This window comes from Micromonospora sp. I033 (assembly GCF_053890995.1).
This window is the reverse complement of the sequence record NZ_JBSSLX010000012.1, coordinates 1-55,658: the sequence shown is the minus strand read 5'-3', so window position 1 is coordinate 55,658 and position 55,658 is coordinate 1. Positions and strand designations below refer to the sequence as shown.

Below are 55,658 nucleotides of genomic sequence, written 5' to 3'. Positions count from 1 at the left end.
GTGCCGGCGCGGACCTGGCAGACCAGTCGGCGGTGGCGGGCGCGCAGCGCGCCGGTCTGGTCGGAGGTGGTCCGCACGGGGTCGAGCAGGAAGACGTCGGCCTCGACGGTGACGTCCACCGGGCCGGTGAGCTGCCACTGCCACTGCCAGTGCCGGGCCTGAGCGGACGGCCACGGCGTGGGAGAGCCGGGCGGGACGAGCGGCTCCCGGCAGGCCGGCACCGGGGCGAGCAGCAGCACCGTCAGCAGCACCGCCACGCCCCGGCGCGGCCTGCGTCGGCGGACGCGGACCGGCCGGGGCGGCACGGCCCACGCCGGCCGGATCCGCATGGACAGCTCCCGGGTCGCGGGCGGCACCCCGCCCCCTGCCGGTACGTCTCCGGCGGCCCCGGTGTGCCGGCCCGCGCGGGCCGGCACGGCTCAGGCGTCCCCGGCGTACCTCACCCCGTCAACGAGCGCGGGCCCGGTCACGACGCGCCGCCTCAGCGCGGGGTGCCGAAGTCCTGCGTCCAGTACGGCCCGTTGCTCCGCGCCACGCCCACGCCGATCTCGGTGAACGAGCAGTTCAGGATGTTCGCCCGGTGGCCCGGGGAGTTCATCCAGGCGTCCATGACCGCGGCCGGGCTCTGCTGGTTCCAGGCGACGTTCTCGCCGTACGACCGCCAGGCGTAGCCGACCCGGTCGAGCCGGTCGCCCACGTCGCTGCCGTCGCTGCCGTCGTGCGACATGTTCTTGTGGTCGGCCTGGTCCTGGCTGTGCCGCTGGGCGGCGAGCATCAGCTTGTCGTCGATGGTCAGCGCCTTGCAGCCGGCCTTGGCCCGCTCCTGGTTGACCAGGTTGACGACCTCCCGCAGCTCGGCGCTGATCCCGGTGGACCCGGTGGTCTTCGCGGCGGTGCTGCTCGGCGCGGTGCTCCGCGGCAGCTGCCGGGACGGGGCGGTGGTCCGGCTCGGCTTCGGGGTCGGCTTCTTCGTGGGGGTCGGCTTGGCGCTGGTCGGCGCGGCCGTCGGGCTGGCCGAGTCCGGGGCGAGCGCGTCGCCGGGCGCCGCCTCGGTGCCGTCGGGCGCGAACGGGGCGGCGGCCACCGTGTCGTCGGCGGAGGTCCGCTGGGTCCCCGGGTCATCGCCGGGCAGCAGGACGGCGCCCACGCCCAGGCTCACCACGAGGGTCGCCGCGGCGGCGGCCCCACCGATCAGCAGGGGGCGCCGCAGCCGGCGTCCCTGCCGGTGCCGGCCGGTGTCCTCCGCCGGGGCGTCGGTGACGGCCTGCCAGGAGGCCGTCGGCCGCTCGTCGGCGGTCGGCTGCCAGGCGGCGGCGGGTCGTTCGTCGGCGGTCGGCTGCCAGGCGGCCGTGGGCTGCTCGTCGCCGTGCCAGCCGGTGGACCGCTCGTCCGCGTGCCAGCCGGTGGACCGCTGGTCGGTGTGCCAGCCGGCGGCCTGCTCGTCGGCGTGCCAGCCGGCGGCCGGCTCGTACGGGGACCCGCCCGGGTGGGCCGCCGGGCCGTAGGCCGGCGGCTCGACGGCCGGGGAGTGCCCGGTCCGGTCGCCGTCGGCGTACCGCCCGGCGTCGGCCCACCCGTGCGTCGAGGCACCGGCGGCGGGGAGGTTGCCGGTGCGCTCTCCAGTGGGGTCGTCCCGCCACGGGGTGGCCGGAGCGTCGGCCCGCCAGACGCCGGTGGGCGCCTCGGTCCAGTCCTGGCGGGGCTGCTCCGGCTCGTCCCCGAAGAGGTACGACGACCGCGGCTCGGGCCGGTCGGTGAGCCAGGCTGGTCCCTCGTCGGTCGGTGGCTCGGGGCGTCGGGGAACGCCATCCGGTTCGATCGGGTCGGTCCAGCGGTACACGCCTGTCCCCTCCACGGGTCGGTTGCGGGCCGCAGTGACGCTACGGGCGCGCCGCTAGCTGCGGCAACGTGGCTAAGAAAGAGTTAAGGGGAACCCGACAGCAAGGGTGAGGCGTTCACACATTCCCGGGCGTACAGTAAAGGCGTCCGGACAGAGCGTGTCCGCGCCTTGTGGCAACCCCCCGACAAGTGGACCGGGCGACGTGGAGATGATCTACGGCCTGCGGGAACTTGACGAAGGAGGGGGGTTCGGCTCAATATATAGGTGTCGCCAGTCGCGCCCAGCCATGCCCGGATTTCGCGGGGATGGCAGCCGCGAACATCATGGGCGCGCGTTGGCCGGCCTTTCCGGCAGCGCATATCAAGGAGTCAGCATGGCGAAGGCCCTCTACGGCCACGTAGGTGCAGCGCCCGACCGGCGTCTGCTCGACGAGGTCACCCGACTGCGTGCCAGGGTTCAGGCACTGGAGTTCGAGATCACGCGTCTGCGCGCCGACAACGATCGGCTTGCGGCGGCTGCGGCGGAGGCTGACGACCTCCTCCGACTGGCCGAGCCCGCGCTGACCTGATCTCCGGTCGTCGGAAAACTGAATCGCACCACACAGAAAACGCGCGCCGACACCCAGTGCCGGCGCGCAGCTTTTTGTTTTCGGGACCGCATTCCGCGATCTTGCTGACCGTCCCGGAATTGCGTCCCGCAATTCTGATCTTGCACTTTCCCGTGGCGTGCGCCACATCGCCGGAAACCGGACAGCTCCGGCACCGGGTGGGTCGCGTACCGGGCTCTCCCCGCCCGCGGGTTAGTCTGCGGGTTCACCAGGTCCGCGCAGCCGGCGACGGTACGGCGGCCACCGGACGAGGATCGAGAAGGTGCATCTCAAGAGCCTGACGGTGAAGGGCTTCAAGTCCTTCGCCTCCGCGACGACGCTGAAGCTGGAGCCCGGGATCACCTGCGTGGTCGGCCCGAACGGCTCCGGCAAGTCCAACGTCGTCGACGCCATCGCCTGGGTGCTCGGCGAGCAGGGCGCCAAGGCGCTGCGCGGCGGCAAGATGGAGGACGTCATCTTCGCCGGCACCGCCGGCCGGGCGCCCCTCGGTCGGGCCGAGGTCACCCTCACCATCGACAACACCGACGGCGCGCTGCCGATCGAGTACACCGAGGTCTCCATCACCCGCCGGATGTTCCGCTCCGGCGAGAGCGAGTACGAGATCAACGGCGACTCCTGCCGCCTGCTGGACATCCAGGAGTTGCTCTCGGACTCGGGCATCGGCCGGGAGATGCACATCATCGTCGGGCAGGGCCGGCTCGACGGCATGCTGCACGCCAAGCCGGAGGACCGGCGGGCGTTCATCGAGGAGGCGGCAGGCGTCCTCAAGCACCGCAAGCGCAAGGAGAAGGCGCTGCGGAAGCTCGACGCGATGCAGACCAACCTCAACCGGCTCACCGACCTCACCGCCGAGCTGCGCCGCCAGCTCAAGCCGCTGGGCCGGCAGGCCGAGGTGGCCCGCCGCGCCGCCGCCATCCAGGCCAACCTGCGCGACGCCCGGCTGCGGCTGCTCGCCGACGACCTGCACACCCTCCGCACCACGCTGGACCGGGAGATCGCCGACGAGACCGCGCTGCGCGAGCGGCGCGAGCAGATCGAGGCGGAGCACGGCGAGGTGCAGGCCCGCCTCGGCGAGCTGGAGGCGGCGCTGGCCGAGGACGCCCCGCTGCTCGCGGCGGCCCAGGACACCTGGTACAAGCTCTCCGCGCTCCAGGAGCGGTTCCGCTCCATCGAGCAGCTCGCCCGGGAACGGCTGCGGCATCTCAGCGCCACCGGGGACGACGAGCGCCCCGGCCGCGACCCGGACCAGCTGGAGGCCGAGTCCCGGCGGGTCCGCGAGCAGGAGGAGGAGCTGCGCGCGGCGCTCACCGAGGACCAGATCCGGCTCGCCGAGGCGGTCGAGCACCGCCAGGAGCTGGAACGGCAGCTCGCCGCCGCCGAGCGGGAACTGGTCGCCGCGGCCAAGGCCATCGCCGACCGGCGGGAGGGGCTGGCCCGGCTGACCGGCCAGGTGAACTCCGCGCGGGCCCGCACCACCAGCGCCGGCGAGGAGATCGAACGCCTCGCCGCCGCGCACACGGACGCCCTCGCCCGCGCCGAGAAGGCCCAGGCCGACCTCGACGCGGTCGCCGAGCAGTCCACCGAGGCCGACCGGGACAACGCCGACCTGGACGCCCGGCACGCCGAGGCGGTCGCCGTGCACGAGCAGGCCCAGGCCGCCGTGCGCAGCCTCGCCGACGCCGAGCGGGCCGCCGAGAAGGACGCCGCCACCTGGAAGGCCCGCGAGGAGGCGCTCGCCCTCGGCCTGCGCCGCAAGGACGGCGCGGGCGCGCTGCTGGCCCGCGCCGACCAGGTGCCCGGCCTGCTCGGCAGCCTCTCCGGGCTGCTCACCGTCGCCCCGGGCAACGAGGCGGCGCTCGCCGCCGCGCTCGGCGGGCTCGCCGACGCGGTCGCGGTCAGCGGGGTGGACGAGGCCGTCGAGGCCATGCGGCTGCTCAAGATCTCCGACGCCGGCCGGGCCGGCCTGCTGGTCGGCAGCCCCGCCGGCCCCGGCATGGCCGGCAGCGCCGACGCGCTGCGCCCGGCGCTTCCCGAGGGCGCCCGCTGGGCCCCCGACCTGGTGGAGTGCTCCGCCGAGATCCGCCCGGCCGTGCACCGGGCGCTGCGCGACGTGGTGCTGGTCGACGATCTCGCCGCCGCGGCCGAGCTGGTCGCCGGCAACCCGGAGCTGCGCGCGGTCACCCCGGACGGCGACGTGGTCGGGGCGTACACGGCGGCCGGCGGTTCGGCCAAGGCGCCCAGCTACATCGAGGTGCAGGCGGCCGTCGAGGAGGCCCGGGCCAACCGGGCCACCGCCGAGCGGACCAGCGCCGAGCTGCGCGACCAGCTGGTCGAGGCACGCGCCGAGGTGGCGGGCGCCAAGGAGGCCGTGCAGCACGCCGCCGCCGCCAAGCGGGAGGCGGAGAGCCACCGCAACGCCGCCGCCCGCCGCCTCGCCGAGCTGGGCGCGGCCGCCCGGTCCGCCAAGGCGGAGACCGACCGGCTCGGCGAGTCCCGGGCCCGCGCCGAGGCGGCCCGGGAACGCGACCTGGCCGCCCTCGCCGAGCTGGAGGAGCGGCTCCGGCTGGCCGAGGCCACCCCGCTCGACGCCGAACCGTCCACCGAGGAACGCGACCAGCTCGCCGCCATGGTGCCGCAGGCCCGGCAGAACGAGATGGAGGTCCGGCTCGCGGTGCGTACCGCCGAGGAGCGGGTCTCCTCGATCGCGGGCCGGGCCGACTCCCTGGCCCGGCAGGCGACCGCCGAGCGGGCCGCGCGGGAGCGCGCGGCCGCCCGGCGCGCGGCCCGCACCCGCGGCGCGGAGATCGCCCGGGCCGTGGTCGGCGGCGCCCGCGAGGCGCTCACCCGGCTCACCGTCTCCCTGGCCCGGGCCGAGGAGCACCGCGACGAGGTGGCCCGCGAGCGCGCCGCCCGCGAGGCCGAGCTCTCCGAGGTACGCGGCGCGGCCAAGCGGCTCGGCGCCGAGCTGGAGCGGCTGACCAGCCAGGTGCACCGGGACGAGGTGGCCCGCGCCGAGCAGCGGCTGCGCATCGAGCAGCTGGAGGCGAAGGCGGCCGAGGACTTCGGCCTCGACGTGGCCACCCTCGTCGCCGAGTACGGCCCCGACCAGCTCGTCCCGCCCACCGACGCCGACGTCGCCGCGGCCGAGAAGGAGGGCACTCCGGTGCCCGAGCCGGTCCGCTACGAGCGGCCGGTGCAGGAGAAGCGGGCCGCCAAGGCGGAACGGGAGCTGGCCCTGCTCGGCAAGGTCAACCCCCTGGCCCTGGAGGAGTTCGCCGCGCTGGAGGAGCGCTTCAAGTTCCTCTCCGAGCAGCTGGAGGACCTCAAGGCCACCCGCCGGGACCTGCTCACCGTGGTCAAGGACGTCGACGACCGGATCCTGGAGGTCTTCGCCAGCGCGTTCGAGGACACGGCGCGGGAGTTCGAGCAGGTCTTCACCGTGCTCTTCCCCGGTGGCGAGGGCCGGCTGGTGCTCACCGACCCGGAGGACCTGCTCACCACCGGCGTCGAGGTCGAGGCCCGGCCGCCCGGCAAGAAGATCAAGCGGCTCTCCCTGCTCTCCGGCGGCGAGCGGTCGCTGACCGCGGTGGCCATGCTTGTGGCGATCTTCCGCGCGCGGCCCAGCCCGTTCTACATCATGGACGAGGTGGAGGCGGCCCTCGACGACGTGAACCTGGGCCGCCTGATCACGCTGCTGGCCCAGCTCCGGGAGAAGAGCCAGCTCATCGTGATCACGCACCAGAAGCGCACCATGGAGATCGCCGACGCGCTCTACGGCGTGACCATGCGCAGCGGGGTCACCCAGGTGATCAGCCAGCGGCTCAACCGGGCCGAGGACGAGGGGCAGGAGACAAGCGAGTGAGTCGGGAACGCGCCACGGCGCTCCTGGTGGACTTCGACGGCGTGCTGCGCCGCTGGGACCCGACGGTGGCCGCGCGGGTCGAGCGGGAGTACGGGCTGACCGAGGGCGTCCTCGGCGAGATCGCCATGTCCTGGGGGCTGCTCCAGCCGGTGCTCACCGGCAGGGTCAGCCACGCCGAGTGGATGACCAGCGTGGCCGACGCGCTCACCCCCTCGGTGGGCGACCCGGCCCGGGCCCGCGCCGCGGTGGACGAGTGGCAGCGCTACCGGGGCGAGGTCGACTCCGACATGCTCGCGTTCATCCGCGAGGTGCGGGCGGCCGGCGTCCGGGTCGGGCTGGGCACCAACGCCACCGACGCCCTCGACGCCGACCTCGTCACGCTGGGCCTCGCCGACGAGCTGGACGTGGTGGTCAACTCCTCGGTGGTCGGGGTGCACAAGCCGGCGAAGGAGTACTTCCAGGCGGCCTGCGAGGCCCTGGAGACCCCGCCGGCCCGGGTGCTGTTCGTCGACGACGAGGACCGGGCCGTGGCCGGAGCGCGGGTGGCCGGGCTCTCCGCGCACCGCTGGAGCGGCCCGGCCGACCTGCGCTACCTGCGCGCCGCGCTGGCGTACTGAGCCGGGGCCGTCAGCACAGCCCGGGGACCCGGGTGACCGTGAAGGGCGGGCTGGGCTCGGCGGCGTTGAGCTGGCTGTTCACCCAGAGCAGGCGGTCGCCGTCCCGGGCGATGGTGGTCGGTGACTCGGCCAGGCCGACCGACCCCGACTGCCGGACCACCCGCGCGGTCCGCCGGTCGGCGTCGAGCCGCGCCAGGTTCACCGTGAAGCGCCAGCCACCCGTGCCGTCCGGGGCGTTCACCACCCCGTACAGCCGGTCGCCGTCGAGCAGCAGGCCGTCGGCGCCCAGTTGGCCGCCGGTGACGTCGACCGGTGTGGCGCTCCGCCCGGCCAGGTCCACCCGCCACAGCCGCTCGGTGCCGGGCTCACCGGTGCCCTGGTCGGCGACCAGCGCGAGCCGGCCGTCACCGGTGACGACGATCCCGTTCAGGAAGCCGGGCGCGGCCGGGAAGTCGGCGGCGGTCAGCCACGGGACCAGCTCACCGACCCGCCCGCCGGCGAGCGACGCCCGCCACAGCGTGCCGGTGGCGGAGTCGGTGACGTAGACGGCGTCCGCGGTGACCGCCAGGTCGTTGAGGGCGGCGTTGGCGGCGTCCCGCCGGGCCAGCAGCGTGCCGTCCGCGGCGTGCACGAACAGGGCTCCGGTGTCCCAGCCGGCCACGAAGATCCGGCCCTGCCGGTCCAGGTGCACGCCGGCGGCCGCGGTCCGTCCGTCCCCGCCGGCCGGCAGGAACGGGCGCAGTTCCGCGCGGGCGGTGTGGCCGCGGTAGACGGCGCCGGTGCTGACGCTGGTGACGTAGAGGGTGCCGTCGGGTGCCACCGCGATGCCCTCGGGCCGGACCTCCGGATCCCGGGACACGAGGTAGGTGTCGGGGTGGGGCGCCGCGGCGACGGCCGGGCCGGGCACGGTGGCGGCCAGTACGGCCAGTACGGCCAGACCGGCGGTGGTGGTGGCGAGCAGTCTTCTCATGGCCCGAGCGTCGCCGGATCGGCGGGACGCCGGCAGGCCCTTTCAACCCTGGCCGAAAGGGCACGGCGGCCGGCGGCCCGCCGTACTAGCGTCGGCGCCGTGGTGACGCTGCGCCTGACCGCGACGGACCTCAGCCGTACCGTGTTGCGCTCCGCCCCGTCGGCGCTGCTGGAACTCGGGGCGGCCGGACAGCGCGTCCTTCAGCCCGGGCCACCGGCGCACCTGGCCGCCTGGCGGGCCCGGACCCGGGCCGCGTTGACCGCGCCCATGCGCCCCTATCTGGACCTGTGCCGGCGGTCGGACTGGTTCCCCGACTTCCTCACCCCGCCCGCTCTCGGCAGCGACCTGGCCGGGGCGCTCGCCGAGGTGGACGGCACCCCGACCGAGGTCCTCGCCGCCGAGCTGCGCCCCCGGATCGAGGCGGGCGACCTGCCGGCCCGCGTCGAGTCGCTCGCCGCCGGCGATCCCGGGGCGCGGCGACTCCTGCGGGAGGCCATGGTGGCGTTCCACGCGGTAGCGGTGGGCCCCTACTGGCGAAGCGTCGTCGCGGCGGTGCACGCCGACCGGGCGGTACGCGGCCGCGCCCTGGCGGACGCCGGGATCGACCGGGTGCTGCGCGACCTCAGCCCGCACCTGCGCTTCGCGCCGACCGGCCGGTCGTACGAGCTGTCGTACGAGTGCGCCTTCGGCGCCGGGGTGGTGCTGTCGCCCGATGGCCGGGGCGTGACGCTGGTGCCCTCGTACTTCGTGCCGCAGCCCGTGGTGCTGGACGACCCGACCGGCCCGATGGTGCTCGCGTACCCGATCCGGCCGACCCGGCGGGAGCTGGCCACCGGCACCCCGCTGGCGGACCTGCTGGGCCGGACCCGGGCAGCCGTGCTGGCGGCGGCGGCCGACACGCCGACCACCTCGCACCTGGCCCGGGTGGTCGGTGTGTCGGTGTCCTCGGCCAGCCAGCACGCGGCGACCCTGCGGGCGGCCGGCCTGATCAGCAGCCACCGGGCCGGCCCGGCGGTGCGGCACGCGCTGACCCCGCTGGGGGAGCAGTTGCTGCGGGCCGGTGCCCCGGCGGCGGTCAGTCCCCGGTGACGCCGTCGATGCGCTCGCGGATCAGGTCGGCGTGGCCGTTGTGCCGGGCGTACTCCTCGATCATGTGCACGTAGACCCAGCGGACGTTCATCTCGTCGGCGCTGCCGTCGCGGCGGGGGCGCCGGAAGGTGTGGTCCAGCGACAGGCCGGCGGCGGCCTTCCGGGCCGCCTCGATCTCCGCGCGAAGGGTGGCGAAGGCTTCCGCCGGATCGGCGTCGGCGATCGCGTTCAGATCCGCGTCCGGGTCCTCGGCGCCGTCGTAGAGGCCGCGGATGTCCTCTCCGGCGGCGCGGATCCGGAACCACCAGCGCTCCACGTCGGCCATGTGGCGGACCAGCCCGAGCAGGGTCAGGGTGGACGGCTCGACGCTCGCCGTCCGGAGCTGCTCGGCGGTCAGGCCGGCGCACTTGTGCAGGAGGGTGTCGCGGTGGTAGTCGAGCCAGCCTTCCAGCATGGTGCGCTCGTCACCGACGTAGGGCTCGTGGCTGCGGTCGATCTCGGGTGCTCTCCAGGTCATCCGGCCATCCTCCGGCCCGGGTGTGACAGACCGCGACCGGATTTCAGGGCACCACCACGACCGGCCAGCGGCCGGTGCGGACCAGCCGGGTGGCGACCGAGCCGACCAGCTTGTGGCCGGCCTGCTCGGACGACCCGACCACCACCAGGTCCGCGCGGTGCTCGTCGGCCGCCTTGCGCAGCTCGCCGTACGCGTCGCCGCGCCGGCACAGGAAGGTCACCGGCAGGCCCAGCTCCTCCGCGCCGCGCCGGCACTCCTCGCGCAGCTCGGCGGCCAGCTCGTCATGGGTCTGCTGGACCGCCCCGGCCACCACGCCGGACATGATCCCGGTGTAGGGGGCCGGCGAGCTGACGAAGACCACCACCAGCCCGGAGCCCTGCCGGCGGGCCAGCCCGGCCGCGTACGCGGCGGCGCGCAGCGAGGTGCGGCTGCCGTCCACGCCGACCAGCACCACCCGGGGCCCGTCCGTGCCGCGCTCGAACGGCAGCGGCCGGGCCTCCGGGCCGTACTTCTCACGCTCGGGGGCGCCCATCGGGTCAGTCCCGCCCGCCGGTGCGTACCACCGCGGCGCCGGCGCCCGCCGCGACGGTCGACTCGCGCTCGACCTCGGCGGAGATCGTGTCGCCGTTGGTGCGGCGCAGCGGCACCTCCTTGATGAAGAGGACCGCGAGCAGCGCGATCAGCCCGAACGGGGCGGCGGCCAGGAAGATGTCCCCGGCGCCGTGCCCGTACGCGGCTTCGACGACCGCGCGGATCGGGGCGGGCAGGGTGTGCACGTTCGGCAGGCTACCGCCGCTGGCGGAGCTGGACGCCGGGATGCCGAGACCGGCCAGCCCCTCGGCGAGGTAGTCCTTGACCTTGTGGCCGAGGATCGCGCCGAGCGCGCTCACCCCGATGGCGCCGCCCAGGCTGCGGAAGAAGGCCACCACCGAGCTGGCCGCGCCGAGCTCGTGCGGGCCGACGGTGTTCTGCACGGCGAGGACCAGGTTCTGCATGGTCATGCCGAGGCCGAGGCCGATCAGCGCCATGAACACGGCGAGCCGCCAGTACGGGGTGTCCGCCCGCATGGTGCCCATCAGCGCGAAGCCGGCGGTGAGCAGCGCCGAGCCGGCGACCAGGTAGCGCTTCCAGCGGCCGGTGTTGGTGATGATCCGGCCGACCACCGTGGAGGCGACCAGCAGGCCGAGGATCATCGGCAGGGTCATGAGGCCGGACATGGTCGGGCTCTCGCCGCGGCTGATCTGGAAGTACTGGCCGAGGAAGACCGAGGCGCCGAACATGCCCACGCCGACCGCGATGCTGGCGATGACGGCGAGGGTGATGGTGCGGTTGCGGAACAGGCGCGGCGGGATCATCGGCTCGGCGGCCCGGTTCTCCACCCGGAGGGCGAGCGCGCCGAGCAGCACGGCGCCGGCCACCATGACGGCGGTCTGCCAGGACAGCCAGGCGTACTTGTCGCCGGCCAGGGTGACCCAGATCAGCAGCAGCGAGACGGCTGCGGTGATCAGGGTGGCGCCCCACCAGTCGATCTTCGCCTCGCGCCGGACCACCGGCAGGTGCAGGGTCTTCTGGAGCACGACCAGGGCGAGCACGGCGAACGGCACGCCCACGTAGAAGCACCAGCGCCAGCCGAGCCAGTCGGTGTCGACGATGACGCCGCCGATCAGCGGGCCGCCGATGGTGCCCACGGCCATCACGGCGCCGAGGTAGCCGCTGTACCGGCCACGCTCGCGCGGGGCGATCATCGTCGCCATGATCACCTGGGCCAGGGCGGTGAGACCGCCCGCGCCGACGCCCTGGAGCACCCGGCAGGCGATGAGCTGGCCGGTGGACTGGGAGAGCCCGGCCAGCACCGAGCCCAGCACGAAGATCGTCAGGGCGAGCTGGACCAGGATCTTCTTGCTGGTCAGGTCGGCCAGCTTGCCCCAGATCGGGGTGGTGGCCGTGGTCGCCAGCAGCGTCGAGGTGACCACCCAGGTGTACGCGGACTGGCCGCCGTGCAGCTCCGTGATGATCCGCGGCAGCGCGTTGGAGACGACCGTGGAGGAGAGGATCGCGACGAACATGCCCAGCAGCAGGCCGGAGAGCGCCTCCAGGATCTGCCGGTGGGACATGTCGACGGCGGTCGCCCGGGTGGGCGCTGTCGCCTGCGTCATCGTGGAATGCCTCCGGAAAAAGACGGGGGAAAGAGTTGCCTCGGGCAACCGTATGGCTTGGTTGCCTCAAGCAACAACCGCGCGTGGCGCAGGTCTTATTCCGGGGCGGATCCGGTCAGAAGGTCTCGTTGAACCGGTGCATCAGCCGGGCGAAGTCCTCGACGTCCCGTTTCGGCCAGGACTCCAGCGACCGGGTGATCTGTTCGAGTCGCGCCGCCCGCGCCGCGTCGAACCGGCGGGTGCCCTCCTCGGTGAGGCTGAGCTGTGCCGCCCGCCGGTCGGTCGGGTCCGGGTCGCGCCGGACCAGGCCCAGCGCCTCCAGGCCGCCGATCTGCCGGCTCAGCGTGCCCTTGCCGATGCCCAGCTTGGCGGCCAGGTCGGTCAGCCGGGTCGAGCCGGACCGGCGCAGCCAGAGCAGCAGCCCGTAGGCGTTCGGCTCCAGGTTGGGGTGGACCTCGCGCGCGATCTCCCAGGAGAGCGCGCGCCCACGCCGCAGCAGCGCGGTCAGTTCGTGCTCCACGGCCCGCAGGGTCTCGTCCACGCTGAGAGGGTACTCACACCTCGTCGCTGAGCCGCTGCCGCGCCACCGTGCGCAGGTGGCCCTCGCCGGTGGTGCCCTCGATCACGACCTCGGCCGTCCGGCCCCGGTGGGTCAGCGTGGCCACGGCGTTGCCGAAGTAGGGTCCGGCCAGCTTCTTCCACCGCACCAGCGGGCGGCGTACCCCGGCGGAGCGGGCCAGCGCCCGGGCGGCGCCGGCCGGCCCCGGGTTCCAGCCGAGCTTCATGAGCGGGCGCATCCCGGCCGGCACCTGGTTGTGGATGGGGGAGCAGGTGAGCTGGTGCACCGGGGTGCGCACGCTCCGGTCGGCGAACCGGGCCCGGGCCACGTACGAGTGGTGCACGTCCCCGGAGAGCACGCTGATCGAGGCCGGCCGCGAATACGCCGGGCCGGCGCCCACCCGCGCCCCCTCGCGCGGCGCGGTGCCGCTGCCCAGCCGGGCGAACAGCTCGCCGAGCGCCTCGAAGGAACGCCGGAACGAGGCCCAGTGCTCCAGGTCCCAGGCCCGGCGCATCTGCTCCGCGAGCTTCGCCACCCACGGCCGGCCGGAGTCGGCCAGCTTCTCGTTCCAGGACTCCACGTGGTGGATGCCGGGCGGGAGCAGCCAGGGCAGCGAGGCGCCGACCACCAGGTGGTCGTAGACGCCGTGCGCCCGGTCCAGGAACCAGGACCACTCGCCCGGCGGCAGCATCGCCCGGTTGCCGGCGTCCAGCACCCGGCTGGAGCGGTTGTCCAGCATGACCAGGCGGGTCCGGCCCAGGTCCAGTGCGTAGCTCCACTGGTACTGCACGGCCCGCCAGCGCTCGGTGTCGTGCGCGACGTCGGCCTCCCGGTCGACCCGCTCGCCGAACTCGTGCAGCACGCCGGTGGCGTCCTCGGCGGCGATCACCTTGGCGTACACGGGGTCGGCGGCGATCTCGTCCGGGGCGAGGTTGCCCAGGTGCTGGTAGACCCAGTAGGAGGCCAGGCCGCTGCGGATCCGCTCGGCCCACCAGGGCTGCTCGCGCATGTCCGCCCGCCACGACGCCGAGGTGTTCCAGTCGTCGATGACCTCGTGGTCGTCGAAGATCATCACGCTCGGCACGGTGGAGAGCAGCCAGCGGATCTCCGGGTCGCGCCAGGACTCCAGGTAGAGCTTGGTGTACTCGTCGAAGCTGACCACCTGGGTGGCCGGGGCGCCCTTCGGCCGGCGCCGCCGCCGCTTGAGCAGCCGGCGCACGGTCGGCGAGGTCTCGTCCGCGTAGACCTGGTCGCCGAGGAGCACCAGCAGGTCGGGCAGGGCGTCCGGGTCCGGGGCGGCGATCAACCGCCGGGCGTACGCGTCCAGCGCGTCCGGGGGCAGCTTGCGGGCGGTGGCGTGCTGGGTGGTCTCCCGGCACGAGCCGAAGAGCAGGGTCACCGGCTGGTCGAGGTCGTCGGCCGCCCGGGTCCGGATCACGCTGGCCGGGAAGCCGCTCTCCGGCACCGGCCACACCACCTCGTCGTCGACCAGCACCTCGTAGGTGGTGCTGCTCTCCGGGGCCAGCCCCTCCACCACCACGATCGCGTAGTGGTGGTCGTACGCCGAGAACGTGGGGGCGCTGCCGGTGGCCCCGCCGGCCGTGCGGACGGTGACCACCGCGGAGGCGCTGGTCTCCACCCAGACGGTGGCCCGGGTGTCGACGACCCGCCGCAGCAGAGGGCCGATGAGCAGACGGGAACTGGTCACGGCGCACCTCCGACGAAGATCATCAAGCCCTTCCCTACCCGGCCGGCGGTTGCGGTACGCCTTCCAGCGGCGAGCGTACCCGCAGCTCGTTCACGTGCCGAGGCGGTGAGTGGGACGCCGTCGCCGCCATCTGACAGGATTTCGGGCATGACGGAATACCTCCTCGTCGCACTGGCCCTGCTCGCCGTGCTGATCCTCGGCGGCCTCAGCCTCGTGGTGCCGAAGCTGCGCCGGCGCCCCGAGCCGCCGCTGCCGGAGACGGAGGTCGACACCCGGGCCGAGGAGGACCTGGCCGGGCCGCCGGTCGAAGCGGCGGAGTCGGACCTGCGCACCGGCGTGCTTGTCGAGCCGCCGCCGGTGATCGAGGCGCCGCCGCTGCCCACCATCGAGGTCCCCGAGCCCACCGCCGGCCGGCTGGTCCGGCTGCGCTCCCGGCTGTCCCGCTCGCAGAACGTCTTCGGCAAGGGCCTGCTCGGCCTGCTCAGCCGGGACCGCCTCGACGAGGACACCTGGGAGGAGATCGAGGACAGCCTGATCACCGCCGACGTCGGCATCGACTCGACCCGCGAGATCGTCGACCGGCTGCGCGAGCGGACCCGGGTGCTCGGCACCCGGTCGGTCGACGAGCTGCGCACGCTGCTCGCCGCCGAGCTGGTCAACGCGCTCGACCCGACCCTGGACCGGTCGCTGCGGACCGCCCCCAAGGAGGGCGTGCCGGCGGTGCTGCTGGTGGTCGGGGTCAACGGCGCCGGCAAGACCACCACCTGCGGCAAGATCGCCCGGGTGCTCATCGCGGACGGCCGTACCGTGCTGCTCGGCGCGGCCGACACCTTCCGGGCCGCCGCCGCCGACCAGCTGGAGACCTGGGGCGGCCGGGTGGGCGCGGAGACCGTCCGCGGCCCCGAGGCCGCCGACCCGGCCAGCGTCGCGTTCGACGCGGTCAAGCGGGGCATCGACACGGCGGTCGACACCGTGCTGGTGGACACCGCCGGCCGGCTGCAGAACAAGGTCGGCCTCATGGACGAGCTGGGCAAGGTCAAGCGGGTGGTGGAGAAGCACGGCCCGATCGACGAGACCCTGCTGGTGCTCGACGCCACCACCGGCCAGAACGGCCTGGAGCAGGCCCGGGTCTTCACCGAGGTGGTCAACGTGACAGGCGTGGTGCTGACCAAGCTCGACGGGACCGCCAAGGGCGGCATCGTGATCGCCGTGCAGCGCAAGCTGGGCATCCCGGTGAAGCTGGTCGGCCTCGGCGAGGGCCCGGACGACCTGGCCCCGTTCGACCCGGCGCAGTTCGTCGACGCGCTGCTCGGCAATGAGCCGCTCGCCCGGGACGCGTAGCCTCGACGTGACGACTGACGATCGCGCCTACGCGGGGTGGCGCGACCCCAGCCACCCGTCGCCGCGCCTCGGGAGACCGTACGTGACTTCGCAGGAGATCCCGCTGCACGGCGGGAACGTGAGCACCGTGGTCCGGGTGGGCGACACCGTCCGGCGCAACGCCGGCCCGTGGACCCCCTCGGTGCACTCGCTGCTGCGGCACCTGGAGTACGTCGGCTTCACCGGCGCGCCCCGCGCCCTGGGCATGGACGAGCGCAACCGGGAGGTCCTGTCGTACCTGGAGGGGGAGTGCGGGGAGTACCCGCTGGCCCCGCACTGGGTCACCGACGAGGCCCTGGTCACCGTGGCGACCATGCTGCGGATGTTCCACGACGCCCAGTACGGCTTCACCCCGCCGCCCGGCGCGGTCTGGCGCTCGTTCGGCCCGCCCCCGCCGGACACCGAGGTGATCTGCCACCACGACGCCGCCCCGCACAACGTGATCTGGCGGCCCGACGGCACCCTCGGGTTGATCGACTTCGACCTGGCCTCGCCCGGCGCCCGGATCTACGACGTGGCGTACGCGGCCTGGACGTGGGTGCCGATCTTCTCCGACCGGGACTCGATCACCCTCGGCTGGAAGCACCCGGACCGGCCGCGCCGGCTGCGCCTCTTCGCCGACGCCTACGGACTGATCCCGCGGGACCGGCACCGGCTGATCCGGACCATCCGCAAGCGGATCGTCGACCACGTGGAGGGCATCCGGCGGATGGCCGCGGCCGGCGAGCCGGCGTTCGTCCGCATCGTGCACAAGGGCCACCTGCGTCGGCCCATGCGCGACCTGCGGCTGCTCGACTACGAGCGGCACGCCCTCGAGTACGCCCTGCGCTGAGCCCGCATCGACGAAAAGTGGCCGGTTCCTCGTCGGAACGGCCACTCTTTCCGTTTTCCCCAGGCATGATCGTCTTTCGTCACACGCCGGAAACACAGCGTCACGCGTCGGAAATCGAGCGGTGTCGGTGAAGGAAACAGCCGCCGAGCAAGCTTCCGCGCAACCGGCGTACGGGCGACGCTGCCCCGGAAGCCGCGAAGGAGGAGACTTCACCTTTAGGAGGCCAGCGTGCCTGAAGCACCGACGATCGACGGCGGCAACACCGTTTGGCTGCTGGTTTCGACCGCTCTCGTGCTGCTCATGACCCCGGGCCTGGCGCTGTTCTACGGCGGCCTGAACCGGGCCAAGGGCGTGCTCAACATGATGATGATGAGCTTCTCCGCCATCGGGCTCATCTCGGTTCTGTGGTGGTTCTACGGCTTCAGCGTCGCCTTCGGGGCCGACGTCAACGGATTCTGGGGCGACCCCGCCGCCTACCTCGGCACCAAGACGTTCCTCGCCGAGACCGACCTCTGGGGCGCCACGGCGGAGAACCCCAGCGGCATCGGGGTCCCGCTGTACGTGTTCATGGCGTTCCAGATGGTCTTCGCGGTGATCACCGTCGCGCTGATCAGCGGCGCCATCTCCGACCGGGCCAAGTTCGCCGGCTGGCTGCTCTTCGCCTTCGGCTGGGCCACCCTGGTCTACTTCCCGGTCGCGCACTGGGTGTGGGGCGGCGGCATCATCGGCGCCAAGCTGCACGCGCTCGACTTCGCCGGTGGCACGGCGGTGCACATCAACGCCGGTGCGGCGGCGCTCGGCGTGGCCCTGGTGCTCGGCCGGCGGGTCGGCTGGCCCCGGGAGGGCATGAAGCCGCACAACATCCCGCTGGTCGCGCTCGGCGCCGGCCTGCTCTGGTTCGGCTGGTTCGGCTTCAACGCCGGCTCGGAGCTGACCGTCGACTCGGTGGCCGGGCTGGCCTTCCTCAACACCCAGCTCGCCACCGCCGCCGCGGTGCTCGGCTGGCTGGCGGTCGAGTGGATCAAGGATGGCCGGCCGACCATGGTCGGCGCGTCCTCGGGCGCCGTGGCGGGTCTGGTCGCCATCACCCCGGCCTGCGGTTTCATCGCCCCGTGGGCGGCGGTCCTGCTCGGCATCGTCGCCGGTGCGGTCTGCGCCCTCGCCATCAGCCTGAAGTACAAGCTCGGCTACGACGACTCCCTCGACGTGGTGGGCGTGCACTTCGTCGGCGGCTGGATCGGGTCGCTCTGGCTCGGCCTCTTCGCCAGCAACTCGGTCAACGGCGCGATCAGCGACGTGGTGGGCGCCTCGGACGGCCTCTTCTACGGTGGCGGCCTGACCCAGCTCGGCCGGCAGGCGCTGGCCGGCCTGATCGTCACCGTGTGGTCGGCCGGCATCGCCTGGTTGCTCGCCTTCGCCATCGAGAAGACGATCGGCTTCCGGGTGGCGGCCGAGGCCGAGGTCGACGGCATCGACGTCGCCGAGCACGCGGAGAGCGCGTACGACCTGTCGCCCAGCACGGGCGGCAGCGGCGGGGGCGCGTTCGCGATGGCCGGGATCGGCGCCGCCAAGCCGGCCCCGGAACCCACCGACCCGGCGGAGGAGCCCGCCGAGCCAGTCAGCGAGAAGGTCGCCGGTTAACGTTCCTGGGATGGAGGGGTTGGACATGAAGCTGGTGACCGCGGTCATCAAGCCGTACCAGCTGGACGCGGTGAAGGAGGCCCTGCACGCCCTCGGCGTGGCCGGCCTGACCGTCAGCGAGGTCCAGGGCTACGGCCGGCAGAAGGGGCACACCGAGGTCTACCGGGGTGCCGAGTACACGGTCGAGTTCCTGCCCAAGATCCGGGTCGAGGTGCTCACCGACGAGATGGACGTCGACAAGATCGTCGACGCCATCGTGGGCGCTGCCCGGACCGGCAAGATCGGCGACGGCAAGGTCTGGGTGACCGGCGTCGAGGAGGTCGTCCGGGTCCGCACCGGCGAGCGCGGCCTCGACGCCCTCTGAGGACGTCCCGGTGACCTCGTTGATCACGGAGAACGCGTCCGGACCTCCCGGCCACGGCGCGGACTTCCTGGTCAACGAGGTCGCCGGCCTGCCGGGCGGGATCGGGGCCGAAGCCCGGCGGGCGCGGGCCGCGGCGCTGGACGGCTGGCTAAGGTCCGCCTTCCCGCAGCGGGCGGGGATCGCCCTGGTCGCGGTCGGCGGGCTGGGGCGGCGGCAGTGCGCGCCCTACGGCGACCTCGACCTGGTGCTGCTGCACGCGGGGGTGCCCGGCATCGACGAACTCGCCGCCTCGCTCTGGTATCCCATCTGGGACGCCGGGCTGCGGCTGGACCACTCGGTGCGGACCCTCCCCGAGGCGCTCTCGGTGGCCCAGGACGACGTCAAGGTCGCCCTCGGCCTGCTCGACGCCCGTCACGTGGCCGGCGACCCGGCCCTGACCGAACAGCTCGTGCGCACCGCCGCCGACCACTGGCGGCGCACCGCCGTCCGGCAGCTCCCACGCCTGCGGGAGATCACCGCCGCCCGCTGGGAGACCCACGGCGAGCTGGCCTTCCTGCTGGAGGGCGACCTCAAGGAGGCCGCCGGCGGGCTGCGCGACGTCGGCATCCTCCGGGCCATCGCCACCGCGGGGGTGACCGACGCGCTGCGCCCCGCCGTGCACGCCGCCCACCGGCGGCTCCTCGACACCCGCGACGCCCTGCACCAGCAGGTCGGCCGCCGGGTCGACCGGCTCGTCGCCCAGGAACGCGACGGCGTCGCCGCCCTGCTCGGGCTGCGGCAGCCCCTGACCGGGGACGCGGACGCCGAGGCGGTGCCGGTCGGCGACGGCGACGCGCTGCTGCGCCGGGTGGCCGGGGACGCCCGCACCGTCAGCCACGCCCTCGACGACGCCTGGCGAGCCGCCGACCGGCTGCGCGCCGGGCGGCACCGGACCGCCGGCGGCCGGCCGCTGCGCCGACCGGTCGCCCGGGACGTGGTCGAGCAGGACGGCGAGCTGGTGCTCGCCCGCGCCGCGATCGGCGCCCGCCCCGACCCGAGCCTGTCGCTGCGGATCGCCGCCGCCGCGGCCACCACCCGGCTGCCCATCGCCCGGGCCACCTGCGAGTGGCTGGCCGCGTACTGCCCGCCGCTGCCCGCGCCCTGGCCGCCGGCCGCCCGGGCCGCGCTGATCACCCTGCTCGGTGCCGGTCCCGGCCTGGTGCCCGCCTGGGAGACCTGCGACCGGTACGGGCTGATCGACGGCTGGCTGCCCGAGTGGACCCGGCTGCGCAGCCTGCCCCAGCACAACCCGGTGCACCGGTTCACCCTGGACCGGCACCTGGTGCAGGCCGCGTACGAGGCGAGCCGGCACACCCGCGACGTGGACCGCCCCGACCTGCTGCTGCTCGGCGCGTTCCTGCACGACATCGGCAAGGGGCTGCCGGGTGACCACAGCACCGTGGGCGCGCCCCTCGCCGAGGCGGTGGCCACCCGGATCGGGCTGCCCGCGGACGAGGCGGCGCTGATCGCCAAGCTGGTCCGGCTGCACCTGCTGCTGCCCGACGTGGCCACCCGGCGGGATCTCTCCGACCCGAAGACCGTCGCCGGGGTCGCCGAGCGGGTCGGCGACACCACCACCCTGGACCTGCTGCACGGCCTCGTCCGGGCCGACGCCGCGGCCACCGGGCCGGCCGCCTGGTCGGACTGGAAGGGGCGGCTGGTCGCCGAACTGGTCGCCCGGGTGCGCACCGCCCTGGACACCGGCGTGGTGCCCGCCCCGCCGGCCCCCGACCCGGCGCTGGTCGCCGGGCCGCTGCCCGTCGTACACCTCGGGGAGGACCGGGTGTCGGTGGCCGCGGCCGACCGGCGCGGGCTGCTCGCCACGGTGGCCGGCTGCCTGGCCCTGCACCGGCTGGAGGTGATCTCCGCGGACGCCGCCACGGTCGACGGCCGGGCCCTGGTGCAGTGCCGGGTGCAGCCGCGCTACGGCCTGGCCCCCGACCCGATCGCGCTCCGCGCCGACCTGCGCCGCGCGGTCACCGGCGACGTCTCGGTCACCCAGCGGCTGCGCGGCCGGGCCCTGGCCGCGCGCGGCCAGGGCGCCGCGCCGCGGGTGGTCTGGCACCGCGAGGCGGCCACCGACGCCGTGCTGCTGGAGCTGCGCGCCGCCGACGCGGCCGGGCTGCTCTACCGGGTCGCCTGCGCCCTCGACGAGGCCGGCGCCCAGGTGCGGGCCGCCCGGATCTCCACCCTCGGCGGGGACGTGGTGGACGCGTTCTACCTGGTCGGCGGCTGGCCACCGGACGCCGACCGGGCCCGGATCGAGGCCGCCGTGCTCGCCGCCGTCTGACTACGTCAGGGGACGTAGTCCGGAAGCCGCCGCCGGGGCGACGTGCCGGGGGCCGCCCGGCGGGACGCTCGGTGGCATGAACCTGCCAGTGCAGACCGAAGGGCTCACCAAACGGTACGGCGGCCTGACCGCCGTGCAGGACCTCCAGCTCACCGTCCGGGCCGGCGAGGTGTACGGCTTCCTCGGCCCCAACGGCGCCGGCAAGACCACCACCCTGCGCATGCTGCTCGGGCTGGTCCGGCCCACCGCCGGCACGGTCCGGCTGCTCGGCCGCCCGCCCGCCGCCGGCCGGCTCACCGGGGTCGGCGCGCTGATCGAGGGACCGGCCTTCTACCCCTACCTCTCCGGCCGGGACAACCTGCGGGTGCTGGCCCGCTACGCCGGCGTCGGCGCCGACCGGGTCGCGCTCGTGCTCGACCTGGTCGACCTGACCGACCGGGCCGGCGACCGCTACGCCGGCTACTCGTTGGGCATGAAGCAGCGGCTCGGGGTGGCCGCCGCGCTGCTGAAGGATCCCCGCCTGCTGATCCTGGACGAGCCGACCAACGGCCTCGACCCGGCCGGCATGGCGGACATGCGGACCCTCGTCCGCCGGCTCGGCGCGGCCGGCTGCACGGTGCTGGTCTCCAGCCACCTGCTCGCCGAGGTCGAGCAGGTCTGCGACCGGGTCGGCGTGATCGCCCGGGGCCGGCTGGTCGCCGAGGGCACCGTGGCCGAGCTGCGCGGCGCGGCCGGGCTGCGGCTGCTCGCCGACCCGCTGGACGAGGCGGCCGCCCGGGCGCGGGACCTGGTCGGCGCCGAGCGGGTCCGGGTGGTCGACGGCGGGCTGGAGCTGGCCGTCGAGCCGGACCGGGCCGCCTGGCTCAACGCCGAGCTGGTCGGGGCCGGGCTCGCCGTGCGCGAGCTGCGCCCCCGGGAACGGGACCTGGAACAGGTCTTCTTCGACCTCGTGGAGAAGGGAACGGCCGATGTCGCGTAGCTTCCGCGCCGAGACCGTCAAGCTGGTCCGGCGGCCGGCCACCTGGCTGCTGCTGGCCATCACGCTGGCGCTCTCGCTGATCTTCACCTACCTCTTCCCGTACGCCGGCCTGGCGGGTGGCACCGACGGGCCGAACACCGGCCGGGCGCTGCCCGCGCTGCTCCCCGACCAGCTGGTCGGGAACTCCCTCGGCGGCCTGCCGGTCTTCCTCGGCGCGATCCTGCTGATCCTCGGCGTGCTCACCGTCGGCGGCGAGTACGGCTGGGGCACCTGGAAGACCGTGCTCACCCAGGGCCCGACCCGGCTGGAGGTGTACGCCGGCAAGCTGCTCGCGCTCGCCGCCGCCGCGCTGGCCGTGGTGCTCGCCGTGTTCGCGGTCGGCGCGGTGACCAGCCTGCTCATCGCGTCCGCCGAGGCGCAGCCGGTGACCTGGCCGCCGATCGGCGACCTGCTCACCGGGATCGGGGCGGGGTGGCTCATCGCCACGATGTGGGCCATGCTCGGTGCCGTGCTCGCCGTCGCGCTGCGCGCCGTGGCCCTGCCCGTCGGGCTGGGCCTGGTGTGGATGCTCGCGGTGCAGAACCTGCTCGCCGCGATCGCCGCGCCGCTGGTCGACTGGGTGGCGACGGCGCAGGAGGGGCTGCCCGGGCCGAACGCCGGGTCGCTGGCCGCCGCGCTCGGCGCGCCCGGGGACACCCCCGGGGTCGCGGCCACCGTCGGCGGCGGGCAGGCGGCCGTGGTGGTGGCGGCGTACCTGGTCGGGTTCGCGGCCCTCGGCGCGGTGCTGCTGCGCCGCCGGGACATCGGCTGAGGCGGGGCGGGGGAGGGAACGTGGACCGCGAGCGTGGCGGCTGGGGCCCCCGGCTCCTGGACGGCCTGGTCGCCCTGGCCCTGCTGGTGATCGGGCTGGCCGGCACCGCGCCGGCCGGCCTCAACCAGGGCGTGGGCACCGGGCGGGCCACCTACCCGCTGGTCGTGGTGGCCGCGCTCGCGGTGGCCGTGCGCCGGCGCTGGCCACTGGCCACCCTGGCGGTGGTCACCGCGGCGAGCACCGCCTACCTGGTGCTCGGCTACCCGTACGGCCCGATCCTGCTGTCGCTCTTCGTCGCGGTCTACACCACGGCCGCGTACCGGCCGGTGCGGGTCGCGGCGGTGGCCGGCGGGGTCGCGCTGCTCGCACTGCTCACGCACGTCTTCGTCGGGGTGCGCCCGCCCGGCCTGGTCGGGCTGATGCCGGCCGCCGCCTGGGTGGTGGTGCCGTTCGCCGCGGGGGTCACCGTGCGGCTGGGCCGGGAGAACGCGGCGCGCAGCCGCACCGACGAGGCGCGCCGGCTGGCCGACGCGGAGCGGCTGCGGGTGGCGCGGGAGGTGCACGACGTGGTCGGGCACGGCCTCGCCGCGATCCACCTCCAGGCCGAGATCGCCCTGCACCTGCTGTCCCGCAAGCCCGAGCAGGCCGAGGCGGCGCTCACTGCGATCAGCCGGACCAGCAAGGAGGCGCTCGACGAGTTGCGGGTCACGCTGACCGTGGTCCGCCGCGACGAGGCCGTCGACGAGCGTGCCCCCGCGCCCGGGCTGGCCCAGCTCCCGCAGTTGCGCGAACGGCTGGCCGGCGCCGGGCTCCCGGTCACCGTCGAGGTGGACGGGGCGCCCCGTCCGCTCCCGGTCGCGGTGGACCTGGCCGCGTACCGGGTGGTGCAGGAGGCGCTGACCAACGTGCTGCGGCACGCCGGTCCGGCCACCGCCACCGTCCGGCTCCGGTACGCGCCCACCGAGGTCGCCGTGGAGGTCACCGACACCGGCCGCGGCCCGGCCGCCCCGGCGGACCGGTCCGGCGGGTACGGGCTGGCCGGCATGCGGGAGCGGGTCACCGCGCTGGGCGGGTCGTTCACCGCCGGCCCCGCCGCCGGCGCCGGCTTCCGGGTGTCCGCCACACTGCCCGTGGAGGAGGTCGCATGATCCGCGTGCTGCTCGCCGACGACCAGGACCTGGTCCGGATCGGGCTGCGTGCCCTGGTGGAGAGCGAGGACGACCTCACCGTGGTCGGCGAGGCCGCCGACGGGCTCGCCGCCGTGGAGGCGGCCCGCCGGGAACGCCCCGACGTGGTGCTCATGGACGTCCGGATGCCCGGCGTCGACGGCATCGAGGCGACCCGGCGGATCGTGGCCGACCCCGCGCTCGCCGGCACCCGGGTGGTCGTGCTGACCACCTTCGAGCTGGACGAGTACGTCTTCGACGCGCTCCGCCACGGGGCCAGCGGCTTCCTCACCAAGGACACCCGCCCGGCCGAGCTGCTGCGGGCGATCCGACTGGTCGCCGAGGGCGAGGCGCTGCTGTCCCCGTCGGTGACCCGGCGGGTGGTCCGGGAGTTCGCCACCCGGCCGGCCCGGGTGCCCCGCCCGCACCCCCGCCTCGGCAGCCTCACCGACCGGGAACGCGAGGTGGTGGGGCTGGTCGGTGAGGGGCTGAGCAACGTCGAGATCGCCGAGCGCCTGGTGGTCAGCCCGGCCACCGCGCGTACCCACGTCAGCCGGGCCATGGTCAAGCTGGGCGCCCGGGACCGCGCCCAGCTGGTGGTCTTCGCGTACCAGTCGGGCCTGGTCGCGTCGTGACCGACCGGTCGTGATCTCCTGGCGGGGGTCGGGCCGGTGGGAAGCAGCGCGGAGGCGGGACCGTTACCCTTGCGGGTAGCCGGACGTGTGCGTGCCGGTCGACTGTGCCCGCCGAAAACGACAAACGGGATGTTCGCGTGTTTGACACCTTGAGTGACCGCCTGTCCGGGATCTTCACCAAGCTCCGCGGCAAGGGTCGGCTCACCGACGCCGACATCGACGCCACCGCGCGCGAGATCCGCATGGCGCTGCTGGAGGCCGACGTCGCCCTGCCGGTGGTCAAGGGCTTCATCGCGAACGTCAAGGAGCGGGCGCGCAGCGCCGAGGTCTCCCAGGCGCTCAACCCGGCCCAGCAGATCGTCAAGATCGTCAACGAGGAGCTCATCGCGGTCCTCGGTGGCGAGGGGCGGCGGCTCCAGTTCGCCAAGCACCCGCCGACCGTGATCATGCTGGCCGGTCTCCAGGGTTCCGGCAAGACCACCCTGGCCGGCAAGCTGGCCCGCTGGCTCAAGGCCCAGGGGCACCAGCCGCTGCTGGTCGCCGCCGACCTCCAGCGCCCCAACGCCGTCGGGCAGCTCCAGGTGCTCGGTGGCCGGGCCGGCGTGGAGGTGTACGCCCCGGAGCCCGGCAACGGCGTCGGTGACCCGGTGCAGGTCGCCCGCGACTCGATCGAGCACGCCAAGCGGGCCGCCCGGGACATCGTCATCGTCGACACCGCCGGCCGGCTCGGCATCGACGCCGAGATGATGCAGCAGGCCGCGGACATCCGCGACGCCGTGCAGCCCGACGAGGTCATCTTCGTCATCGACGCGATGGTCGGTCAGGACGCGGTCCGCACCGCCGAGGCGTTCCGCGACGGCGTCGGCATCAGCGGCGTGGTCCTCTCCAAGCTCGACGGCGACGCCCGCGGTGGTGCCGCGCTGTCGGTCCGGGAGGTCACCGGGCAGCCGATCCTGTTCGCCTCCACCGGCGAGAAGCTGGAGGACTTCGACGTCTTCCACCCCGACCGGATGGCCAGCCGGATCCTCGGCATGGGCGACGTCCTCACTCTGATCGAGCAGGCCGAGCAGGCCTTCGACGCCGATCAGAAGGAGAAGATGACCGCCAAGCTGATGGGCGGCGAGCAGTTCACCCTGGAGGACTTCCTCGACCAGCTCATCGCGGTCCGCCGGATGGGTCCGATCGCCAACGTGCTGGCCATGATGCCGGGTATGGGGCAGATGAAGGACCAGCTCGCCGAGCTGGACGACAAGCACTTCGACCGGGTGACCGCGATCATCCGGTCGATGACCCCGGCCGAGCGCACCACCCCGAAGATCATCAACGGGTCGCGCCGGGCCCGCATCGCGAACGGCTCCGGCGTCACCGTCATGGACGTCAACCAGCTGCTCAACCGCTTCGCCGACGCGCAGAAGATGATGAAGCAGATGGGCGGCATGATGGGCCTGCCCGGCGGCGGCCGGCGCAAGGCGACCAAGTCGCCGAAGAACAAGCGCAAGGGCACCAAGGGCGGCGGGCGGCCGCGCACCGGCGCCGGGGTGCCGGGCGGCTTCCCGGGCGGCATGCCGCAGCTCCCGCCGGGCCTCGACCCGGGTGACCTGGCCGGTGGCCAGGGCCTGCCCCCGGGCTTCAAGCTGCCGAAGATCGACTTCAACAAGCTCGGCAAGGGCGGTGACAAGGGCCCGCGCTGACCCCGTGCCGACGGCCCCGTCCCCACCCGGGGGCGGGGCCGTCGGCGTACCGCGGCGGGCTCATGACGCGCTCGCGGGCGTGATCGGGTAGGACTGTGCACATGGCTCTGCACGTGCGCGGTGTGCTCCTGCCCGACGACGAGGTCCGGGACGTCTGGCTGGTCGGTGACCGGGTCACCTTCGAACCCGTGGCCGGCGCCGAGACGGTCGTCGACGGCGGCTTCGTGCTGCCTGGCCTGACCGACGCCCACTGCCACATCGGCATCGCCCGGGGCGGCGCCCCGATCACCTCCCTCGACCAGGCACGCGAGCTGGCCCGCACCGACCGGGACGCCGGGGTGCTGGCCATCCGCGACGCCGGCTCGCCGTACCCGTACCCGGAACTCGACGACGAGCCGGACCTGCCGCGACTGGCCCGCGCCGGCCGGCACGTCGCGCCGCCGAAGCGCTACCTGCGCGACATCGGGGTGGAGGTCGGCGCGGCCGAGGTGGCCGCGACGATCGCCGCGCAGGCCGCCGCCGGCAACGGCTGGGTCAAGCTGGTCGGCGACTGGATCGACCGGGGGGTGGGCGACCTGGCGCCGGCCTGGGACGCCGACACCATGACCGCGGCGGTCGCCGCCGCGCACGCCGCCGGGGTACGCGCGGCCGTGCACACCTTCTCCGAGTCGGCCGTGGAGATCATGGTGCGGGCCGGGGTGGACTCGGTGGAGCACGGCACCGGGCTGAGCCTCGACCTGATCGACCTGATGGCCCGGCAGGGCACCGCGCTGGTGCCCACGATGATCAACATCCGCACCTTCGGCCACATCGCCGAGCAGGCCCGGGCGAAGTTCCCCGGGTACGCCGACCACATGCTCGCCCTGCGCGACCGCTTTCCCGAGGTGGTCCGCGCCGCGCACGAGGCGGGGGTGCCGATCTACGTGGGCACCGACGCGGGCGGCGGCATCGACCACGGGCTCGCCGCCGAGGAGATGCTGCTCCTGCACGAGCAGGCCGGCATGTCCGCCGAGGACGTGCTCGCCGCCGCCTCCTGGCGGGCCCGGGAGTGGCTCGGCTTTCCCGGCCTGGTCGAGGGCGGCCTCGCCGACCTGACCGTCTACCCGGAGGACCCCCGCCGCGACCTGCGCGTGGTCCGCACCCCGTCCCGCGTCATCCTGCGCGGCCGGGTCCTTCCCACTGCTCGTTGATCAAGAGGTTCGCGTCGGCGGACGGCCCGTTCCCGACGCAAACTTCTTGATCAACCCGGCGGTCGGGTGGCGGCCGTGTGGAAGAGGTGGACGGCCAGGTCGGCCAGTTGGTCGGCGGTGTCGTCCACCGGGGACCGGGGGAGCACGATGTGGCTGACCACCAGGCGGACGATGGTGTCGGCGGCGAAGGCCAGGGCCGCCGGGTCGGCCTCCGGCAGGTGCCGGCCGGCCCACTCCAGCAGGGCGGCGGACGACTCGGTGAGCACCAGCTCGGACCGGGTGGTCAGGTAGGGCAGCAGCTCGTCGGAGCCGCCCCGGGCGCTGGTCAGGATCGCCTTGACCAGCGGGTTGTCCGCGGCGGCGGCGAGGGTGTGCCGGATGGCCGCGTACGCGGCGGCCCGCACGTCGGGGCCGTGCGCGTCGAGGGCCGCGCGGACCTCGCCGACGAACCGGTCCACCTCGCGCCGGGCGAGCGCCTCGGCCAGGCCGGCCTTGCTGCCGAACTCGTTGTAGACGGTCTGCCGGCTCACCCCGGCGGTCTCCGCCACCCCGCCCATCCGGACGCCGTCCCAGCCCGCGGCGATCGTCCTCGCGCGGGCGGCATCGACGATCGCGTCCCGCAGCCGTTGCCGCGACGACTCCGGCTCGACGCTTCTGACGCCGCGCGACGACCGCACGCCGTCGTCCGAAAGCTCACCCATCGCCGTCGAAGTCTACGGTCGGCCGGCGCGACACGGCGCGCGCCGACTCCCGGGCGCAGCGGCGGCCCGCCCGCCGCATAGGATGTGCGGTCATGGCACGCGTGCTCACTCCCCGTGCGGAGGACTTTCCCCGCTGGTACCAGGACCTGATCGCCAAGGCGAAGCTGGCCGACAACGGCCCGGTGCGGGGCACCATGGTCATCCGACCGGCGGGCTACGCCATCTGGGAGCGGATGCAGGCCGAGATGGACGCCCGGATCAAGGCGGCCGGCGCGGAGAACGCGTACTTCCCGCTCTTCATCCCGGAGAGCTACCTCAAGCGCGAGGCCGAGCACGTCGAGGGCTTCTCGCCGGAGCTGGCCGTGGTCACCCACGGCGGTGGCAAGCAGCTCGCCGAGCCGGTGGTGGTCCGCCCCACCAGCGAGACGGTGATCGGCGAGTTCATGGCCAAGTGGATCGACTCCTACCGGGACCTGCCGCTGCTGCTCAACCAGTGGGCGAACGTGGTCCGCTGGGAGCTGCGCCCCCGGATCTTCCTGCGCACCAGCGAGTTCCTCTGGCAGGAGGGGCACACCGCGCACGCCACCCGCGAGGACGCGCGCGCCTACGCCCGCCGGATCCTGCACGAGGCGTACGAGGACCTGATGGTCAACGTGCTGGGCATCCCGGTGGTGGTCGGCCTGAAGACCGCCCGCGAGCGCTTCGCCGGCGCCACCGCCACCTACACCTGCGAAGGCATGATGGGCGACGGCAAGGCGCTCCAGCTGGGCACCAGCCACGAGCTGGGCCAGAACTTCGCCAAGGCCTTCGACATCAGCTACTCCTCGGCCGAGGGCGGCCGGGAGCACGCCTGGACCACCTCCTGGGGCACCTCGACCCGGATGCTCGGTGGCCTGATCATGTGCCACGGCGACGACAACGGCCTGCGGGTGCCGCCGAAGCTGGCGCCGGTCCAGGCGTACGTGATGATCGTCAAGGACGGCGAGGGCGTGGGCGAGGCGGCGGCCAAGCTCCGCGACGCGCTGCGCGACGCCGGGATCCGGGTCGCGCTGGACGACCGGACCGACACCGCGTTCGGTCGCCGCGCCGTCGACGCCGAGCTGCGCGGCTACCCGGTGCGCGTCGAGGTCGGCCCCCGCGACCTGGCCGCCGGCAACGCGGTGGTGGTCCGGCGTACGGACGGCTCGAAGGCGCCGGTCCCGGTCGCCGACGTGGTGGGCGCGGTGCTCGCCGCGCTGGAGGCGGACCAGCAGGCGCTGCACGACCAGGCGCTGGCGTTCCGGCAGTCCCGCACCGTCGAGGTCGGCACCCTCGCCGAGGCGATCGAGGCGGCCGCCACCGGCTGGGCCAAGGTGCCGTGGTCGGCGGTCGGCGTCCAGGGTGAGGCCGAGGCGAACGGCCAGGGCGTCACCGTCCGGTGCCTGCTGCGGGCCGACGGCTCGGTGCCGGACTCCGAGGACGAGCCCGACCTGGTCGCCGTCCTGGCCCGCGCCTACTGAGGTGCGGCCGGGCGACCCCGCCGTCCGGTTCGCGCCGGGTCGGCTGATCCTGCACCGGAACGTGCGGCACGGCCGGATCGGCTGGGTCCGGCCGGCCCGCGTCGTGTGCGACGACGAGCGCGGCCTGCTGCTCTGGGTGGCCCGGAACACCCCGGTCGCGCACGAGGTGACCGAGGCAGGGCTGGGCATGCGGGCGGTGCCCTTCGCCGAGTGGGTCACCTCCTCCTACCGGCTGGCCCGGGGCCGCTGGAGCGGGCCGCCGGTGCTGAAGTTCCTGCCCAGCGGCGCCGCCCACTCGGTCTGGTGGTTCCGGGACGCGCGCGACCGCTTCCAGAACTGGTACGTCAATCTGGAGGAGCCCGGCGTCCGCTGGGACGACGGCCCGGTGGCCGGGGTCGACATGGTCGACCAGGACCTCGACGTGGTGGTCCATCCGGACCTGAGCTGGGAGTGGAAGGACGAGGACGAGTTCCTCGAACGCCTCGCCTTTCCCGAGCACTACTGGGTCACCGACGAGAAGGCGGTCCGGGCCGAGGGGGAGCGGGTGATCCGGATCGCCGAGGCCGGCGAGTTCCCCTTCGACGGCACCTGGTGCGACTTCACCCCGCCGGCCGACTGGGACGTACCGGACGAACTGCCGCCCGGCTGGGACCGGCCGCCGGTGCGCTGAGCGGGTGTCGTTCGTCACCGTCGCGGGCGACCCGGGTGAGCTGTCCGGGTCCGGTGTGAGAGATCGGGGCCGGACATGGCAGAATGGGTCGCTGGTATCCGGCGCGCGTCCGGCGCCCTCTAACCCGGGCGTGTCGCCAGTTAACCGAGCAGTCTCCGGCCCAACCCCACTGTGCCGGTCGGCGCTCACCCGCCACACCGCCCGCACCGGGCCGGTGAGATCGCAACAGGAGCGAAACAACTGTGGCCGTAAAGATCCGGCTCCTGCGGATGGGCAAGATCCGCAACCCGCAGTACCGCATCGTCGTCGCCGACTCGCGCACCAAGCGTGACGGTCGCGCGATCGAGTTCGTCGGTGTGTACCAGCCGAAGGAGGACCCTTCGGTGATCGAGGTCAAGTCGGAGCGGGTCCAGTACTGGCTGTCGGTCGGCGCGCAGCCGAGCGAGGCCGTGCAGCGCCTGCTGGAGCTGACCGGTGACTGGCAGAAGTTCAAGGGCCTGCCGGCCCCGCCGCCGCTGAAGGTCGCCCCGGAGCGGGCCGACCGCAAGGCGACGTACGAGGCCGAGGCGAAGGCCGCCGCCGGCGTGGCGGAGACCCCGGCTCCGGCCAAGAAGGCCGCCAAGGCCCAGGCCCCGGCCGCCGAGGCCGAGGCGCCGAAGGCCGAGGAGCAGACCGGTGCCGAGTCCGGCGAGCAGGCCTGACATGGCACTGCGTCCCGCCCTGGAGCACCTGGTCAAGGGGATCGTCGACCACCCGGACGACGTCCGGGTGCGCATGGTCGACTCCCGTCGGGGCAAGCGGCTCGAGGTCCGCGTGCACCCGGAGGACCTCGGCACGGTGATCGGGCGGTCCGGCCGGACCGCCAAGGCGCTGCGCCAGGTGATCGGCTCCATCGGTGGGCGCGGGGTGCGCGTCGACATCGTCGACTCGTACTGATGCTTCTCATCGTCGGCCGGATCGGTAAGCCGCACGGCATCCGCGGTGAGGTCACCGTGGAGGTGCGGACCGATGAGCCCGAAGCACGCTTCGCGCCGGGGTCGGTGCTGGTCACCGACCCCGGCGCGGTCGCGCCTCCGGAGCCCGGCGCCTACCGGGTGCCGGACAAGTTGACCATCGAGTCGGCCCGCTGGCACCAGGGGCGGCTGCTGGTCGCCTTCGAGGGCGTGCTGGACCGCAACGTCGCCGAGGCGCTGCGCGGCACCCTGATCGGCGTGGACAGCGCCGACGTCGCTCCGCCGGCGGACCCGGAGGAGTTCCTCGACCACCAGCTGGTCGGCCTGGCCGTGGTGACGCCCGACGGCGAGCGGCTGGGCGAGGTGGCCCGGATCGACCACGCCCCCGCCTCCGACCTGCTGGTGCTGCGGCGCCCCGACGGGCGGACCGCGCTCATCCCGTTCGTCAAGGCGATCGTGCCCGAGGTCGACGTCCCGGGCGGACGCGTGGTGGTGGAGCTGCCCGGCGGGCTGCTCGACCTCTGACTGGAGCCCCGCCCTCATGCGCGTCGACATCGTGTCGATCTTCCCGGAATACTTCGCCCCGCTGGACCTGTCGCTGATCGGCAAGGCCCGGGCGAGCGGCACGCTGCGGCTGGCCGTACACGATCTGCGGACCTGGACCCACGACGTGCACCGCACGGTCGACGACACCCCCTACGGCGGCGGTCCCGGCATGGTGATGCGGCCCGAGCCGTGGGGCGAGGCCCTCGACGCCCTGGCCCCCGACGAGCTGAGCCCGGACGGGCACACCCTGCCCCGGTTGCTCGTCCCGTCGCCGGCCGGCGTCCCGTTCACCCAGGCCATGGCGCACGAGCTGGCCGCCGAGTCGCACCTGCTCTTCGCCTGCGGCCGCTACGAGGGCATCGACCAGCGGGTGCTCGACCACGCGGCGACCCGGATGCGGGTGACCGAGGTCTCCCTCGGCGACTATGTGCTCTTCGGCGGCGAGGTGGCCGTGCTGGTCATCCTGGAGGCGGTCACCCGGCTGCTGCCCGGTGTGCTCGGCAACGCCGGCTCGCTGGACGAGGAGTCGCACGCCCACGGGCTGCTGGAAGCCCCGATGTACACCAAGCCGGCGACCTGGCGCGGGCACGAGGTGCCCGAGGTGCTCCGCTCCGGCGACCACGGGAAGATCGCTCGCTGGCGCCGCGACGAGGCGCTGCTGCGCACGGCGGGCCGCCGCCCCGACATGATCGCCGCGCTGCCGCCGGAGAGCCTGGACAAGCGGGACCGCGCGGCGCTGGACCGGGGTGGATTTCAGTCGCCGGCGGGGGATGTGGCAAAGTAGAGGGGTTGCCGCATCCGTCCACGCCGTGGGCGGCTGCGAGGACCCTCGACCGGGGTCGGCTCCGCCGGCACCACCCGGGGGTCAGAATCACCCATCCGCGCATCGACTGACGGTGCGCCGTGAGCCTCACGAGGACACAGCGATGAACATCCTGGACGCCCTTGACGCCCAGTCGAAGCGCGTTGACATCCCCGACTTCCGCGCCGGTGACACCGTGAAGGTGCACGCGCGGGTCGTCGAGGGTAACCGGTCCCGGGTCCAGATCTTCCAGGGCGTCGTCATCCGCCGCCAGGGTGACGGTCTGCGCGAGACCTTCTCGGTCCGCAAGGTCAGCTTCGGCGTGGGTGTGGAGCGCACCTACCCGCTGAACAGCCCAGCGCTCGACCGGATCGAGGTCGTGACCCGCGGTGACGTGCGGCGCGCCAAGCTCTACTACCTGCGCGAGCTGCGGGGCAAGAAGGCCAAGATCAAGGAGCTGCGCGAGAAGCAGCCGGCGAGCTGAATTTCCCCTCGCCACGCCGCCTGACCTGTGCGGATGTCGTATCGACCGGAGCGCATTACCCTGGTCGTACGGGCGCCGGGGGATGGCGCGCCGCGCCCACTCGACGCGGTGTCACAGCGGTCCACTACCGCCCGTGGGGTCTCTCCTGGAGACTCCCGGGCGGTAGTGTCGTTTCCGCGGACCGGAGAGTGGCATGGTGCAGATGCTTGACGAGGACGGCACCGTCGACCCGTGGCGCCGGCGGGCCCGGCGTACCCGCCGGCAGATGCCGCTCTGGCAGGAACTGCCGCTCCTCCTCGTCGTCGCCTTCTGCCTCGCGGTGCTGATCCGCACCTTCCTGCTCCAGGCGTTCTTCATCCCGTCCGGGTCGATGGAGAACACCCTGCTCATCGGCGACCGGGTGCTGGTCAACAAGGTCGTCTACGACGTCCGCGACCCGGTCCGCGGCGAGGTGGTGGTCTTCCGGGGCACCGACCGGTGGGTCGCCCAGGAGGCCCCGGCGCCGCCGACCAACTTCGCCGGCAAGGTCGGCCGCACCCTCGGTGACCTGGTCGGCATCAGCCGCCCCGGCGAGAAGGACTTCATCAAGCGGGTCATCGGAGTGCCCGGCGACAAGGTCTGGTGCTGCGACAAGGGCCGGGTCGTCGTCAACGGCGTGCCGTTGGACGAGCAGGGGTACGTCTCCGAGGACTCGCCGGTCGAGCTGCCGCCGAACCCGAAGGAGTGCCGGTCCCGGCAGTTCACCGAGATCGTCGTGCCGCCGGGGCAGATCTTCGTGATGGGCGACCACCGGCTGGTCTCCCAGGACGCCCGGTGCCAGGGTCCGGTGCCGATCGACAACGTGGTCGGCCGGGCCTTCATGATCGTGTGGCCGTCCCAGCGGTGGACCACGTTGCCGGTGCCGGAGACCTTCGCCGACCTGCCGCAACCCAACGCCGCGCCGGCCCGGCCGGCCCCGGTGGACCCCGACCCGGTGGGCGGCGTCGTCCTGATCCTGCCGGTCACGGCCGCCCTCTCCGTTCTCGCGCGTTCGGGGCGACCGCGCCGGGGCCGGGGACGTAGGCTCCACCCGTGATTGACGAGCAGACCGAGAAGCCACGCAGCTCCTTCTGGAAGGAGCTGCCCATCCTCCTGGGCGTGGCGATCCTGGTCGCAGTGCTGGTTCGTGCCTTCGTGCTGCAGACCTTCTTCATCCCGTCCCCGTCCATGGAGAACACCCTCAAGATCGACGATCGGGTGCTGGTCAACAAGCTGGTCTACGACTTCCGCTCGCCGCACCGGGGTGAGGTGGTCGTCTTCAAGGCGCCCACCGAGTGGAGCGGCAACCCGGAGGGCGAGGACTTCATCAAGCGGGTGATCGGGGTCGGCGGCGACCACGTGGTCTGCTGCGACCGCACCGGCCCGCAGGAGCGGCTGATCATCAACGGCAAGCCGATCGACGAGCCGTTCATCTTCCCCGGCAACAAGCCCGCCGACCAGGACTTCGACATCACCGTGCCGGAGGGCCGGCTCTGGGTGATGGGCGACCACCGGGAGGCCTCCGGAGACTCGCTGGAGCACTGGCAGCAGTCCGGCGAGGACATCACCGAGGCCACCATCCCGGAGGACCAGGTGGTCGGTCGGGCCTTCACGATCTTCTGGCCGGTCAGCCGGGCGGGCTGGCTCAGCGTGCCCGAGCAGTTCGACGGCATCCCCAATCCCTGACCCCAGAGGGCGTGGGCGTTCGTCGGAGGCGTCTGGCAGGCTTGGGCGGTGACCGTCTACACCCCTCGTCGCGCGGCCCGGGTGCTGCTCGTCGACGCGTCCGACCGGGTGCTGCTGTTCGAGGGCAGTGATCCGGCCCGGCCGGGCCACCGCTACTGGTTCACCCCCGGCGGCGGCCTCGACCCCGGGGAGACGCCCGCCGCGGGCGCGGCCCGCGAGCTGGCCGAGGAGACCGGGCTGCGGCTCGCCCCGGCCGAGCTGGGCGCGCCGGTCTGGGCGGAGACGGTCGAGTTCCCGTTCGACGGGGTCTGGTACCGGCAGGAGCAGGAGTTCTTCCTGGTCCGGGTGCCGACCTGGGAGGTCGACACGGCCGGCTTCAACGAGATCGAGCGGGCGACCATGCACCGGCACCGCTGGTGGGCGGCCGACGAGTTGGCCGCCGGCGACGAGCGCTACTACCCCGACGATCTTCCTGCCGTGCTGGCCCGGGCGCTCGGCGCCGGTGTGTCGCCGGCGGGGGACGGTGGTGCGGCGTGCTGACGCCTCCGCGCACCGTGGTGCGCCGCGACGGCGGCCTCTACGCGCTGGAGCGGGCCCTGCAACGGCGCGGCTTCCGGCACGTGGCCGGCGCCGACGAGGCCGGCCGGGGCGCCTGCGCCGGGCCGCTGGTGGCCGCCGCCGCGGTGCTGCCCGAGGGGCGGCGCGGTGAGATCGACGAGCTGGCCGACTCCAAGCTGCTCACCCCGGCGGCCCGGGACCGGGTCTACGACGAGGTGGTGGCACGCGCCCTGGCGTACGCGGTGGTGGTCATTCCCGCCGAGGAGGTCGACGCGCGCGGGCTGCACGTGTGCAACCTGGCCGCCATGCGACGGGCGCTCGCCTCGCTGACCACCCGGCCGGAATACGTGCTGACCGACGGCTTCGGCGTGGACGGGCTGGACGTGCCCGGGCTGGCCGTGTGGAAGGGGGACCGGGTGGCCGCCTGCGTGGCGGCGGCGAGCGTGCTCGCCAAGGTCACCCGGGACCGGATCATGGTGGAACTGGACGAGCGGCACCCGGGCTACGGCTTCGCCGAGCACAAGGGCTACATCACGCCGGAGCACAGCGCCGCGCTGCGCGAGCTGGGGCCGTGCCGGGAGCACCGCTTCTCGTACGTGAACGTGGCCACCGTCTCCGGACGCGACGGGCGGCCGCCCCGCTCGCGCCGGCCGGCCGCCGGCAGCCCCGACGAGGCGCTCTTCGGCCCCCCGGAGGAGGCGTTCGCCGATGGCCCGGACGAGCCGATGGAGCGCTCCGGCGCGCCAGGGGGTACCGTCGGCGTGGCGTTGGGCGAGCAGCCGCGACCTCCGGCGCCGGTGGGGGAAGATGTGGTCATGGAAGGCGGAGTGCGATGAGCGCGGAAGATCTCGAGAAGTACGAGACCGAGATGGAGCTGCAGCTCTACCGGGAGTACCGCGACATTGTCCGCCAATTCTCCTACGTGGTGGAGACCGAGCGCCGCTTCTACCTGGCCAACCAGGTCGACCTGCACGTGCGCAACTCGGACGGCGAGGTCTACTTCGAGGTCGAGATGCACGACGCCTGGGTGTGGGACATGTACCGCCCCGCCCGATTCGTTAAGAATGTCCGGGTAATGACGTTCAAGGACGTCAATGTGGAAGAGCTCGAAAAGCCCGACATCTCGCTTCCCGCAGACTCCGGATTCGGCGGCTGATCCGACCTGACCTGAGCGGCCGGCGGGCCCTCCGGCCCGCCCGCCGCCCGAGGCGGATCATTCCGCCAGCACGACCACCTCGACCCGCTGCACCAGATTGTTCGCGAACCCACCCCGGTTCCACGGCTGCTCGACCGGCTGGGTCCGCCCGGAGGCGTCGACCGCCCGGGCGCCGAGCACGTGCCGCCCCGGCGTCGCGCGCCACGACACCTGCCACCGCCGCCACGCCCACTCGCCCCCGGTGGGCTCGTCCAGCGTCGCCGGCACCCACGTCGTACCGCCGTCGAAGGTCACCTCCACGGCCGTCACCGGCGCGTGGCCCGACCAGGCCCGCCCGTCCACGGTGCACGGCCCCGGCCGCAGCACCCGGGTCCGCGACATGAAGTCCGGGAAGCCCGGTGGGCGCACCAGGGCCCGGGGCTCGATGCGGGTCACCGGCACGCCCGGGTCGTCGGCGTCCTGCCGCAGCCGGTACGCCACCGCGTTCTGGTAGCCGTCGAACGGCTCGGTCAGCACCCGGATGTCGCGCAGCCACTTGACGTGCGCCATGCCGTACCAGCCCGGCACGATGAGGCGCAGCGGCGCGCCGTGCTGCGGCAGCAGGGGAGCGCCGTTCATCTCGTACGCCAGCAGCACCTCCTCGCGCAGCGCGTCGGTCACCGGCAGCGCCCGCTGGTAGTCCTGCTCGACACCGCGCTCCACCCCGTGGTCGGCGCCGGTGAAGACCACGTCCACCGCGTCGGCGGCCAGCCCGGCCTCGCGCAGCAGCGGGGCCAGCGGGGTGCCGGTCCACTCGGCGTTGCCCACCGCCTCCACGAGCCACGGCTGGCTGACCGGGCGGGGGTGCAGCAGGGCCCGCCCGTTCCCGGCGCACTCCAGGGTGACCCGGTGGGTGACCCGGGGCCGCTCCCGCAGCGCCGCCAGGTCGAGGCGGAGCGGACGCTCGACCGCGCCGCCCACGGTCAGCGCGTGCGCCGCCGGGTCGACGTCCGGGATGTCGTAGTGGATGAGCAGGTAGTGCAGCCCGGCCGGAGTCACGTCGTAGCGCAGCGCCTCCAGCGGGATGCCGTGGTTGCGCGCGGCCAACTGGAGTTCCTCGGCGCTGATCGCCTCGTCCGGCCCGGCGACCCGGGAGGGCCGGCTGACGTCGTCCACAGTGGTCATTGTTCTGCTCCTCGGCCTGCTCAGGGGTGGGTGAGGCGGTCGTAGCCGATGAACTCGAACATCGCCGCGCCCGGCTCCAGCGGGCGGGGCGGGCCGGTGCGGCGGTGCACGCCCACCCCCACCCCGTCGGCGGGGCTGCTCACCGCGACCGGCGCGAACCCCTCCTCCGCGAACCAGTCGCAGATGGCGGGCACCAGGTCCGGCTCCCGGCGGTGCCGGGTCCAGAAGACCGTGCCGCCGGTGGCGCAGAGCGAGGCGCAGTGCCGCACGGTCGCCCGGATGTCGGCGTCGGTGATGTTGCCGAAGATGCCGCAGGCCAGGACGAGGTCCGCCGGCACGAGATCGGCGTAGCGGTCGGTGAGCGCCGCGTCCCCGACCACCACCACCTCCACGCCGGTCAGCCGCGCCTCGGCGGCGGCGTGCCGGGCCACCTCGGCGTTGCGCGGGTCCAGCTCCACCAGGCGGGCCGTGACGTCCCGGCCGCGCGGGTGGGTGGCGAGCACCGGGATCAGGTCGCGCCCCTGGCCGGCGCAGAGGCTGATGGCCCGCAGCGGCCCGGGCGGCGCGCTGTCCAGCGCCTCCGCGACGCGGCCGCGCACCTCGGCGAGACGGCGGGACAGCGAGGAGTCCGGCTGGTCGTAGTCGGTGTGCCAGGCGTACCAGTCCTTCGTCACGCGGCCAGCATAGGGCGCGCGCCGATAGCAGATCCGTCCCGCACGTGGGGGTGCGTCCACAGCCGGTCGGCTGTCCACAGTGGGGGTCTTCCGGTGGCCGCGGAAGGTGGTGCCGGGCGGCAGAGTGCGGGGCGTGTGGATCCTGTCGAGCCGGGCCGGCGTGGCCCTCGTGGCGTTGCTGCTCGTCGCCCCGGCCATGCCGGTGCCGCCGCCGTTGTCTCCGGGTCCGGTGCCGCCGGGCTCGCCCGGGTCGCCGGTGGTCGGCGCGCCCGCGGCGCGGTTCCGCTGGCCGCTGCCCGGCACGCCCCGGGTCGTGCGGCGGTTCGACCCGCCGCCGCAGCCCTGGCTGCCCGGCCACCGCGGCGTGGACTTGGCCGCCACCCCGGGCGCCGAGGTGCGGTCGGCGGGCCCCGGGGTGGTGCTCTTCGCCGGCACGGTGGCCGGGCGGCCGGTGGTCACCGTCGGGCACGCCGACGGGCTGCGCACCACCTACGAGCCGGTCCGCCCCAGGCCGGCGGCCGGTGCCCGGGTCGCCGCCGGCACGCCGATCGGCCTGCTGATCGCCGGCCATCCCGCCTGCACCGTGGCGGCGTGCCTGCACTGGGGGCTGCGCCGGGGTGAGGAATACCTCGATCCGCTCGCCCTGCTCGGGCTCGGCCCGGTCCGGCTGCTGCCGCTCGACGCGCCGCCCGCCAGCGGGGCTCAGCCCTGGGCGAGCAGCGTGGGCAGCCGGAGGGCGAGCCGGTCGTACTCGTCGGGGGTGTTGTAGACCTGCCCGCACAGGCGCAGGTAGCCGCGACCGTTCCAGGCGGCGGTCGACACCTCGGCCGAGAGCCGGTCCGCGATCCGGGTGCGCAGCTCCCGGGCCGCGTCCATGGTGGTCGCGACGCCGGGCGGCAGCGGGATCAGCCGCATGGCGACCGTCGGTCCGCCCGGCTCCGGCAGGTCTGCCGGCGCCACCCCGAGCGCATCCCCGACCACCCGTTGCCCGTACGCGGCCAGCGCCGCGTTGTGCGCCCGCACCCGGTCCACGCCGAGGCTGCGCAGGGTGAACAGGCCCACCGGAGCGGCCAGCCAGCCCGTGTAGTCGAGGGTGGCCTGCCACTCCACCCGGGTGGGGAACCCGCTGCCCTGCTCCCAGGAGACGACCAGAGGCTGGATCCGTTCCCGCCACGGCTCGGCGACCACCAGCGCGGCGGTGCCCCGCGGCGCGTACGCCCACTTGTGCAGGTTGCCGACCCAGAAGTCGGCGCCGACCGAGGCCACCGTGGTCGGCAGCATGCCCGGGGCGTGCGCGGCGTCGACCAGCACCGGTATCCCGTGCTCCCGGGCCACCCCGACGATCGCCGCGGTCGGGAAGAGCCGCGCCGTCGGTGAGGTGATCTGGTCGACGATCAGCAGCCTGGTCCGCCCGGGACGCAGGCCGGCCCGGACGATCTCCACCATCTCCTCGTCGGTGGCCGTCAACGGCACCGGCAGCGTCCGGGAGACGGCGCCGGTCCGGGCGCACTCCCGTTCCACCGAGTAGCCCACCGCTCCGTACCCGTGGTCGGTGGTCAGCACCTCGTCGCCGGGACCCAACGCCAGCGACTGGAGCACGATGGCCGCGCCGGTGGTGGCGTTGCCGACCAGGGCGGTGCCCTCCGGGTCCGCGCCGAGGAACGTGGCCAGGTGCCGCCTGGTGTGCGCGATCCGGTCGACCAGGCCCTGGGTGAAGAAGCGGAGCGGGTTGGCCTCCATCTCGTCGCGCAGGCGCTGCTGGGCGCGCTGCACGGCGATCGGAACCGCGCCGAACGACCCGTGGTTGAGATGGCTCACCGACGGGTCGAGGGAGAAGAGCAGCCGAGCCCCGGGGATCGGCTCGGGCGGCCGCGGAACCGTCATCGGCCGATCGTAGCCCTCCGTGGATCATCAACCCGCCGCTTCCCGTCGGCCGCGCCAGGCCGTCCCGTGGCGCGCCGCTGTGCGGTCGGCCGCCCGAGTGCCTGCCGTCGGGCCGACGGTGTGGTCGGCCCCCCGCGTGCCTGCCGTCGGGCCGACGGTGTGGTCGGCCGCCCGAGTGCCTGCCGTCGGGCCGACGCCCTGCCGCGGTGCGGTCAGGCTCGCGGGTGCGCCTGCCGGTACGCCGCCCGCAGCCGCTCGACCGAGACGTGGGTGTAGATCTGGGTGCTGGCCAGTGAGGAGTGCCCGAGCAGCTCCTGCACGGCGCGCAGGTCCGCGCCGCCCTCCAGCAGGTGGGTGGCGGCCGAGTGCCGCAGCCCGTGCGGCGTCACCCGGGGCAGGCCGGCCGCCTCGGCGTAGCCGGCGACGATCCGGCGGGCGGTCGTCGGGTTGAGCCGGCCGCCCACCCAGGCCGCGGCGATCGCCGAGTACTGGTTCGACGTGCACGACGAGAACTTCCCGGCCGGCTTCGCCCATCGGACCGTCGGCATGGTGTGGGGCGACGGCGGTTCCTACGCCACCTGGTTCTCCGCCGAGCCCGAGATGATCCAGGGCATCAACATGCTGCCGATCACCGGCGGCCACCTCTACCTCGGCGACGACCCGGCGTACGTGCGGGCCAACTACGCCGAGCTGGTCACCAACAACGGGGGCCCGCCGACCGTCTGGCAGGACGTGCTCTGGGAGTTCCTCGCCCTCGGCGACGGCGACCAGGCGCTGGCGAACCTCCGGGCGAACGGCGGCTTCACGAGCGAGGAGGGCGAGAGCCGGGCGCACACCTTCCACTGGATCCGCAACCTGGCCGCACTGGGCACGGTGGACACCTCGGTGACCGCCGACCACCCGCTCGCGAAGGTGTTCCGCAAGGGCACGGCCCGCACGTACGTGGCCTCGAACATCACCGCCCAGCCGCGGACCGTGACCTTCTCCGACGGCACCCGGCTGGCCGTGCCGGCCGGGAGGACCGCCACGTCCGGCGCGTACAGCTGGAGCGGAGGCGCCGCCACCGGCGGCGTGGTCGTCCCGACCGGACCGCCGCCGACCTCGGCGTCACCCACCCCGACCACGGCGAGCCCCGCACCGACCAGCCCGGGTGCGACCACCACTCCCCCGGTGCTGAGCGCCACCCGGTACCTCGGTGCCGGTGGGACGCTGGGCGGCACGGCCGGGACGGCCGGGACCGTCGCGGTGGCCGCGGCCAACGGCAACCACGACGGCACGCCGACCAACCCGCAGGTCTTCACCGCCACCGGCCTCACCGGCCGGTACGCCGGCGGCCGGACCCGCTTCGACCTGTTCCTCGACGCCGGCACGACCGTCGGGAACGGCACCCAGGTCCGGGTCTCCTACGACCTGACCGGCGACGGCAGCGTCGACCGGGTGGAGACCTACCGGTACTTCGCCACCGACCCCGTCACCGGCTGGGAGCACTACACCGAGGCCAGCGGCCTGCACTCGGCGACGGGCACGCTCGGGGACCTGGCGGGCGGGACGGTGAAGGTCGAGGTGTGGAGCGCCATCGGCGGCGCCGCCACCACCCTCGGCACCGGCAACCGGTCGACGCTCACCCTTCCCTACACCTCCTGACGAGACGGCGCCCCGGCCGACGGCGGCCGGGGCGCCCGCTCAGTCCCAGCGGGTGGCGGTCGCGGCGAACAGGTCCGGGTCGCTGGCCACCGGGATCACGCAGAGCAGGTGACCGCCCGGCGCCCGCAGCACGTGGCAGTCGAGCCAGCGGGATACCGGCGTGGCGCCGAGGCGGACCAGCCGGTCGACCTCGGCGGCCACGTCGTCGGTCTCGATGTCCAGGTGGTGCCGGGGCGCGTCGTCCACCGACTGCACCGCGATGACCAGCCCGGGCACCACGTCGACCAGGTCGGTGAACTGCGGCTCGGCCGGGTCGCTGCGGGTGGGTGCGCCGAGCGCCGCCGACCAGAACCCGGTCGCCGGGCCGGCGGCCTCGCGGGGCGCGTCGACGATCAGCGCGTACAGCCGGGAGCGGTGCATCCACCGAGCCTAACCACGATCGGCGCCGACGGCGGGCTCAGGCCGACGGGCTGACCGCGCGCAGCCAGGCCTGGGCGATCAGCGCGTGGCCGAACGGGGTGGGGTGCACCCCGTCGCGGGTCCACACCCGACCGTCCACACCGGCCGCCTGGAACAGGTCGTCCACCGCCACCAGCGTGGCGCCGAACTCGGCGGCGAGCGTGCGGACCACCTCGACCTTCGGGTCGAGGTCCGCCCGCCAGGCGTGCTGCGCCTCGTCCAGCGGGACGACGAAGGGCTCGACGAGCACCAGCCGGGCGTCCAGCGGCCGGGTGGCCTCGAGCAGGTGCCGGTAGTCACGGGCGAAGTCCGCGGCGCTGGTCGGATCGTCGCGGGTGTAGCGCCGCCAGGTGTCGTTGATGCCGATCAGCACCGACACCACCTGCGGGGCGAGAGCCAGGCAGTCGGTGTCCCAGCGGGCCCGCAGGTCGCGCACCCGGTCTCCGCTGACGCCCCGGTTGAGGAAGGTGGCCCGGTGGTGGGGGTGGCGGGCGGTGAACCAGGCGGAGGCCATCATGGCGTATCCGGTGCCGAGGTCGTCGCCGCAGGACCGGTCCCGGCCGGCGTCGGTGATGCTGTCGCCGATGAAGAGCACCCGGCCGCCACGCGGCACCTCCACCGTCATCCGCCCGTCCCCTTCCCGCGCCACACCGTCTCGATGATCATGCCGCATCCCGGTCGGGCGGGCCGGACGGGTGTCCGGGTCGGCCTGGCGCCGCCGGACGCCGGCCGACCTGCCGGAAAAAACCGCCGTCCGGCTGTTGCGTTCCGCCGCCCGGGAGCGATGACCCAACTGTGGCAGCGCGGCGACCGGAGTGTGAAAACCTTCCCAAGTTGCCCTGCAACGTTGCAATCGGCGCACATCCGATGGTTGACTGCTGCACCATGCCAGAGCCGAAGATCACGGACAGGCCGGTTTTTTCGTGAGAAGCACCGACATCACCCCGCGGCGAGCCACCTGGCGGCAGCGGGCGGCGCGCTGGTTGGATCCGACGGTCGCCCAATGGGACGTCGCACCACCGGAGACCCCCGCACCGCCGCCCCCGGAGGAGCGCGGTCCCGGCCCGTGGCCCGCCGTCTGCGAGCAGTTCGCCCTGCGGATCCTCGCCTCGGCCTACCAGATGGGTGCCCACCTGGAGGCCGTCGAGGCCGACGAGCAGGACCCCGAACGCCTGGAGCGGCTCTACCGCATCGACCACGCGAACACCCGGATCCGACGGCACGCGGAGAACCTCCAGGTGCTGCTGGGCCGCCGGGTCGAGGACGCCGACCCGCAGACGGTCCCCCTGGTCGACGTGGTCCGCGCGGCCTCCTCCGCGGTCGAGCACTACCCGCGCATCCGGCTGGGCCACGTGGTCGAGCTGGCGGTGGTCGAGTTCGCCGCCGACGACGTGATCCGGGTGCTCACCGAGCTGCTGGACAACGCGACCCGGTTCTCCCCGCCCACCGCCCCGGTGACCGTGTCGGCGTTCGTCACCGAGGACGGCGGCGTCCTGCTGCGGGTCGAGGACGCCGGGGTGGGCCTGCACCCCGACCATCTGACGCAGCTCAACGCCCTGCTCAGCGGCCGGCCGGCCACCCCGGTCACCCTCGACCCCGCGGCCCACCTCGGGCTCGCCGTGGTGGCCCACCTGGCCGTCGCCCACCAGCTGCGGGTCACGCTCACCACCCGGCCCGCCGGCGGGACCACCGCGACCGTGGCCGTCCCCGGCGGGTTGCTCTGCGAGATTCCCGCTCCGGGCCCGGCCGCCGCCGCGCCCGCACCGCCGCCGGCCTGGCCACCCGCCACGCGCGGAACCGAACCCTGGAGTACGCCGATGGCCGCGCCCCATGACGGCACCAACGGGCCGACCGTCCGGCTGACCACCCTCGACCGGCCGGCCGGTCGAGGGTGGTCAGCCGGACGGTCGGCCCGTTGGTGCCGTCATGGGGCGCGGCCATCGGCGTACTCCAGGGTTCGGTTCCGCGCGTGGCGGGTGGCCAGGCCGGCGGCGGTGCGGGCGCGGCGGCGGCCGGGCCCGGAGCGGGAATCTCGCAGAGCAACCCGCCGGGGACGGCCACGGTCGCGGTGGTCCCGCCGGCGGGCCGGGTGGTGAGCGTGACCCGCAGCTGGTGGGCGACGGCCAGGTGGGCCACCACGGCGAGCCCGAGGTGGGCCGCGGGGTCGAGGGTGACCGGGGTGGCCGGCCGGCCGCTGAGCAGGGCGTTGAGCTGCGTCAGATGGTCGGGGTGCAGGCCCACCCCGGCGTCCTCGACCCGCAGCAGGACGCCGCCGTCCTCGGTGACGAACGCCGACACGGTCACCGGGGCGGTGGGCGGGGAGAACCGGGTCGCGTTGTCCAGCAGCTCGGTGAGCACCCGGATCACGTCGTCGGCGGCGAACTCGACCACCGCCAGCTCGACCACGTGGCCCAGCCGGATGCGCGGGTAGTGCTCGACCGCGGAGGAGGCCGCGCGGACCACGTCGACCAGGGGGACCGTCTGCGGGTCGGCGTCCTCGACCCGGCGGCCCAGCAGCACCTGGAGGTTCTCCGCGTGCCGTCGGATCCGGGTGTTCGCGTGGTCGATGCGGTAGAGCCGCTCCAGGCGTTCGGGGTCCTGCTCGTCGGCCTCGACGGCCTCCAGGTGGGCACCCATCTGGTAGGCCGAGGCGAGGATCCGCAGGGCGAACTGCTCGCAGACGGCGGGCCACGGGCCGGGACCGCGCTCCTCCGGGGGCGGCGGTGCGGGGGTCTCCGGTGGTGCGACGTCCCATTGGGCGACCGTCGGATCCAACCAGCGCGCCGCCCGCTGCCGCCAGGTGGCTCGCCGCGGGGTGATGTCGGTGCTTCTCACGAAAAAACCGGCCTGTCCGTGATCTTCGGCTCTGGCATGGTGCAGCAGTCAACCATCGGATGTGCGCCGATTGCAACGTTGCAGGGCAACTTGGGAAGGTTTTCACACTCCGGTCGCCGCGCTGCCACAGTTGGGTCATCGCTCCCGGGCGGCGGAACGCAACAGCCGGACGGCGGTTTTTTCCGGCAGGTCGGCCGGCGTCCGGCGGCGCCAGGCCGACCCGGACACCCGTCCGGCCCGCCCGACCGGGATGCGGCATGATCATCGAGACGGTGTGGCGCGGGAAGGGGACGGGCGGATGACGGTGGAGGTGCCGCGTGGCGGCCGGGTGCTCTTCATCGGCGACAGCATCACCGACGCCGGCCGGGACCGGTCCTGCGGCGACGACCTCGGCACCGGATACGCCATGATGGCCTCCGCCTGGTTCACCGCCCGCCACCCCCACCACCGGGCCACCTTCCTCAACCGGGGCGTCAGCGGAGACCGGGTGCGCGACCTGCGGGCCCGCTGGGACACCGACTGCCTGGCTCTCGCCCCGCAGGTGGTGTCGGTGCTGATCGGCATCAACGACACCTGGCGGCGCTACACCCGCGACGATCCGACCAGCGCCGCGGACTTCGCCCGTGACTACCGGCACCTGCTCGAGGCCACCCGGCCGCTGGACGCCCGGCTGGTGCTCGTCGAGCCCTTCGTCGTCCCGCTGGACGAGGCGCAGCACGCCTGGCGGGCGGACCTCGACCCGAAGGTCGAGGTGGTCCGCACGCTCGCCGCCGAGTTCGGCGCCACGCTGGTGGCGGTGGACGACCTGTTCCAGGCGGCCGGTGTGGACGGTCGGGTGTGGACCCGCGACGGGGTGCACCCCACCCCGTTCGGCCACGCGCTGATCGCCCAGGCCTGGCTGCGCGCGGTCAGCCCGTCGGCCTGAGCCCGCCGTCGGCGCCGATCGTGGTTAGGCTCGGTGGATGCACCGCTCCCGGCTGTACGCGCTGATCGTCGACGCGCCCCGCGAGGCCGCCGGCCCGGCGACCGGGTTCTGGTCGGCGGCGCTCGGCGCACCCACCCGCAGCGACCCGGCCGAGCCGCAGTTCACCGACCTGGTCGACGTGGTGCCCGGGCTGGTCATCGCGGTGCAGTCGGTGGACGACGCGCCCCGGCACCACCTGGACATCGAGACCGACGACGTGGCCGCCGAGGTCGACCGGCTGGTCCGCCTCGGCGCCACGCCGGTATCCCGCTGGCTCGACTGCCACGTGCTGCGGGCGCCGGGCGGTCACCTGCTCTGCGTGATCCCGGTGGCCAGCGACCCGGACCTGTTCGCCGCGACCGCCACCCGCTGGGACTGAGCGGGCGCCCCGGCCGCCGTCGGCCGGGGCGCCGTCTCGTCAGGAGGTGTAGGGAAGGGTGAGCGTCGACCGGTTGCCGGTGCCGAGGGTGGTGGCGGCGCCGCCGATGGCGCTCCACACCTCGACCTTCACCGTCCCGCCCGCCAGGTCCCCGAGCGTGCCCGTCGCCGAGTGCAGGCCGCTGGCCTCGGTGTAGTGCTCCCAGCCGGTGACGGGGTCGGTGGCGAAGTACCGGTAGGTCTCCACCCGGTCGACGCTGCCGTCGCCGGTCAGGTCGTAGGAGACCCGGACCTGGGTGCCGTTCCCGACGGTCGTGCCGGCGTCGAGGAACAGGTCGAAGCGGGTCCGGCCGCCGGCGTACCGGCCGGTGAGGCCGGTGGCGGTGAAGACCTGCGGGTTGGTCGGCGTGCCGTCGTGGTTGCCGTTGGCCGCGGCCACCGCGACGGTCCCGGCCGTCCCGGCCGTGCCGCCCAGCGTCCCACCGGCACCGAGGTACCGGGTGGCGCTCAGCACCGGGGGAGTGGTGGTCGCACCCGGGCTGGTCGGTGCGGGGCTCGCCGTGGTCGGGGTGGGTGACGCCGAGGTCGGCGGCGGTCCGGTCGGGACGACCACGCCGCCGGTGGCGGCGCCTCCGCTCCAGCTGTACGCGCCGGACGTGGCGGTCCTCCCGGCCGGCACGGCCAGCCGGGTGCCGTCGGAGAAGGTCACGGTCCGCGGCTGGGCGGTGATGTTCGAGGCCACGTACGTGCGGGCCGTGCCCTTGCGGAACACCTTCGCGAGCGGGTGGTCGGCGGTCACCGAGGTGTCCACCGTGCCCAGTGCGGCCAGGTTGCGGATCCAGTGGAAGGTGTGCGCCCGGCTCTCGCCCTCCTCGCTCGTGAAGCCGCCGTTCGCCCGGAGGTTCGCCAGCGCCTGGTCGCCGTCGCCGAGGGCGAGGAACTCCCAGAGCACGTCCTGCCAGACGGTCGGCGGGCCCCCGTTGTTGGTGACCAGCTCGGCGTAGTTGGCCCGCACGTACGCCGGGTCGTCGCCGAGGTAGAGGTGGCCGCCGGTGATCGGCAGCATGTTGATGCCCTGGATCATCTCGGGCTCGGCGGAGAACCAGGTGGCGTAGGAACCGCCGTCGCCCCACACCATGCCGACGGTCCGATGGGCGAAGCCGGCCGGGAAGTTCTCGTCGTGCACGTCGAACCAGTACTCGGCGATCGCCGCGGCCTGGGTGGTCCAGATGAAGACCCCGGCGTCGCGGACGGCGATGTCGCCGGTCGCCTGTCCCCACTGGATCAGGGCGTTGGCGAAGTTCATCCCCTCCGAGGAGGACTCCTGGTTGTTGCCGGCGGCGAAGGGTGCCAGGCCGGAGGCCCAGTCGTGGCCGGCGTAGATGTCGAAGTCGCGCAGGTAGGGGAAGCGGGTGTCGGCGCGGTCGTAGTTGTTGGCGTCGCGGATGAGCAGGTCGACCATGCCGCCGTACCGGGAGTCGTCGGCCCAGGCCGGGTCGAACTTGGCGACGGTGGCGGCCGCGGCGACGAAGTAGCCGTAGTGGAAGTGGTGGTCGTTCAGGTCCTCGTCGGAGCCGTACGAGGCGGGGTAGCCGATGAGCGTGCCCCAGTTCCGGTCGTAGTGGAACAGCTGGCCGGTCTCGCCGGCGCCGGCGGTGAGCCAGTTGGTCAGCCGGGCCTTCATGGCGGCGACCGCCGCGTCGCGGACCGCGGTGAGGCCGAGCTGGTCGGCGATCTCGGCGATCCGGGCGGCCCGCCCGAGGCCCTTGCCGGCCCAGTAGGTGTCCCGGCCGCTGACGCCCTCGGGGTTGGCCAGTTCGGCGTTGAGGTAGCCGGTGATCGTGCTCAGGTCCGCCCCGGTGGCATCGCCCACCGCCGGCACCTCCGGCAGCACCCCGGTGAACCTCATGCCGGTGGTGAAGGACGAGACGCCGGTGAGGATCCGCATCGCGCCGCGCGCCGAGACGTAGCTCGGGGTGATCGGGGTCGCGCCGGTCAGGCTGCGCCACTGGTGCGGGTAGAGCGCCAGCACGGTCCTGGTCTCGGTGCCCTCGCGCGGGGTGGTGGTGACGGCGTAGGTGGTGCGCACCGCGCCGGTCGCCGGGTCGTAGGCGTAGCTCATCCGGGTGCCGGTGACGTGCGCGTGGGCGTACCGGCCGTACTCGGTGGCGAGGGCGGACCGGTCGGCGCCGCCGGGGAGCACCGCCACCGAGAAGTAGCCCTTGCCGGCCAGGGTGGAGCTGATGCCGGCGCCGTTGACGCTCCACGTCGCACCGGTCGGCGCGTACGCGACGTAGTCGTGGCCGCGGACGGTGAAGCCGATGGTCGAGCCGGAGTTGCTCCACACGGTCGGCGTGGCGGCGGCGGTGAGCTGCGCGGCGCCGCCGCCGACCGTGTAGTAGCTGAACGGCAGGCCGTGCCCGATGGTGGCGCGCATGGTGCGTGCCCCGTCGCTCCAGTCGGCGGTGACCGTCCAGTCCGTCCAGTTGGCGGCCCTGACCACCGGCGCGGCGAGCCCGGCCACCCCGACCCGGACGTCCTCGGTGTAGGGGAAGTGGTACTCGCCGACGCCGGTGGCGGTGCCGCTGATCGCCGGCGTGGTGGTGTAGGACAGGCCGAGCCCGTTGGTCTCCGCGTGGTACGCCAGCGGGTGGGCCTGGAGGTTCTCACTGGTGGCGCAGTTGTTGCGCTTCCAGATCAGCGACGACCACCAGTCGTTGGTCGGGATCGCGCCCTTCGGGGCGTCGGCGGTGGCGAAGAGCCGGGGGTTGGTGCTGATGTCGCCGCAGCCCTTGGGCAGCGCGGCGCCGGCGGGCAGCGTCTCGGACCAGCTGCCTGCACCGACCGTGCCGGCGGCGGCGGTGCCGGCGCCGGCGACCACGACGCCGAGCACGCCGGCCGCGAGGACGGAGACGCTGGCGAGGGCGAGCGCGCGCCGGCCGGCTCGGTGCGGGACGGGGCCCGCCGGTCGGTGGTCACCGGGGGAGCGGCCCCGGAGGGGGAGTGTCATGACGGTTCCCTTCACGACGAGGGAGCGGGGTGGTGGAACGGGGCGTGAGAGCGCTCTCTTGAGGAGCGAGGTTAGGTTCCGGTTACGTACTCGTCAATGTCTGATGACGGCGGGGAGCCCTCTCGCGGGGCGTCCGTCCGCTGCCCGGTGGCCCGTTGACCAGCGCAGCGGGTTTCCCGAGTGCCGCGTCGGGTAGTCGCGGCCACGATGTGCGGCATCAGCGGTGAGGCACGCTTCGACGGCTCGCGGCCGGACGCCGCCGCGGTCGAGCGGATGACCGGGGCCATGCGCTCGCGCGGGCCGGACGGCGAGGGGCTGCGGCCCGAGGGATGGGTGACACTCGGACACCGCCGGTTGACCGTGATCGACCTGTCGGAGGCGGCGGCGCAGCCCATGGCCCGGGACGACCTCGGGCTGACGCTCGTCTTCAACGGATGCGTCTACAACTACCCGGAGCTGCGCGAGGAGCTGATCTCCGCCGGCCACACCTTCCGCTCCACGGGGGACACCGAGGTGGTCCTCGTGGCGTACGCGCAGTGGGGCGAGCGCTTCGTCGAGCACCTGGTGGGGATGTTCGCGGTGGCGCTGGTCGACCACCGGCGCGACCGTCTCGTCCTGGCCCGGGACCGGCTCGGCATCAAGCCCCTCTACCTGGCCGAGTCGCCCGGCCGGCTGCGGTTCGCCTCCACGCTGCCGGCGCTGCTGCGGGCCGGCGGGGTGGACACCGACATCGACCCGGTGGCCCTGCACCACTACCTGTCCTGGCACTCGATCGTGCCCGCGCCGCGCACCATCCTGCGCGGGGTGCGCAAGCTGCCACCGGCCACCCTGCGGATCGTCGAGGCCGACGGCCGCTCCCGCGAGCGGGTCTACTGGCAGCCCGACTACCTCCGCGACCCGGCGCACGCCGACCGGACCGCCGAGGACTGGACGGCGGCCGTCGGGGACGCCCTGCGGACCGCCGTGCGGCGGCGCCTGGTGGCCGACGTGCCCGTCGGGGTGCTGCTCTCCGGCGGGCTCGACTCCAGCATGATCGTCGCCCTGCTCGCCGAGGCCGGCCAGCACCACCTGCAGACCTTCAGCATCGGCTTCAGCGGCCGCGACGGCGAGGCGGGCGACGAGTTCCACTACTCGGATCTGGTCGCGGCCGCCTTCGACACCGACCACCACCGGATCCGGCTCGCCGACGACGACCTCGTCCCGGCGGTCCGCCGCGCCGTGACCGCGATGACCGAGCCGATGGGCAGTCACGACGTCGTCGCCTTCCACCTGCTCTCCGAGCAGGTCGCCCGGCACGTCAAGGTGGCGCAGTCCGGCCAGGGCGCCGACGAGGTCTTCGCCGGCTACGGCTACCACCAGCCCCTCGCCGACGTGCCGCGGGACGCGGTGGCCGAGGCCTTCGCCGACGCCTTCTTCGACCGTACGCACGCCGAGCTGGCCCGGGTGGTGGGCCCGGCCCACGCCTGCCCCCACGACGCCAGCCGGGAGGTGCTGGCGGCGCACCTGGCCGCTCCCGGCGCCGAGACCGGGCTGGACGCCGTGCTGCGCCTGGACACCCACCTGATGCTCCCCGACGACCCGGTCAAACGGGTCGACAGCATGAGCATGGCCTGGGGGCTGGAGGTGCGTACCCCCTTCCTCGACCAGGACCTGGTCACGCTGGCCGCCGCCTGCCCGCCCGAGCACAAGACCTCCCAGGGCGGCAAGGGCGTGCTCAAGGAGGTGGCCCGGTCGGTGCTGCCGGCCGAGGTGATCGACCGGCCCAAGGGCTACTTCCCGGTCCCGGCGCTGCGCAACGTCGACGGCCCGGTCCGCGAGCTGGTCGCCGAGGCGCTCGCCGCGCCGGCCGCCCGGCGGCGGGAGCTGTTCCGCCCGGCGTACGTGGCGGAGCTGCTCGCCGAGCCGGACCGCGCGCAGGCCGCCGCCGGGAGCAACAAGCTCTGGCAGCTCGGGCTGCTGGAGCTGTGGCTGCAGTCGCACGGCATCGACTGACCGCCGGGTGTCTCCGCCGCCGCGCCGGGTAAGTGGGGCGGATGAAGTTCCTCATCGCCGCCGCCGTCGACACCGGCACCTACGGGTTCACCCTGCTGGGCGACGACGGCCAGGTCATCGCCACCGGGCGGCAGTACGCCGACAAGGCCGCGGCGCTGGCCGTCGTCGCGGACATGATGCGCGAGATCGGCGGTGCCGCGATCGAGGACCGGACCGAACCGACCGAGCCGGCCGGGACGACCGAGCCGGCCGGGGCGCCGCCCAGCCGCACCGTCGACGGAGAACCCGACCTGGCCCGGATCGGTCGGTCGGGCATCCCGCCCGTCTGAGCACCGGCGGCTCAGGCGTCGAGGGTACGGGCGGCCAGCTCGTCCAGGACCGCCCGGACGTCCCCGTCGGTGTCGGCGAGGATCCGCCGCTGCCGGGTCGCCCCGCTGCCGTCGCGACGCAGCCGGTCGAGCTGGTGGTGCACCACGTCCAGGTCGCCGTGGCGGGCCAGCGCGGGAGTCACGGTGGCGACGAGGTCGTCGATCAGCTCCCAGGCCGGTCGGGAGCCGCCCGCGCGCAGGTCGACCAGGACCCCGTCCACCCCGTCGTGGGCGGCGCGCCAGTGCGCGGCAGCCACCAGGCAGTTCCGGATCCGGGGCGCCGCGCGCCCGGCGCGCACGTCGTCGATCGTCGTGTCGACCAGGGCCCGCAGCAGGGCGGCGACCAGCACCGTGTCGTCGACCGTCGGGCAGACGTCGCCCACCCGGATCTCCACGGTCGGGTAGGCGACGGACGGGCGGGCGTACCAGTAGACCATCTGGGCGTCCAGCATGATGCCGGCGCCGACGAGGTCCCGGACCGTCCGGTCGTAGTCGGCGGCGGAGTCGAAGTGCGGGGTCGGCCCGACGCTCGGCCAGCGGTCGAACTGGATGGCGCGCCAGCTCGCGTGTCCGGTGTCCCGCCCGTCGTGCAGCGGGGAGTTGGTGGTGAGCGCCTGCACCACCGGCAGCCAGGGCCGCAGGTGGTTGCACACCTGCACGGCGAGTTCCCGGTCCGGCACCCCGACGTGGACGTGGCAGCCGCAGACGGCCGGATCGTGCGCGACCGGCCCGAACCGGTGCGACATGGCACGGTAGCGGTCCTTGTCCGGCACCGAGCGGTGCGGCTCGCACACCGGCGTCGCCGCGACCGCCACCAGCCGCGCCCCCGCCGCCTCGGCCGCCTCGGCGGCGGCCCGGCGGAGCATCACGAGGTGTTCCCGCAGCTCGGCCAGGCCGGTGCAGATCGGCGTCACCATCTCCACCATGCTGTGCCGGAACTCCTGCCGGCTCTGCTCCCGGCTGGTGCCGGCGAGCGCGGCGAGCACCCGGTCGGCCACCGGCAGGCTCTGCCCGGTCACCGGATCCAGGAGCAGGTACTCCTCCTCCACGCCGAGGGTGCGGACCGCCGGGACGGACGCCAACGGGGCTCACCTCCGGGGGTGCGGCGGGGCACGCGGCGCGGCGGACGCGTGCCGGCGTACCGCGCGGGCGGGTCGGCGACGCACGCACCGAGGGGTGCGCCGGCCGTCTCACCGACGGTACGGCGCATCCCCGGGACGTGGTGCACGTTTGCCCTGGCACCGCCGGGTCGAGCGACCCGCGGAGGTGCCCCTCAGGCGGCGGTGACGGCGAGCGGCTGGGCGGGCGTGGCCGGCACCGCGTCGGTGGACCACCGCATCGACGGCTCGTCGGCGGCAGGCTCCCCGGCATGCGGCACGGACTGCGGGGCCCGCGCGGCGCGCAGCCCCTCCTGGGCGGTGTTCCAGGCGGCGCAGGGCCAGGCCGCCCCGACGCAGCTCGGGCTGGCGCAGGCCCCTTCCTCGTCGGGCTGGTGGGCGTCGGCGACCGCGGCGGACAGGCCCCACAACAGCGGATCGGTCACCTCGGCCGGACGGTCGGCGCGCTCTGTGCTGGCTTCGGACATGTTCAGGTCCCCCCTCTTTGAGCCGCCCCTCTGTTTCCAGAACGTTCGTACGCCAAACCTGGTCACGCTGGAACTTCCACGTTCGCCTCCGACCGGCCGGCGGCATAGGCTGATCGACGTGGCGAGGTACTACGACCTGCACCCGGACAATCCCCAGCCCCGGGTGCTCCGGCAGGTCGTGGACCTGCTCCGCGACGACGGCCTGATCGCCTACCCGACGGACTCCTGCTACGCCCTCGGCTGCCAGCTCGGCAACCGGGCCGGGGTCCAGCGGATCCGGGAGATCCGCCGCCTCGACGAGCGGCACCCGTTCACCCTGGTGTGCGCCGACTTCGCCCAGCTCGGCCAGTTCGTCAAGCTCAGCAACGCGGTCTTCCGCCAGGTCAAGGCCGCCATCCCGGGCAGCTACACGTTCATCCTGCCGGCCACCGCCGAGGTGCCCCGCCGCCTCCAGGACCCGCGGCGGCGGGCCGTCGGGGTCCGCGTACCGAAGCACACGGTGACCCAGGCGCTGCTGGCCGAGCTCGGCGAGCCGCTGCTCTCCAGCACCCTGCTGCTCCCCGGCGAGGAGGAGCCGCTGACCCAGGGCTGGGAGATCAAGGAACGGCTCGACCACCTGGTGGACGCCGTGGTCGACGCGGGGGACTGCGGCCTGGAGCCGACCACCGTGGTCGACCTGTCCGGGCCGGAACCGGAGATCCTGCGCCGCGGCGCCGGCGACCCGTCCCGCTTCGAGTAGCGATCGGCCGTTCCACCCCACCGTCCCCCGGCGGTGCGGCACCGTGGGATCCGGCGGACACTGACGGGGGTACGGCGTGAGCGCACTCGTGCTGATCACGGTGCTCGGCGCGACCGTGCTCATCGGCACCACCATCGGCGGCCGCTACAGCGTGGCGCCGCCCGTGCTGCTCATCGCCATGGGCGCGGGGCTGGGCCTGCTGCCGCCGTTCGACAACGTGATCCTCGAACCCGAGGTGGTGCTGCTGCTCTTCCTCCCGGCGATCCTCTACCGGGAGAGCCTGGTCATCAGCCTCCGCGAGATCCGGGCCAATCTCGTGGTGATCTCCCTGCTCGCCGTCGCGCTGGTGATCCTCACGATGGTCGTCGTGGCGTACGTGGCGCAGGCGCTCGGCGTCGAGCCGGCCGCCGCCTGGGTGCTCGGCGCGGTGCTCGCGCCCACCGACGCCGCCGCCGTGGCCGGCCTGGCCAAGCGGATGCCCCGTGGCATCCTCACCACGCTGCGCACGGAGAGCCTGGTCAACGACGGCACGGCGCTGGTGCTCTTCGCGGTGGCCGTCGGGGTGATCGCCGGCGGGGCGGTGCCCAACGCGCTCGAGCTGGGCGGTCAGTTCGTCGGCAAGGCCGTCGGGGGAGTCCTGTCGGGCCTGCTCGTCGGCGGCGTGGTCGTCCTCATCCGCAAGCACGTCGACGACCCGATGCGGGAGGGCGGGCTGAGCATCCTCACCCCGTTCGTCGCCTTCCTGCTCGCCGACGCGGTGCACGCCAGCGGGGTGCTCGGGGTCGTCGTGGCCGGTCTGGTGCTCTCCTACGCGGGGCCCCGGGTGATCCGGGCCCGCTCCCGGATCACCGCCTACGCGTTCTGGGACCTCTCCACCTTCATGATCAACGGCAGCCTCTTCGTGCTGCTGGGCATGCAGGTGCCCCGGTCGCTGCGCAGCATCACCAGCCACTCGCCGCTGGAGTCGTTCGGCATCGCGGTGCTGATCGTCCTGGTCGTGACGGCCACCCGCATGATCTGGGTGCACCTGTCGGTGGCCGGGTTGCAGGGCCTGGACCGCCGGGAGTCCCGCCGCGCCCGCCGCTTCGACGCCCGGGTCCGCACCGCCGCCGGCTGGGCCGGGTTCCGGGGCGCGGTCTCGCTCGCCGCCGCGCTGGCCGTCCCGGTCACCACGCACGCCGGGACTCCCGTGCACGAACGCGACCTGATCATCTTCGTCACCGTGGTGGTGATCGTGCTGATCATGCTGGTGCAGGGCACCACCCTGCCGGCCGTGGTCGGCTGGGCCGGTCTGACGGGGGACCAGGAACGGGAGGACGAGGTGCGCTGGGCCCGGATCCGGGCCACCGAGGCCGCCCTGGACGCGCTGCCCCAGGTCGCCGCCGAGCTCGGCGCCTCCCCGGACACCGTCGACCGGCTCCGCGCCGACTATCAGGGCCACCTCGCGGACGTCCGCTCCCCGCGCAGCGACGAGCTCGACGAGGAGCGCGAGATGGCCCGGCGGTTGCGCCTCGGCGTGCTGGACCGCAAGCGGCAGGAGGTCACCCGGCTGCGCAATACCAACCAGATCGACGACGTGGTGCTGCGGCAGCTCCAGTCGGCCATCGACATCGAGGAGATCCGGCTGCTCGGCCCGGAACCGGAGGACTGAGCGCCGGGGGCACGCGCCGGTGCGCGTACCCCCGGCGGCGCGGGTGGCCCGGCGCGGCGGCACCCCGCGCCGGGCCCGGGTCGGTCAGCCCGCGGTGCAGGTGGGGGCGCCGGAGGGGGCGGTGCCCGATCCCTGGAAACCGAACTCGGTGCTGCCGCCCGCGCCGACCTGGCCGTTGTAGGCGACGTTGCGGAAGGTCAGCGCCCCGCTGGTGCCGCTCGGCTGGGCGTTCCAGGTGTTGACCAGGCTCGCGCCCGCCGGCAGCGTCAGCCCGACGGCCCACCCGTTGAGCGGG

The 55,658-nt window shown here is 74.2% G+C and carries 55 protein-coding genes and 2 pseudogenes (1 of these 57 running past the window's edge); 37 read left to right on the top strand and 20 right to left on the bottom strand.

Translation table 11 applies throughout. The features are described 5' to 3' along the window. Together ACW0Q9_RS04100 and ACW0Q9_RS04095 are read right to left on the bottom strand one after the other, a co-directional pair. Positions 1–329 carry the start of an endo alpha-1,4 polygalactosaminidase gene (locus ACW0Q9_RS04100; protein ID WP_456178495.1) on the bottom strand. It extends 538 nt beyond the left edge of the window, so only the first 329 of its 867 coding nucleotides appear in the window; its start codon is at positions 327–329; its stop codon lies beyond the left edge, outside the window. A gap of 152 nt (positions 330–481) precedes the next feature. Next, on the bottom strand, positions 482–1,840 hold the full coding sequence (locus ACW0Q9_RS04095; RefSeq protein ID WP_456178494.1) for a CAP domain-containing protein: 1,359 nt from the start codon (positions 1,838–1,840) through the stop codon (positions 482–484). Positions 1,841–2,213: 373 nt separating this feature from the next. Here ACW0Q9_RS04095 and ACW0Q9_RS04090 point away from each other — a divergent pair, with 373 nt between their 5' ends. The 3 genes from ACW0Q9_RS04090 to ACW0Q9_RS04080 all read left to right on the top strand — a co-directional run bounded on the left by ACW0Q9_RS04090 (position 2,214) and on the right by ACW0Q9_RS04080 (position 6,926). Next, a complete protein-coding gene (locus tag ACW0Q9_RS04090) occupies positions 2,214–2,408 on the top strand; it encodes a hypothetical protein (protein ID WP_007456482.1) in 195 nt (64 codons plus the stop codon). A 301-nt stretch (positions 2,409–2,709) separates the two neighbouring features. Then, the gene (smc, locus tag ACW0Q9_RS04085) at positions 2,710–6,309 is read left to right on the top strand and encodes a chromosome segregation protein SMC (protein ID WP_456178493.1); all 3,600 of its coding nucleotides are present in this window, start codon (positions 2,710–2,712) and stop codon (positions 6,307–6,309) included. Further along, positions 6,306–6,926, top strand: a complete 621-nt coding sequence (locus ACW0Q9_RS04080; RefSeq protein WP_456178492.1) for an HAD family hydrolase — start codon at positions 6,306–6,308, stop codon at positions 6,924–6,926. Before smc ends, ACW0Q9_RS04080 begins: the two co-directional genes overlap by 4 nt. Before the next feature lie 10 nt (positions 6,927–6,936). Here ACW0Q9_RS04080 and ACW0Q9_RS04075 read toward each other — a convergent pair whose 3' ends face one another. Continuing rightward, positions 6,937–7,896, bottom strand: coding sequence for an SMP-30/gluconolactonase/LRE family protein (locus ACW0Q9_RS04075; RefSeq protein ID WP_456178491.1), 960 nt, complete (start codon positions 7,894–7,896; stop codon positions 6,937–6,939). Positions 7,897–7,995: 99 nt separating this feature from the next. Between ACW0Q9_RS04075 and ACW0Q9_RS04070 the strand changes: the two genes are divergently transcribed. Further along, positions 7,996–8,985, top strand: a complete 990-nt coding sequence (locus ACW0Q9_RS04070) for a helix-turn-helix domain-containing protein (RefSeq protein WP_456178490.1) — start codon at positions 7,996–7,998, stop codon at positions 8,983–8,985. Here the strand turns inward: ACW0Q9_RS04070 and ACW0Q9_RS04065 are convergent. From ACW0Q9_RS04065 to ACW0Q9_RS04045, 5 genes are all read right to left on the bottom strand, one after another. Next, complete coding sequence (locus tag ACW0Q9_RS04065) at positions 8,972–9,502, bottom strand: DinB family protein (RefSeq protein ID WP_456178489.1); 531 nt, start codon at positions 9,500–9,502, stop codon at positions 8,972–8,974. The two genes, ACW0Q9_RS04070 and ACW0Q9_RS04065, sit on opposite strands and share 14 nt — an antisense overlap. Positions 9,503–9,545: 43 nt before the next feature. Beyond that, entirely contained in the window at positions 9,546–10,034 is a 489-nt protein-coding gene (locus ACW0Q9_RS04060; RefSeq protein ID WP_456178488.1) for a universal stress protein, read from the bottom strand. Positions 10,035–10,038: 4 nt separating this feature from the next. Next, complete coding sequence (locus ACW0Q9_RS04055; protein ID WP_456178487.1) at positions 10,039–11,658, bottom strand: MDR family MFS transporter; 1,620 nt, start codon at positions 11,656–11,658, stop codon at positions 10,039–10,041. Positions 11,659–11,773: 115 nt separating this feature from the next. Further along, complete coding sequence (locus tag ACW0Q9_RS04050; RefSeq protein WP_456178486.1) at positions 11,774–12,199, bottom strand: MarR family winged helix-turn-helix transcriptional regulator; 426 nt, start codon at positions 12,197–12,199, stop codon at positions 11,774–11,776. 13 nt (positions 12,200–12,212) lie between these two features. Continuing rightward, on the bottom strand, positions 12,213–13,925 hold the full coding sequence (locus ACW0Q9_RS04045) for an alkaline phosphatase D family protein (RefSeq protein WP_456178485.1): 1,713 nt from the start codon (positions 13,923–13,925) through the stop codon (positions 12,213–12,215). 147 nt (positions 13,926–14,072) lie between these two features. Between ACW0Q9_RS04045 and ftsY the strand changes: the two genes are divergently transcribed. From ftsY to ACW0Q9_RS03990, 11 genes are all read left to right on the top strand, one after another. Then, complete coding sequence (gene ftsY / locus ACW0Q9_RS04040) at positions 14,073–15,266, top strand: signal recognition particle-docking protein FtsY (RefSeq protein ID WP_456178484.1); 1,194 nt, start codon at positions 14,073–14,075, stop codon at positions 15,264–15,266. Continuing rightward, entirely contained in the window at positions 15,241–16,137 is an 897-nt protein-coding gene (locus tag ACW0Q9_RS04035; RefSeq protein WP_456178483.1) for a phosphotransferase, read from the top strand. The genes ftsY and ACW0Q9_RS04035 overlap by 26 nt, the downstream gene beginning before the upstream one ends. Positions 16,138–16,365: 228 nt before the next feature. Then, on the top strand, positions 16,366–17,778 hold the full coding sequence (locus ACW0Q9_RS04030) for an ammonium transporter (protein ID WP_456178482.1): 1,413 nt from the start codon (positions 16,366–16,368) through the stop codon (positions 17,776–17,778). A 25-nt stretch (positions 17,779–17,803) separates the two neighbouring features. Then, positions 17,804–18,142, top strand: coding sequence for a P-II family nitrogen regulator (locus ACW0Q9_RS04025; RefSeq protein ID WP_013284578.1), 339 nt, complete (start codon positions 17,804–17,806; stop codon positions 18,140–18,142). 10 nt (positions 18,143–18,152) lie between these two features. Continuing rightward, complete coding sequence (locus ACW0Q9_RS04020) at positions 18,153–20,471, top strand: [protein-PII] uridylyltransferase (RefSeq protein ID WP_456178481.1); 2,319 nt, start codon at positions 18,153–18,155, stop codon at positions 20,469–20,471. Between the two features lie 76 nt (positions 20,472–20,547). Continuing rightward, on the top strand, positions 20,548–21,450 hold the full coding sequence (locus ACW0Q9_RS04015) for an ABC transporter ATP-binding protein (protein WP_456178480.1): 903 nt from the start codon (positions 20,548–20,550) through the stop codon (positions 21,448–21,450). Continuing rightward, entirely contained in the window at positions 21,440–22,261 is an 822-nt protein-coding gene (locus ACW0Q9_RS04010) for an ABC transporter permease (RefSeq protein WP_456178479.1), read from the top strand. The genes ACW0Q9_RS04015 and ACW0Q9_RS04010 overlap by 11 nt, the downstream gene beginning before the upstream one ends. Positions 22,262–22,281: 20 nt before the next feature. Next, positions 22,282–23,409: a sensor histidine kinase gene (locus ACW0Q9_RS04005; protein WP_456178478.1), complete on the top strand. Its 1,128-nt coding sequence runs from the start codon at positions 22,282–22,284 to the stop codon at positions 23,407–23,409. Further along, entirely contained in the window at positions 23,406–24,062 is a 657-nt protein-coding gene (locus ACW0Q9_RS04000) for a response regulator transcription factor (RefSeq protein ID WP_189193904.1), read from the top strand. The genes ACW0Q9_RS04005 and ACW0Q9_RS04000 overlap by 4 nt, the downstream gene beginning before the upstream one ends. Positions 24,063–24,199: 137 nt before the next feature. Beyond that, a complete protein-coding gene (gene ffh, locus ACW0Q9_RS03995) occupies positions 24,200–25,753 on the top strand; it encodes a signal recognition particle protein (protein ID WP_456178477.1) in 1,554 nt (517 codons plus the stop codon). A 101-nt stretch (positions 25,754–25,854) separates the two neighbouring features. Continuing rightward, complete coding sequence (locus tag ACW0Q9_RS03990) at positions 25,855–26,943, top strand: amidohydrolase family protein (RefSeq protein ID WP_456178476.1); 1,089 nt, start codon at positions 25,855–25,857, stop codon at positions 26,941–26,943. Positions 26,944–26,993: 50 nt separating this feature from the next. Here the strand turns inward: ACW0Q9_RS03990 and ACW0Q9_RS03985 are convergent, their stop codons facing one another. Beyond that, positions 26,994–27,644: a TetR family transcriptional regulator gene (locus tag ACW0Q9_RS03985; RefSeq protein ID WP_456178475.1), complete on the bottom strand. Its 651-nt coding sequence runs from the start codon at positions 27,642–27,644 to the stop codon at positions 26,994–26,996. 92 nt (positions 27,645–27,736) lie between these two features. Between ACW0Q9_RS03985 and proS the strand changes: the two genes are divergently transcribed. The 12 genes from proS (at position 27,737) to ACW0Q9_RS03925 (ending at position 36,016) form a co-directional block, all read left to right on the top strand. Beyond that, positions 27,737–29,143, top strand: coding sequence for a proline--tRNA ligase (gene proS / locus ACW0Q9_RS03980; RefSeq protein ID WP_456178474.1), 1,407 nt, complete (start codon positions 27,737–27,739; stop codon positions 29,141–29,143). Between the two features lies 1 nt (position 29,144). Continuing rightward, positions 29,145–29,813: a DUF402 domain-containing protein gene (locus ACW0Q9_RS03975; protein WP_456178473.1), complete on the top strand. Its 669-nt coding sequence runs from the start codon at positions 29,145–29,147 to the stop codon at positions 29,811–29,813. Between the two features lie 242 nt (positions 29,814–30,055). Then, positions 30,056–30,514 carry a 30S ribosomal protein S16 gene (rpsP, locus tag ACW0Q9_RS03970; RefSeq protein WP_456178472.1) on the top strand — a complete coding sequence of 153 codons (459 nt, stop codon included), beginning with the start codon at positions 30,056–30,058 and terminating at the stop codon, positions 30,512–30,514. Beyond that, positions 30,489–30,749, top strand: a complete 261-nt coding sequence (locus ACW0Q9_RS03965) for an RNA-binding protein (RefSeq protein ID WP_030500803.1) — start codon at positions 30,489–30,491, stop codon at positions 30,747–30,749. The genes rpsP and ACW0Q9_RS03965 overlap by 26 nt, the downstream gene beginning before the upstream one ends. Beyond that, positions 30,749–31,291 (top strand): ribosome maturation factor RimM, encoded by a 543-nt coding sequence (rimM, locus tag ACW0Q9_RS03960; RefSeq protein ID WP_456178471.1) that lies wholly within the window; start codon positions 30,749–30,751, stop codon positions 31,289–31,291. The genes ACW0Q9_RS03965 and rimM overlap by 1 nt, the downstream gene beginning before the upstream one ends. Positions 31,292–31,307: 16 nt before the next feature. Continuing rightward, positions 31,308–32,096 carry a tRNA (guanosine(37)-N1)-methyltransferase TrmD gene (gene trmD, locus ACW0Q9_RS03955; RefSeq protein ID WP_456178470.1) on the top strand — a complete coding sequence of 263 codons (789 nt, stop codon included), beginning with the start codon at positions 31,308–31,310 and terminating at the stop codon, positions 32,094–32,096. 142 nt (positions 32,097–32,238) lie between these two features. Further along, positions 32,239–32,598 (top strand): 50S ribosomal protein L19, encoded by a 360-nt coding sequence (gene rplS, locus ACW0Q9_RS03950; protein WP_091268704.1) that lies wholly within the window; start codon positions 32,239–32,241, stop codon positions 32,596–32,598. 193 nt (positions 32,599–32,791) lie between these two features. Then, positions 32,792–33,673 carry a signal peptidase I gene (lepB, locus tag ACW0Q9_RS03945; RefSeq protein ID WP_456178469.1) on the top strand — a complete coding sequence of 294 codons (882 nt, stop codon included), beginning with the start codon at positions 32,792–32,794 and terminating at the stop codon, positions 33,671–33,673. Continuing rightward, the gene (gene lepB, locus ACW0Q9_RS03940; RefSeq protein ID WP_456178468.1) at positions 33,670–34,302 is read left to right on the top strand and encodes a signal peptidase I; all 633 of its coding nucleotides are present in this window, start codon (positions 33,670–33,672) and stop codon (positions 34,300–34,302) included. Before lepB (ACW0Q9_RS03945) ends, lepB (ACW0Q9_RS03940) begins: the two co-directional genes overlap by 4 nt. A 48-nt stretch (positions 34,303–34,350) precedes the next feature. Further along, positions 34,351–34,842, top strand: a complete 492-nt coding sequence (locus ACW0Q9_RS03935; protein ID WP_456178467.1) for an NUDIX hydrolase — start codon at positions 34,351–34,353, stop codon at positions 34,840–34,842. Beyond that, a complete protein-coding gene (locus ACW0Q9_RS03930; protein ID WP_456178466.1) occupies positions 34,836–35,696 on the top strand; it encodes a ribonuclease HII in 861 nt (286 codons plus the stop codon). The genes ACW0Q9_RS03935 and ACW0Q9_RS03930 overlap by 7 nt, the downstream gene beginning before the upstream one ends. Next, positions 35,693–36,016 (top strand): DUF2469 domain-containing protein, encoded by a 324-nt coding sequence (locus ACW0Q9_RS03925; protein WP_007075222.1) that lies wholly within the window; start codon positions 35,693–35,695, stop codon positions 36,014–36,016. Before ACW0Q9_RS03930 ends, ACW0Q9_RS03925 begins: the two co-directional genes overlap by 4 nt. A gap of 57 nt (positions 36,017–36,073) precedes the next feature. Here ACW0Q9_RS03925 and ACW0Q9_RS03920 read toward each other — a convergent pair whose 3' ends face one another. Then, positions 36,074–37,180, bottom strand: coding sequence for a sulfite oxidase (locus tag ACW0Q9_RS03920; RefSeq protein WP_456178465.1), 1,107 nt, complete (start codon positions 37,178–37,180; stop codon positions 36,074–36,076). A gap of 20 nt (positions 37,181–37,200) precedes the next feature. Then, entirely contained in the window at positions 37,201–37,854 is a 654-nt protein-coding gene (locus ACW0Q9_RS03915; protein WP_456178464.1) for an SAM-dependent methyltransferase, read from the bottom strand. Between the two features lie 196 nt (positions 37,855–38,050). On the opposite strand from ACW0Q9_RS03915, the gene ACW0Q9_RS03910 reads away from it, so the two are divergent. Then, positions 38,051–38,623 (top strand): murein hydrolase activator EnvC family protein, encoded by a 573-nt coding sequence (locus tag ACW0Q9_RS03910; protein WP_456178498.1) that lies wholly within the window; start codon positions 38,051–38,053, stop codon positions 38,621–38,623. Here ACW0Q9_RS03910 and ACW0Q9_RS03905 read toward each other — a convergent pair. Further along, a complete protein-coding gene (locus ACW0Q9_RS03905; RefSeq protein WP_456178463.1) occupies positions 38,557–39,738 on the bottom strand; it encodes an aminotransferase class V-fold PLP-dependent enzyme in 1,182 nt (393 codons plus the stop codon). The two genes, ACW0Q9_RS03910 and ACW0Q9_RS03905, sit on opposite strands and share 67 nt — an antisense overlap. Positions 39,739–39,950: 212 nt before the next feature. Further along, positions 39,951–40,196, bottom strand: a pseudogene (locus ACW0Q9_RS03900) (tyrosine-type recombinase/integrase); the annotation flags it as partial. Here ACW0Q9_RS03900 and ACW0Q9_RS03895 point away from each other — a divergent pair. Beyond that, entirely contained in the window at positions 40,186–41,382 is a 1,197-nt protein-coding gene (locus ACW0Q9_RS03895; RefSeq protein ID WP_456178462.1) for a glycosyl hydrolase, read from the top strand. The pseudogene ACW0Q9_RS03900 and the gene ACW0Q9_RS03895 overlap by 11 nt on opposite strands. Before the next feature lie 39 nt (positions 41,383–41,421). On the opposite strand, the gene ACW0Q9_RS03890 is transcribed toward ACW0Q9_RS03895, so the two are convergent. Both ACW0Q9_RS03890 and ACW0Q9_RS03885 read right to left on the bottom strand, forming a co-directional pair. Then, positions 41,422–41,802, bottom strand: a complete 381-nt coding sequence (locus ACW0Q9_RS03890; RefSeq protein WP_456178459.1) for a VOC family protein — start codon at positions 41,800–41,802, stop codon at positions 41,422–41,424. Positions 41,803–41,839: 37 nt separating this feature from the next. Beyond that, positions 41,840–42,466, bottom strand: a complete 627-nt coding sequence (locus ACW0Q9_RS03885) for an SGNH/GDSL hydrolase family protein (RefSeq protein ID WP_456178460.1) — start codon at positions 42,464–42,466, stop codon at positions 41,840–41,842. Positions 42,467–42,764: 298 nt separating this feature from the next. On the opposite strand from ACW0Q9_RS03885, the gene ACW0Q9_RS03880 reads away from it, so the two are divergent. Next, positions 42,765–43,937 (top strand): sensor histidine kinase, encoded by a 1,173-nt coding sequence (locus ACW0Q9_RS03880; RefSeq protein ID WP_456178461.1) that lies wholly within the window; start codon positions 42,765–42,767, stop codon positions 43,935–43,937. A 13-nt stretch (positions 43,938–43,950) separates the two neighbouring features. Here ACW0Q9_RS03880 and ACW0Q9_RS03875 read toward each other — a convergent pair. Next, positions 43,951–44,184, bottom strand: a pseudogene (locus tag ACW0Q9_RS03875) (ATP-binding protein); the annotation flags it as partial. Between ACW0Q9_RS03875 and ACW0Q9_RS03870 the strand changes: the two are divergent. The 3 genes from ACW0Q9_RS03870 to ACW0Q9_RS03860 all read left to right on the top strand — a co-directional run bounded on the left by ACW0Q9_RS03870 (position 44,123) and on the right by ACW0Q9_RS03860 (position 46,019). Then, entirely contained in the window at positions 44,123–44,272 is a 150-nt protein-coding gene (locus ACW0Q9_RS03870) for a hypothetical protein (RefSeq protein WP_456178499.1), read from the top strand. The pseudogene ACW0Q9_RS03875 and the gene ACW0Q9_RS03870 overlap by 62 nt on opposite strands. Positions 44,273–44,974: 702 nt before the next feature. Then, a complete protein-coding gene (locus ACW0Q9_RS03865) occupies positions 44,975–45,601 on the top strand; it encodes an SGNH/GDSL hydrolase family protein (protein ID WP_456178460.1) in 627 nt (208 codons plus the stop codon). Positions 45,602–45,638: 37 nt separating this feature from the next. Then, positions 45,639–46,019 carry a VOC family protein gene (locus ACW0Q9_RS03860; RefSeq protein WP_456178459.1) on the top strand — a complete coding sequence of 127 codons (381 nt, stop codon included), beginning with the start codon at positions 45,639–45,641 and terminating at the stop codon, positions 46,017–46,019. A gap of 39 nt (positions 46,020–46,058) precedes the next feature. Here the strand turns inward: ACW0Q9_RS03860 and ACW0Q9_RS03855 are convergent, their stop codons facing one another. Further along, positions 46,059–49,028 (bottom strand): glycosyl hydrolase, encoded by a 2,970-nt coding sequence (locus ACW0Q9_RS03855; RefSeq protein ID WP_456178458.1) that lies wholly within the window; start codon positions 49,026–49,028, stop codon positions 46,059–46,061. 207 nt (positions 49,029–49,235) lie between these two features. Between ACW0Q9_RS03855 and ACW0Q9_RS03850 the strand changes: the two genes are divergently transcribed. Further along, complete coding sequence (locus ACW0Q9_RS03850; RefSeq protein ID WP_456178497.1) at positions 49,236–51,020, top strand: N-acetylglutaminylglutamine amidotransferase; 1,785 nt, start codon at positions 49,236–49,238, stop codon at positions 51,018–51,020. A gap of 41 nt (positions 51,021–51,061) precedes the next feature. Continuing rightward, positions 51,062–51,349: a YegP family protein gene (locus tag ACW0Q9_RS03845; RefSeq protein ID WP_456178457.1), complete on the top strand. Its 288-nt coding sequence runs from the start codon at positions 51,062–51,064 to the stop codon at positions 51,347–51,349. Between the two features lie 11 nt (positions 51,350–51,360). Here ACW0Q9_RS03845 and ACW0Q9_RS03840 read toward each other — a convergent pair whose 3' ends face one another. Both ACW0Q9_RS03840 and ACW0Q9_RS03835 read right to left on the bottom strand, forming a co-directional pair. Continuing rightward, positions 51,361–52,470: a carboxylate-amine ligase gene (locus ACW0Q9_RS03840; protein WP_456178456.1), complete on the bottom strand. Its 1,110-nt coding sequence runs from the start codon at positions 52,468–52,470 to the stop codon at positions 51,361–51,363. A gap of 191 nt (positions 52,471–52,661) precedes the next feature. After that, the gene (locus ACW0Q9_RS03835) at positions 52,662–52,973 is read right to left on the bottom strand and encodes a hypothetical protein (RefSeq protein WP_456178455.1); all 312 of its coding nucleotides are present in this window, start codon (positions 52,971–52,973) and stop codon (positions 52,662–52,664) included. Between the two features lie 118 nt (positions 52,974–53,091). Here ACW0Q9_RS03835 and ACW0Q9_RS03830 point away from each other — a divergent pair, with 118 nt between their 5' ends. Next, complete coding sequence (locus ACW0Q9_RS03830; protein ID WP_456178454.1) at positions 53,092–53,712, top strand: L-threonylcarbamoyladenylate synthase; 621 nt, start codon at positions 53,092–53,094, stop codon at positions 53,710–53,712. Positions 53,713–53,788: 76 nt separating this feature from the next. After that, on the top strand, positions 53,789–55,363 hold the full coding sequence (locus tag ACW0Q9_RS03825) for a Na+/H+ antiporter (RefSeq protein ID WP_456178453.1): 1,575 nt from the start codon (positions 53,789–53,791) through the stop codon (positions 55,361–55,363). Between the two features lie 84 nt (positions 55,364–55,447). Here ACW0Q9_RS03825 and ACW0Q9_RS03820 read toward each other — a convergent pair. After that, on the bottom strand, positions 55,448–55,658 hold a 211-nt coding region (locus ACW0Q9_RS03820; RefSeq protein WP_456178452.1), incomplete at its 5' end, for a cellulose binding domain-containing protein.

What these genes read in the sequence shown, in the direction of transcription:
- ACW0Q9_RS03985 (WP_456178475.1), bottom strand. Translation starts at nt 27,644, where the DNA reads ATGGGTGAGCTTTCGGACGACGGCGTGCGGTCGTCGCGCGGCGTCAGA.
- ACW0Q9_RS04000 (WP_189193904.1), top strand. Translation starts at nt 23,406, where the DNA reads ATGATCCGCGTGCTGCTCGCCGACGACCAGGACCTGGTCCGGATCGGG.
- ACW0Q9_RS04025 (WP_013284578.1), top strand. Translation starts at nt 17,804, where the DNA reads ATGAAGCTGGTGACCGCGGTCATCAAGCCGTACCAGCTGGACGCGGTG.
- rplS (WP_091268704.1), top strand. Translation starts at nt 32,239, where the DNA reads ATGAACATCCTGGACGCCCTTGACGCCCAGTCGAAGCGCGTTGACATC.
- ACW0Q9_RS03910 (WP_456178498.1), top strand. Translation starts at nt 38,051, where the DNA reads ATGCCGGTGCCGCCGCCGTTGTCTCCGGGTCCGGTGCCGCCGGGCTCG.
- ACW0Q9_RS04010 (WP_456178479.1), top strand. Translation starts at nt 21,440, where the DNA reads ATGTCGCGTAGCTTCCGCGCCGAGACCGTCAAGCTGGTCCGGCGGCCG.
- ACW0Q9_RS04060 (WP_456178488.1), bottom strand. Translation starts at nt 10,034, where the DNA reads ATGGGCGCCCCCGAGCGTGAGAAGTACGGCCCGGAGGCCCGGCCGCTG.
- ACW0Q9_RS04090 (WP_007456482.1), top strand. Translation starts at nt 2,214, where the DNA reads ATGGCGAAGGCCCTCTACGGCCACGTAGGTGCAGCGCCCGACCGGCGT.
- ACW0Q9_RS03890 (WP_456178459.1), bottom strand. Translation starts at nt 41,802, where the DNA reads ATGCACCGCTCCCGGCTGTACGCGCTGATCGTCGACGCGCCCCGCGAG.
- rimM (WP_456178471.1), top strand. Translation starts at nt 30,749, where the DNA reads ATGCTTCTCATCGTCGGCCGGATCGGTAAGCCGCACGGCATCCGCGGT.
- ACW0Q9_RS03865 (WP_456178460.1), top strand. Translation starts at nt 44,975, where the DNA reads ATGACGGTGGAGGTGCCGCGTGGCGGCCGGGTGCTCTTCATCGGCGAC.
- trmD (WP_456178470.1), top strand. Translation starts at nt 31,308, where the DNA reads ATGCGCGTCGACATCGTGTCGATCTTCCCGGAATACTTCGCCCCGCTG.
- ftsY (WP_456178484.1), top strand. Translation starts at nt 14,073, where the DNA reads ATGACGGAATACCTCCTCGTCGCACTGGCCCTGCTCGCCGTGCTGATC.
- ACW0Q9_RS03850 (WP_456178497.1), top strand. Translation starts at nt 49,236, where the DNA reads ATGTGCGGCATCAGCGGTGAGGCACGCTTCGACGGCTCGCGGCCGGAC.
- ACW0Q9_RS04065 (WP_456178489.1), bottom strand. Translation starts at nt 9,502, where the DNA reads ATGACCTGGAGAGCACCCGAGATCGACCGCAGCCACGAGCCCTACGTC.
- lepB (WP_456178469.1), top strand. Translation starts at nt 32,792, where the DNA reads ATGGTGCAGATGCTTGACGAGGACGGCACCGTCGACCCGTGGCGCCGG.
- ACW0Q9_RS03860 (WP_456178459.1), top strand. Translation starts at nt 45,639, where the DNA reads ATGCACCGCTCCCGGCTGTACGCGCTGATCGTCGACGCGCCCCGCGAG.
- ACW0Q9_RS03925 (WP_007075222.1), top strand. Translation starts at nt 35,693, where the DNA reads ATGAGCGCGGAAGATCTCGAGAAGTACGAGACCGAGATGGAGCTGCAG.
- ACW0Q9_RS03835 (WP_456178455.1), bottom strand. Translation starts at nt 52,973, where the DNA reads ATGTCCGAAGCCAGCACAGAGCGCGCCGACCGTCCGGCCGAGGTGACC.
- ACW0Q9_RS03885 (WP_456178460.1), bottom strand. Translation starts at nt 42,466, where the DNA reads ATGACGGTGGAGGTGCCGCGTGGCGGCCGGGTGCTCTTCATCGGCGAC.
- ACW0Q9_RS04035 (WP_456178483.1), top strand. Translation starts at nt 15,241, where the DNA reads ATGAGCCGCTCGCCCGGGACGCGTAGCCTCGACGTGACGACTGACGAT.
- ACW0Q9_RS03905 (WP_456178463.1), bottom strand. Translation starts at nt 39,738, where the DNA reads ATGACGGTTCCGCGGCCGCCCGAGCCGATCCCCGGGGCTCGGCTGCTC.
- ACW0Q9_RS04015 (WP_456178480.1), top strand. Translation starts at nt 20,548, where the DNA reads ATGAACCTGCCAGTGCAGACCGAAGGGCTCACCAAACGGTACGGCGGC.
- ACW0Q9_RS04075 (WP_456178491.1), bottom strand. Translation starts at nt 7,896, where the DNA reads ATGAGAAGACTGCTCGCCACCACCACCGCCGGTCTGGCCGTACTGGCC.
- ACW0Q9_RS03855 (WP_456178458.1), bottom strand. Translation starts at nt 49,028, where the DNA reads ATGACACTCCCCCTCCGGGGCCGCTCCCCCGGTGACCACCGACCGGCG.
- proS (WP_456178474.1), top strand. Translation starts at nt 27,737, where the DNA reads ATGGCACGCGTGCTCACTCCCCGTGCGGAGGACTTTCCCCGCTGGTAC.
- ACW0Q9_RS03990 (WP_456178476.1), top strand. Translation starts at nt 25,855, where the DNA reads ATGGCTCTGCACGTGCGCGGTGTGCTCCTGCCCGACGACGAGGTCCGG.
- ACW0Q9_RS03845 (WP_456178457.1), top strand. Translation starts at nt 51,062, where the DNA reads ATGAAGTTCCTCATCGCCGCCGCCGTCGACACCGGCACCTACGGGTTC.
- ACW0Q9_RS03920 (WP_456178465.1), bottom strand. Translation starts at nt 37,180, where the DNA reads ATGACCACTGTGGACGACGTCAGCCGGCCCTCCCGGGTCGCCGGGCCG.
- ACW0Q9_RS04055 (WP_456178487.1), bottom strand. Translation starts at nt 11,658, where the DNA reads ATGACGCAGGCGACAGCGCCCACCCGGGCGACCGCCGTCGACATGTCC.